Annotated in this window: 50 protein-coding genes, 2 pseudogenes and 1 other annotated feature (1 of these 53 only partly in view); of the genes and pseudogenes, 38 read left to right on the top strand and 14 right to left on the bottom strand. The window is 40.4% G+C overall.

What is annotated here, in order from left to right; genetic code table 11:
- Positions 1–195: hypothetical protein (locus BN6556_RS01100; protein WP_066186077.1), on the bottom strand; the 195-nt coding region annotated here is incomplete at its 3' end.
- 66 nt (positions 196–261) lie between these two features.
- Positions 262–612: an IS66 family insertion sequence element accessory protein TnpB gene (gene tnpB / locus BN6556_RS01095; protein WP_205410304.1), complete on the bottom strand. Its 351-nt coding sequence runs from the start codon at positions 610–612 to the stop codon at positions 262–264.
- Positions 613–713: 101 nt separating this feature from the next.
- Between tnpB and BN6556_RS01090 the strand changes: the two genes are divergently transcribed.
- On the top strand, positions 714–1,514 hold the full coding sequence (locus tag BN6556_RS01090; RefSeq protein ID WP_161485662.1) for a hypothetical protein: 801 nt from the start codon (positions 714–716) through the stop codon (positions 1,512–1,514).
- A gap of 207 nt (positions 1,515–1,721) precedes the next feature.
- Positions 1,722–2,465: a polysaccharide deacetylase family protein gene (locus tag BN6556_RS01085; RefSeq protein ID WP_066186073.1), complete on the top strand. Its 744-nt coding sequence runs from the start codon at positions 1,722–1,724 to the stop codon at positions 2,463–2,465.
- On the opposite strand, the gene BN6556_RS01080 is transcribed toward BN6556_RS01085, so the two are convergent.
- Positions 2,462–3,244: an AraC family transcriptional regulator gene (locus tag BN6556_RS01080; RefSeq protein ID WP_078059873.1), complete on the bottom strand. Its 783-nt coding sequence runs from the start codon at positions 3,242–3,244 to the stop codon at positions 2,462–2,464. The two genes, BN6556_RS01085 and BN6556_RS01080, sit on opposite strands and share 4 nt — an antisense overlap.
- A gap of 117 nt (positions 3,245–3,361) precedes the next feature.
- Here BN6556_RS01080 and BN6556_RS01075 point away from each other — a divergent pair, with 117 nt between their 5' ends.
- The gene (locus tag BN6556_RS01075; protein ID WP_066186067.1) at positions 3,362–5,281 is read left to right on the top strand and encodes a right-handed parallel beta-helix repeat-containing protein; all 1,920 of its coding nucleotides are present in this window, start codon (positions 3,362–3,364) and stop codon (positions 5,279–5,281) included.
- 574 nt (positions 5,282–5,855) lie between these two features.
- Here the strand turns inward: BN6556_RS01075 and BN6556_RS01070 are convergent.
- Positions 5,856–6,089, bottom strand: coding sequence for a hypothetical protein (locus BN6556_RS01070; protein ID WP_066186064.1), 234 nt, complete (start codon positions 6,087–6,089; stop codon positions 5,856–5,858).
- Positions 6,090–6,094: 5 nt separating this feature from the next.
- Entirely contained in the window at positions 6,095–6,730 is a 636-nt protein-coding gene (locus tag BN6556_RS01065) for a DUF3990 domain-containing protein (protein ID WP_066186062.1), read from the bottom strand.
- A 731-nt stretch (positions 6,731–7,461) separates the two neighbouring features.
- Here BN6556_RS01065 and BN6556_RS01060 point away from each other — a divergent pair.
- Positions 7,462–9,363 (top strand): endonuclease MutS2, encoded by a 1,902-nt coding sequence (locus BN6556_RS01060; RefSeq protein ID WP_066186060.1) that lies wholly within the window; start codon positions 7,462–7,464, stop codon positions 9,361–9,363.
- Between the two features lie 201 nt (positions 9,364–9,564).
- Entirely contained in the window at positions 9,565–10,026 is a 462-nt protein-coding gene (locus BN6556_RS22430) for a hypothetical protein (protein ID WP_066186057.1), read from the top strand.
- A gap of 43 nt (positions 10,027–10,069) precedes the next feature.
- On the opposite strand, the gene BN6556_RS01050 is transcribed toward BN6556_RS22430, so the two are convergent.
- Positions 10,070–10,594: a GNAT family N-acetyltransferase gene (locus tag BN6556_RS01050; RefSeq protein WP_066186054.1), complete on the bottom strand. Its 525-nt coding sequence runs from the start codon at positions 10,592–10,594 to the stop codon at positions 10,070–10,072.
- 177 nt (positions 10,595–10,771) lie between these two features.
- Between BN6556_RS01050 and BN6556_RS01045 the strand changes: the two genes are divergently transcribed.
- Positions 10,772–11,464, top strand: a complete 693-nt coding sequence (locus BN6556_RS01045) for a hypothetical protein (RefSeq protein WP_066186052.1) — start codon at positions 10,772–10,774, stop codon at positions 11,462–11,464.
- A gap of 492 nt (positions 11,465–11,956) precedes the next feature.
- Here the strand turns inward: BN6556_RS01045 and BN6556_RS01040 are convergent, their stop codons facing one another.
- Entirely contained in the window at positions 11,957–12,829 is an 873-nt protein-coding gene (locus BN6556_RS01040; protein ID WP_066186049.1) for an SDR family oxidoreductase, read from the bottom strand.
- A gap of 158 nt (positions 12,830–12,987) precedes the next feature.
- On the opposite strand from BN6556_RS01040, the gene BN6556_RS01035 reads away from it, so the two are divergent.
- The 8 genes from BN6556_RS01035 to BN6556_RS01000 all read left to right on the top strand — a co-directional run bounded on the left by BN6556_RS01035 (position 12,988) and on the right by BN6556_RS01000 (position 19,336).
- Positions 12,988–13,596: a TetR/AcrR family transcriptional regulator gene (locus BN6556_RS01035; protein WP_066186047.1), complete on the top strand. Its 609-nt coding sequence runs from the start codon at positions 12,988–12,990 to the stop codon at positions 13,594–13,596.
- A 5-nt stretch (positions 13,597–13,601) separates the two neighbouring features.
- Positions 13,602–14,516 carry an ABC transporter ATP-binding protein gene (locus BN6556_RS01030; protein ID WP_066186042.1) on the top strand — a complete coding sequence of 305 codons (915 nt, stop codon included), beginning with the start codon at positions 13,602–13,604 and terminating at the stop codon, positions 14,514–14,516.
- Positions 14,513–15,292, top strand: coding sequence for an ABC transporter permease (locus tag BN6556_RS01025; protein WP_066186035.1), 780 nt, complete (start codon positions 14,513–14,515; stop codon positions 15,290–15,292). The genes BN6556_RS01030 and BN6556_RS01025 overlap by 4 nt, the downstream gene beginning before the upstream one ends.
- A gap of 128 nt (positions 15,293–15,420) precedes the next feature.
- Positions 15,421–15,681: a binding site (T-box leader), on the top strand.
- 332 nt (positions 15,682–16,013) lie between these two features.
- Positions 16,014–17,672, top strand: coding sequence for a 2-isopropylmalate synthase (locus tag BN6556_RS01020; RefSeq protein ID WP_066186033.1), 1,659 nt, complete (start codon positions 16,014–16,016; stop codon positions 17,670–17,672).
- Positions 17,673–17,873: 201 nt separating this feature from the next.
- Positions 17,874–18,350, top strand: coding sequence for a DUF2975 domain-containing protein (locus BN6556_RS01015; protein WP_066186029.1), 477 nt, complete (start codon positions 17,874–17,876; stop codon positions 18,348–18,350).
- 9 nt (positions 18,351–18,359) lie between these two features.
- Positions 18,360–18,581: a helix-turn-helix domain-containing protein gene (locus BN6556_RS01010; RefSeq protein WP_066186027.1), complete on the top strand. Its 222-nt coding sequence runs from the start codon at positions 18,360–18,362 to the stop codon at positions 18,579–18,581.
- 2 nt (positions 18,582–18,583) lie between these two features.
- Positions 18,584–19,021 carry a hypothetical protein gene (locus BN6556_RS01005; RefSeq protein ID WP_066186025.1) on the top strand — a complete coding sequence of 146 codons (438 nt, stop codon included), beginning with the start codon at positions 18,584–18,586 and terminating at the stop codon, positions 19,019–19,021.
- Between the two features lie 24 nt (positions 19,022–19,045).
- On the top strand, positions 19,046–19,336 hold the full coding sequence (locus tag BN6556_RS01000) for a hypothetical protein (RefSeq protein ID WP_066186022.1): 291 nt from the start codon (positions 19,046–19,048) through the stop codon (positions 19,334–19,336).
- A 239-nt stretch (positions 19,337–19,575) separates the two neighbouring features.
- On the opposite strand, the gene BN6556_RS00995 is transcribed toward BN6556_RS01000, so the two are convergent.
- Positions 19,576–20,787: a serpin family protein gene (locus tag BN6556_RS00995; RefSeq protein ID WP_066186020.1), complete on the bottom strand. Its 1,212-nt coding sequence runs from the start codon at positions 20,785–20,787 to the stop codon at positions 19,576–19,578.
- A gap of 207 nt (positions 20,788–20,994) precedes the next feature.
- On the opposite strand from BN6556_RS00995, the gene BN6556_RS00990 reads away from it, so the two are divergent.
- Complete coding sequence (locus tag BN6556_RS00990) at positions 20,995–21,330, top strand: general stress protein (RefSeq protein ID WP_066186018.1); 336 nt, start codon at positions 20,995–20,997, stop codon at positions 21,328–21,330.
- A 128-nt stretch (positions 21,331–21,458) separates the two neighbouring features.
- Positions 21,459–21,851, top strand: coding sequence for a hypothetical protein (locus tag BN6556_RS00985; RefSeq protein ID WP_066186017.1), 393 nt, complete (start codon positions 21,459–21,461; stop codon positions 21,849–21,851).
- A 94-nt stretch (positions 21,852–21,945) separates the two neighbouring features.
- Here BN6556_RS00985 and BN6556_RS22785 read toward each other — a convergent pair whose 3' ends face one another.
- A complete protein-coding gene (locus BN6556_RS22785; RefSeq protein ID WP_392388579.1) occupies positions 21,946–22,470 on the bottom strand; it encodes a fumarylacetoacetate hydrolase family protein in 525 nt (174 codons plus the stop codon).
- Between the two features lie 544 nt (positions 22,471–23,014).
- Here BN6556_RS22785 and BN6556_RS00975 point away from each other — a divergent pair.
- Positions 23,015–23,830 carry a PucR family transcriptional regulator ligand-binding domain-containing protein gene (locus BN6556_RS00975; RefSeq protein ID WP_066186008.1) on the top strand — a complete coding sequence of 272 codons (816 nt, stop codon included), beginning with the start codon at positions 23,015–23,017 and terminating at the stop codon, positions 23,828–23,830.
- 361 nt (positions 23,831–24,191) lie between these two features.
- Here BN6556_RS00975 and BN6556_RS00970 read toward each other — a convergent pair whose 3' ends face one another.
- On the bottom strand, positions 24,192–24,743 hold the full coding sequence (locus tag BN6556_RS00970) for a hypothetical protein (RefSeq protein ID WP_066186006.1): 552 nt from the start codon (positions 24,741–24,743) through the stop codon (positions 24,192–24,194).
- 213 nt (positions 24,744–24,956) lie between these two features.
- Here BN6556_RS00970 and BN6556_RS00965 point away from each other — a divergent pair, with 213 nt between their 5' ends.
- The 13 genes and pseudogenes from BN6556_RS00965 to BN6556_RS00905 form a co-directional block, all read left to right on the top strand.
- A complete protein-coding gene (locus BN6556_RS00965) occupies positions 24,957–25,724 on the top strand; it encodes a MerR family transcriptional regulator (protein WP_066186004.1) in 768 nt (255 codons plus the stop codon).
- Positions 25,725–25,799: 75 nt separating this feature from the next.
- Complete coding sequence (locus BN6556_RS00960) at positions 25,800–26,357, top strand: class I SAM-dependent methyltransferase (RefSeq protein ID WP_066186002.1); 558 nt, start codon at positions 25,800–25,802, stop codon at positions 26,355–26,357.
- Between the two features lie 263 nt (positions 26,358–26,620).
- Entirely contained in the window at positions 26,621–28,831 is a 2,211-nt protein-coding gene (locus BN6556_RS00955; RefSeq protein WP_066185999.1) for a glycoside hydrolase family 18 protein, read from the top strand.
- A gap of 152 nt (positions 28,832–28,983) precedes the next feature.
- A complete protein-coding gene (gene gpmA / locus BN6556_RS00950) occupies positions 28,984–29,673 on the top strand; it encodes a 2,3-diphosphoglycerate-dependent phosphoglycerate mutase (RefSeq protein ID WP_066185996.1) in 690 nt (229 codons plus the stop codon).
- A 203-nt stretch (positions 29,674–29,876) separates the two neighbouring features.
- Positions 29,877–30,731, top strand: a complete 855-nt coding sequence (locus tag BN6556_RS00945) for an ABC transporter ATP-binding protein (protein WP_392388578.1) — start codon at positions 29,877–29,879, stop codon at positions 30,729–30,731.
- 23 nt (positions 30,732–30,754) lie between these two features.
- Positions 30,755–31,789, top strand: a complete 1,035-nt coding sequence (locus tag BN6556_RS00940) for a FecCD family ABC transporter permease (protein ID WP_066185993.1) — start codon at positions 30,755–30,757, stop codon at positions 31,787–31,789.
- Positions 31,786–32,817 carry a FecCD family ABC transporter permease gene (locus BN6556_RS00935; RefSeq protein ID WP_066185990.1) on the top strand — a complete coding sequence of 344 codons (1,032 nt, stop codon included), beginning with the start codon at positions 31,786–31,788 and terminating at the stop codon, positions 32,815–32,817. The genes BN6556_RS00940 and BN6556_RS00935 overlap by 4 nt, the downstream gene beginning before the upstream one ends.
- Positions 32,818–32,853: 36 nt before the next feature.
- Positions 32,854–33,768, top strand: coding sequence for an iron-hydroxamate ABC transporter substrate-binding protein (locus BN6556_RS00930; RefSeq protein ID WP_066185987.1), 915 nt, complete (start codon positions 32,854–32,856; stop codon positions 33,766–33,768).
- A 133-nt stretch (positions 33,769–33,901) separates the two neighbouring features.
- The gene (locus BN6556_RS00925; RefSeq protein ID WP_066185984.1) at positions 33,902–35,155 is read left to right on the top strand and encodes an NtaA/DmoA family FMN-dependent monooxygenase; all 1,254 of its coding nucleotides are present in this window, start codon (positions 33,902–33,904) and stop codon (positions 35,153–35,155) included.
- 37 nt (positions 35,156–35,192) lie between these two features.
- The gene (locus BN6556_RS00920; protein WP_066185979.1) at positions 35,193–36,182 is read left to right on the top strand and encodes an ABC transporter substrate-binding protein; all 990 of its coding nucleotides are present in this window, start codon (positions 35,193–35,195) and stop codon (positions 36,180–36,182) included.
- 23 nt (positions 36,183–36,205) lie between these two features.
- Entirely contained in the window at positions 36,206–37,210 is a 1,005-nt protein-coding gene (locus tag BN6556_RS00915) for a FecCD family ABC transporter permease (protein WP_066185976.1), read from the top strand.
- Positions 37,210–38,235 carry a FecCD family ABC transporter permease gene (locus BN6556_RS00910; protein WP_066185972.1) on the top strand — a complete coding sequence of 342 codons (1,026 nt, stop codon included), beginning with the start codon at positions 37,210–37,212 and terminating at the stop codon, positions 38,233–38,235. Before BN6556_RS00915 ends, BN6556_RS00910 begins: the two co-directional genes overlap by 1 nt.
- 94 nt (positions 38,236–38,329) lie before the next feature.
- A pseudogene (locus BN6556_RS00905) lies at positions 38,330–39,016 on the top strand (alpha/beta hydrolase); the annotation flags it as partial.
- Positions 39,017–39,088: 72 nt separating this feature from the next.
- Here BN6556_RS00905 and BN6556_RS00900 read toward each other — a convergent pair.
- Positions 39,089–39,556: a hypothetical protein gene (locus BN6556_RS00900; RefSeq protein WP_066185968.1), complete on the bottom strand. Its 468-nt coding sequence runs from the start codon at positions 39,554–39,556 to the stop codon at positions 39,089–39,091.
- 574 nt (positions 39,557–40,130) lie between these two features.
- Between BN6556_RS00900 and BN6556_RS00895 the strand changes: the two are divergent.
- The 4 genes and pseudogenes from BN6556_RS00895 (at position 40,131) to BN6556_RS00880 (ending at position 45,116) form a co-directional block, all read left to right on the top strand.
- Positions 40,131–41,536 (top strand): annotated as a pseudogene (locus tag BN6556_RS00895) (ISLre2 family transposase).
- Positions 41,537–41,891: 355 nt separating this feature from the next.
- A complete protein-coding gene (locus BN6556_RS00890) occupies positions 41,892–43,388 on the top strand; it encodes a DUF1538 domain-containing protein (RefSeq protein ID WP_066185966.1) in 1,497 nt (498 codons plus the stop codon).
- A complete protein-coding gene (locus tag BN6556_RS00885; RefSeq protein WP_066185963.1) occupies positions 43,375–44,037 on the top strand; it encodes a P-II family nitrogen regulator in 663 nt (220 codons plus the stop codon). Before BN6556_RS00890 ends, BN6556_RS00885 begins: the two co-directional genes overlap by 14 nt.
- Positions 44,038–44,072: 35 nt before the next feature.
- Positions 44,073–45,116 (top strand): NAD(P)-dependent alcohol dehydrogenase, encoded by a 1,044-nt coding sequence (locus tag BN6556_RS00880; protein WP_066185960.1) that lies wholly within the window; start codon positions 44,073–44,075, stop codon positions 45,114–45,116.
- A gap of 64 nt (positions 45,117–45,180) precedes the next feature.
- Here BN6556_RS00880 and BN6556_RS00875 read toward each other — a convergent pair whose 3' ends face one another.
- Positions 45,181–46,737: a plasmid pRiA4b ORF-3 family protein gene (locus BN6556_RS00875; RefSeq protein WP_066185957.1), complete on the bottom strand. Its 1,557-nt coding sequence runs from the start codon at positions 46,735–46,737 to the stop codon at positions 45,181–45,183.
- Positions 46,738–46,974: 237 nt separating this feature from the next.
- Here BN6556_RS00875 and BN6556_RS00870 point away from each other — a divergent pair, with 237 nt between their 5' ends.
- Positions 46,975–47,424: a cupin domain-containing protein gene (locus BN6556_RS00870; protein WP_235817425.1), complete on the top strand. Its 450-nt coding sequence runs from the start codon at positions 46,975–46,977 to the stop codon at positions 47,422–47,424.
- Between the two features lie 36 nt (positions 47,425–47,460).
- Here BN6556_RS00870 and BN6556_RS00865 read toward each other — a convergent pair whose 3' ends face one another.
- Complete coding sequence (locus tag BN6556_RS00865; RefSeq protein ID WP_066185951.1) at positions 47,461–47,799, bottom strand: ASCH domain-containing protein; 339 nt, start codon at positions 47,797–47,799, stop codon at positions 47,461–47,463.
- Between the two features lie 388 nt (positions 47,800–48,187).
- On the opposite strand from BN6556_RS00865, the gene BN6556_RS00860 reads away from it, so the two are divergent.
- Together BN6556_RS00860 and BN6556_RS00855 are read left to right on the top strand one after the other, a co-directional pair.
- Positions 48,188–49,786, top strand: a complete 1,599-nt coding sequence (locus tag BN6556_RS00860) for a xylulokinase (RefSeq protein WP_066185949.1) — start codon at positions 48,188–48,190, stop codon at positions 49,784–49,786.
- Between the two features lie 234 nt (positions 49,787–50,020).
- Positions 50,021–50,443 carry a putative periplasmic lipoprotein gene (locus BN6556_RS00855; RefSeq protein ID WP_066185946.1) on the top strand — a complete coding sequence of 141 codons (423 nt, stop codon included), beginning with the start codon at positions 50,021–50,023 and terminating at the stop codon, positions 50,441–50,443.
- A gap of 97 nt (positions 50,444–50,540) precedes the next feature.
- On the opposite strand, the gene BN6556_RS00850 is transcribed toward BN6556_RS00855, so the two are convergent.
- Positions 50,541–51,245: a GntR family transcriptional regulator gene (locus BN6556_RS00850; protein WP_066185944.1), complete on the bottom strand. Its 705-nt coding sequence runs from the start codon at positions 51,243–51,245 to the stop codon at positions 50,541–50,543.
- A gap of 159 nt (positions 51,246–51,404) precedes the next feature.
- Here BN6556_RS00850 and BN6556_RS00845 point away from each other — a divergent pair, with 159 nt between their 5' ends.
- Positions 51,405–53,126, top strand: the 5' portion of a protein-coding gene (locus tag BN6556_RS00845; protein WP_066185941.1) for a beta-glucoside-specific PTS transporter subunit IIABC. Its footprint extends 195 nt past the window's final position; the window shows 1,722 of its 1,917 coding nt (coding positions 1–1,722); it begins with the start codon at positions 51,405–51,407; the stop codon falls past the right edge of the window.

The raw sequence follows: 53,126 nt of genomic DNA, 5'->3' as shown, positions 1-53,126 counted from the left end.
TGCATCAAAGAAGGTGAGTTGATGATCAGGAGGTAGTGTTTCTTTGGATTTACCGAAGATTTTTTGGGTGAGGTAAGCGACTTGTTCCCGCAACAATGTCAGCTCATTCGCTTGTTGAGCGAGCTGAGCTGTTAATTGTTCAATTTGTTTCACTTGTGCTTCGTTGATTTTTAGTAATGTCTCCTCGGGACTCATACGCGTTTCTCCCTTTTATTTTCTAACTATATTATACCATAAAAGGGATATAAAAGCACTCTTTATTTAATAAAAGGCGCGAGAAGAAGCGATTTGTATCGGTGGATCAATCGAAAAACCACGGAGTAGCCAATCCACTTGTTGACTGGTCAGTTCCCGGGCTTCTTTGGTCGTTCGAGGCCATTTTAATTGCCCATTTTCAAACCGTTTATATAACAGCCAGAAACCTTCTCCATCCCAATGCAGCATCTTGAAGCGATCCTGCTTGTTTCCACAAAAGAAAAACAACGCTTCTTGAAAAGGATCTAAGTGGAATTGGGATTGCACCGTATAAGCCAACGAATCAATCCCATACCGCATGTCTGTTTTTCCACATACAATATAAAACCCTTTCGCTTGCTTTAAATTAACAATCAAATAGAAAAACCTCCTGTATCTTTGTCTTACCATAAGTGTACAGGAGGTGATGCTGCATTTATAGATACTTGGTTATTGATCGCTTACGTTATAGTTTAGAAATGTTAAAAGAACAATTCAGCGATGAAGTGATCATGGCAGACTGTATAGATGATTTTAGAAAAGACAGACCTGTAGAGATTGGATTTGGTTACTCATTAGAACGTTTTTTCAATTTGGGTTTTTCTGTAGAGAAGGCTTGTGATATTTGCGTGCTCGATCAGAACGGATGCCAATATGATGCGCAAGATTTTGCAGAAGTTACCTTATCATTGAATTGGAATGACCAACAAGATCGAGAAGAGCCTTGGGACGATTTGAGACCTAATCATTCCACCGAAGAAGTGGCTGCTATTCTGGAGAACAAACTGGGAGCAAGGATTGATTTAACACCACCGAAAGAGGCAGAGCAGAAAGAGAAGACAGAACAAGATTATGTTCAAGAATTCCTAAGAGACTTACTAATTAAAGGTGCAGGAGAACAAGTTATCCCTGAATATACCTTTAGTAATATCGATTATTTGGCCTTCTGGAAAGAAGGGGACAGCCTTCATCCGAATGTAGAGAAAAGGTTACAGAAATTAAAAGATACTACCATCGAAATAAGGGAAAATAACAAGGATACATTTGACCAATTTAATGAATGTTCAGAATACGATAGGATCAAGTGGTTAATTTCCTTGAATCGTTATTTTCTAATACGTAAGGACTACTGGGACTACTATAACGATAATATCAACCAGACCGATTTGAGCAATACGTTATTCAATATATTGCTTGTCGATGCACGCGAAATATATACGAATCATTTATGTCGGGCACTTCTGAACAATCGAGCGTTATTGGAGAGGTTTATGATCTGAAAAGGTAGCAACAAGTCTGGAAATACAGCTAGAAACCGTTTATACTTGATATGTAATCCGTTATTCTATTTTCTTGTAATGGCTTGGTTTACATTTTTTAAGCAATTGAAAAGGATTCTAATAATCTAAGCACGGGATAGTACAAACCATGTTCCATTATACATCACCATATCAATTAATAAAACATCCACCACAGGAGGAACACCAATGACATTTTCAACCGTACTCTACCATGAAATTCGTAAAGCAGCAGACTTTAATCCAGAATATCCATCACCTATTGATGTTAGGCAAGATTACGCTGATCTCTTGCCGTCTGCTTTATTTGTCACGCTAGAGCAATTGGAAGAAGAAATGGAATATTTGAAGGAAAACCATTTTCATACCCTGACTTTACAAGAAATAAAGGCATTTTATTATCAACAAAACCCATTACCAGAAAAATCCATACTGCTTACATTTGATGACTGCTTTCAATCGATCAAAGAGTATGCCTATCCCATTCTAAAAAAGTATGGATTCCATGCCGTTGCATTTGTCGTAACGGGCTGGCTTCATGATCAAACGAAGCCATTCGATATAGACAAGTCCGTTTGTTTAACTAAAAGCGATTTGAAAGAAATGGAAGATGTCTTTGAATATGCCAATCATACAGATAAGTACCATCAACGAACAAACGAATCGACCAGTATGATCATGGAAGTTACAGATCAACAATTTGCAGATGATCTAGATTTATGTAATTCTTTTGTAGCAGAACAGGACGTCTTTGCTTATCCATTCGGTCTTTTCATTGATCGCAATGTATCCCTGCTTCGAACAAAGGGTTTTCAGTTAGCCTTCACCTGTGAAGAGCACAAGAACGATCAACATACCGATCCTTTATTGTTGAATCGCTATGTTGTTCCACATTTTTTGCCATTGGAGGAATTCAAGGAGATGGTTGATTAATGGAGAAAGTCCTTAGTTTTTAAACTACTTCGCATTTCACTTGGAAAGGTTCCAGTGATCTGCTGGTAATTTCGATGAAAACTGCGAATCGATTCATAACCGCATTGATGGGCGATGGTTTGGACAGACAGATCTGTATCAGCCAGCAACTCCTGTGCTTTAAGGATTCGCAACGTATTGACATATTCGTTGAAACCCATCCCGGTTCCTTGTTTAAAAACCTTGGATAGATATTTGTAATCATAAGCGAGTTCAGCTGCCAATTGCTTTAGTGTACAATGACGTTGGTAATGGGACATCATCCAGCTAATCATTTGGTGCAGCAGCTCGCTTTTTTCAGAATCCGCAATCGGTTTAAACGACGTCTGTTGCACTAAGAGATCGCACAGCGTATATAACAATGCTTTGACACGATACACTCCCATTGTCAGACTGAACCAAGATGTTCCACCAACATCTTGAATAATATTAGAGGCCGGCCTTTGCTGTTGATAAGTCTGATGAAAATCGGGAATCACCTCTGGTGCAGCGATTAAAACACCTATCTGGGTATTGGGCTCGGCCTGAAAACTATGTATTTGATTACTGAAAATAAAAGCAGCTTCTCCTTTTTTTAATGGATGGCTTTCCCCGTCAATGGTCACCTGTAAGTTTCCTTCCAAAACTAATAATACTTCATAGGCACGATGGAAATGAGAAGGGAAACTTTCTCCTTTGATTTGAATGACATGAAACAAGGTTTCTTTTTCGGATCCATAGTTTTGAAAAAAATACATCATAACCTCCAAGACGAATTTTGTCTATTTGAAGACGATTCTTCCTCTATCTATTATAACGGTTTCAGTCTACAATAAAAAGAGATGAAAGAATAATTTAGTAGAAGAGGTGAAGGGATAATGACAGAATATCATGTAGCGAAAAATGGCTCAATCTCTAACTCAGGAACGACAGAACAACCCTTTTTAGAGATTCAGCAAGCGGCAGAGGTTGCTCAGGTTGGCGATACGATTATTGTCCATGAAGGAGAATATCGAGAGTGGGTGCGACCACGTCATGGAGGTTTAAGTGAAAGGCGGCCAATCACTTATCAGACCGCACCAGGTGAAAAGGCTGTCATCAAAGGTTCGGAAGCCGTGACTGCTTGGGAAAAGGTAACCGGGACAACATGGAAAAAAGAAATTCCTAATGCATGGTTCGGGGAGTTTAATCCGTTTGATCAATTAGTCTGGGGTGACTGGCTGTCCTCGGCTAAAGATCGCGATGTGCATCTGGGAGAAGTGTACTTGAATGGTCAAGCGATGTATGAAACGACATCTCGGGAAAAGGTGGAGACACCAGAAAGCCGGGATACGGTCGAGGAATTTTTTGTATTTGTCGATGTAGAGGAGCGTTATCCGGAACGTATGCAATATACGTGGTTTGCTGAAGTAGACGAAACACATACCACGATTTTTGCTAATTTCCAAGAATATGATCCAAACGAGGAATTAATTGAAATCAATGTTAGACCGGCTTGTTTTTATCCAGAAACAAATGGCCGAGATTATATTATTCTACGCGGTTTCGAAATTTGTCATGCTGCTTGCCCGTGGGCACCACCAACTGGTGACCAGCCAGGCATGATAGGTCCTCGCTGGAGTAAGGGCTGGATTATAGAAGACAATGTTATTCATAACGCCAAGTGTTCTGCGATCAGTCTAGGGAAAGTTGCTGAATCTGGTGACAATTATTATGGTCATCGATTGGATAAGCCTGGCTATACTTATCAGTTGGAGTCTGTTTTTACAGCAGAAGATCAGGGATGGAGTAAGGAGCGAATTGGCAGTCATATCGTTCGTCGTAATCATATCTATGACTGTGGACAGAATGGGATTGTTGGTCATCTTGGCTGTGTTTTCTCCAAAATATACGATAATCATATCCATGATATGTCGATGAAAAGGGAGTTTCGTGGCTGGGAAATCGCTGGGATAAAATTGCATGCTGCTATTGATGTAGAGATTCGTCACAATCATATCCATGACTGTTCGTGTGGAACATGGCTGGACTGGCAGACTCAAGGTACTCGTATTCGTCAAAACATCTTCTATGACAATGGCTTGGACTTCTTTGTAGAGGTATCGCATGGTCCTTACTTAGTAGAAAATAATATCTTTGCTTCCCGTTTTGCTTTGCGAAATCTTGCACAAGGTGGTGCGTACATCAATAATTTGATTGCTGGTAATATTGATCATTGGGATGTGCGCGATCGGGCAACACCATATCATCTAGAACACAGCACGAAAGTCAAAGGGTATGCAGTAGTATACGGTGGTGATGATCGTTACTATAATAATATGTTTATCGGGAGAGCCGAGGCAGAATATTGTGGCACCAGCAGTTATGACGGTCACCACACTAGCTTGGAGGATTACATTACTGAAATACAGGAGGACGCTCCAACCGATGTGGATAAATTTTTGCAAGTAAAAGACCCTGTCTACATTGAAAATAACATCTATTGGAATCAAGCGACTGCCTTTGCCAAAGAACAGGATGCTCTGGTGATGACATATGATCCGCAACTTACGGTGAGTCGGGAAGCAGATGGGGTATATGTGACGATTACACTACCTGAAGAATTTGCGCAAAAAACCCCGCAAATACATTCCAGCGAAACCTTAGGGCGTGTACGTCTAGTCGATGCAGAATTCGAGAATCCAGATGGTAGCGCCCTGACTGTCGATACCGACCTGACTGGGGAAGCTATCACAAAGGTCTGTGGTCCGTTGCAAGCTTTGCAGGCAGGTGAGAATAAGCTGAAAATCTGGGGGTGATATAAGAAGATGTGCCCGATGGGTCCGAGCTTTCTCATAATAATAGAGGGTTTTCAAAAATGACGCCTCGAATTCTCCGTTGACAAAATAGGAAAACTTTTGCTAAGGTTGTCAACGTCCTGTGGGAAATGCAGAAGTCAATCTGATGGACAAGTGGTCTCTGGCTTGAACTTTCGACGTACAGTATGTTGTGGTTTTAGTCGGCGGCCCTTGCCGAATCCCTGGAATATATACTCGCTAACAAGGGGATATCTTAGATAGTTATATGAATTATGGTGTGTATCTCAAAGTAGTAAAGATTTTTCGTGATCATTTACTAATAACATCCCCTTAAGTAACCAGTTTATTTAAGGAGAGTTTTTGTAGTAAGAAAAGGGTGAACAGAAAAATATCCTGTTGCAAGCTTCAGAATACATAAATATCTATAAGGACCAAAAAGCTATATACTACAGGAATTTTAAGTATAATAAAAAGTCTCTCCGTATGGATGAAGAGACTTTAGTGATCTACGTGAAGTTACTCGTATTCCGTTATTTATAATCATTTCATCATTGTGAGAGCGAAAACTAAAAAATTAATGATAAGTCAGTTGGCTTAGTGTGGGTAAATCGTTTTGTTCGGCAATAGTATCAACCCAAGACATGGGGTCTTCATGATGCACAAATTCAGGACTGTCCAAAAGTAAAGGATAAAAACTGGAATTTTTCATAATCTTCTCGGCCTTTTCGGCTGTAATATCATAATTTTTTACTAAATTTGTCATAATCTCTTCCACTAACCACTGGTCAGCTTTACTTAGTCTTTTCACAGTTATCATCCTTTCTGTTTAATAACATTTCTTTCTCTATAAAGATCATATTGAGGATTTAACAATACTTGGTTTGCAAAATGTTCTTTGTGGAAAACTAATTGGTTATAATTATTTCTAAATGGTTGAATTCCGTTTTGATATTCTCCATCTTCGTCAAAACCATATAGAAGATCGTTTAAGTTTAATCTTCCTTCGTAATACATTTTACACAATCTCATAAGGGAACTTCCATCTGCCATTCCCCCATAAGTCCAATAATATGAATGCGAAAGACCAACTTTACTGTTCCATAGTCTGTTTTTTACAATAAAACGTGCCCAATCTTCATTAATTGAATCAAATACTTTATATCTATACTTTCCTAAAGTATACAATAGATCCTGATTCAAATCAAAGGAAATTATGATTCCACGATTTTGTTTGGTCACTTTTTCTCCTGGTTTGGTAAACTTCTTTTGGATATCTCTCGCTCTTTGCACGGCTTGTATTTTATTCGTAGTAGTGTAGAATCCTCTTCCAAAATCTGCGTTATATGTTATCTCTAAATTCTCAATTAATACATTGTTTTGGATTGATTCAAAATGCTTAAAGAGAGTTGCATGATAAACTTTATTTGGTGGGTTAAATTGGTAGGACATTATCTTCTCCATTTTTATCGATTTTCATAATTCTATTTTATCATATTTACAATAAAAAGTAATATAATAAAGCGAAAAAGACTAGGTATATAAACTTATAAAAATAAAATGAATGATGTTGTTTGCCATTGGAGAGAATTAGAAGGAGTTAAAATGGGAAGAACGAACACTGATAAATTTCGCTACCACATCAATGGTCATGAAAGACTCTCATTGATGTCCATTTCACTTTATCTTTTTATTTATTCACCATTCAAAGGTGCTTAAGACTCCATAGCTTTACTTTCCCAGCACATTATCATATAATAATGTCCACACGTTAGTTTTCAATGAATCATCGACAAATAAAAAATGAGGTGCATTTTGTGAGTGCGGTAGCTTCTAAATAGGAAAAATAAAACATGAAATGAATACTGGAACAAATAGGGAATACGCAAATAGCGGTTCTTGATTTTGTTGTGGTTATTTATTTCGCCCTATTATGAAGATACCTACAAAAGCATTCGTAATGAACAGATGAAAGGGATGAGTCTATCCTTTCACTTCATGCCAGCGAGCTACGGTATCCCCGTGGTTTTTTTATGGTTAGAAAATAATAACGCTGTTTGTCGAAGATAGCTATTTTTGGTTCTGAGCGTTCTACGCTTTGTCGGTCAACATGGTCCTATTGAAATCTAACGAGTAGGTATCTTCATCTATGAACGTAAAATCATACATGAGGAGAATCGAATATGAATCCAACCACATTTGAAAAATTGCAATATAACGAGTTAAAAGATAGAGTCAAATCATTCTGCGTTAGCGGTTTAGGGAGACAGTTGATCGATAAGCTAACACCAAGCGCTAAGATGAACATTGTCAGCCATCGCTTACATGAAACCACTGAAGCGGTAACGATACTGAATACCAATAGCCGCGTGCCATTTCAAGGGGTTGCTCATATCCAGCCAATCGTACAAAGCTTAGAAAAGGGAGAAATGCTAGACCCATCGCAGCTTATTGAAATATCAGATTTCCTAAGAGGCTGTAGAAAAATAAAAACCTATATGCTGGATAAGGAATATCTTGCACCGGTTTTATCGTCTTATGCCCAGTCGATGACAGAGTTCAGCAGTGTGGAAGAGGAGATTCAATATACGGTTAAGGGGAATCGAATTCAATCATCAGCTAGTAAAGAGCTCAAACGAATTCGTAGCAGTATCGCTACTACCGAACAGAAAATTGAAGAGCGTTTAAATAAATTTTTAAGAAATAGCTCGAATAAACAGTACATTCAAGAGGCGTTTATCAGTAAGAAGGACGACCGTTATACCGTACCTATTAAAGCAGCTTATAAGCAGCGAGTGGAGGGTGCGATTGTGGATGTATCTGCCAAAGGTTCCACTGTTTTTATCGAGCCAACAGCCGTCGCAAAGTTGAATGCGACATTTGCCACATTAAAGGTGGAGGAATCGATGGAGGAATATCAAATTTTGGCTGGACTAACGGGGCTGATTTTAGAACATATCCAAGAAATCAAAATTAATATGGAGTTGATTGGTCAATATGATCTGGTTTTTGCCAAAGCAAAATTTAGTAAACAGATAGATGGCATCGAACCTGCATTGAATGATCATGGCTACGTTCAAATTGTAGGCGGAAAACATCCGCTATTACCCGGAGAAGTCGTGCCGCTCGATTGTGAGATTGGAAAAGATTTTCGCAGTCTGATTATTACAGGCCCTAATGCGGGAGGAAAGACAGTTGTGTTAAAGACGATTGGGCTTTTAACACTAGCTGTCATGTCAGGATTGCATATTAGTGCTGCCAAAGGAACAGAGATTTCTTTATTCGAGCAAATTTTTGTCGATATCGGTGATAACCAAAGCATGGAGAATGCTTTAAGTACTTTTTCTTCACATATGTATCAGATTTCTAGTATTCTCAAAGAGGCTAACAATCATAGCTTATTACTATTTGATGAAATTGGCAGTGGAACGGAGCCAAATGAAGGTGCCGCCTTGGCCATAGCTATTTTAGAATCTGTCTACCAGCAAGGTTGTATAACAGTGGCCACTACTCATTATGGCGAGATTAAGCGTTTTTCCGAAAGACATCCAGATTTTATGAATGCCGCCATGCGTTTTAACAGTGAGACATTAGAGCCATTGTACCAATTGATTCAGGGGAAATCAGGAGAGAGTAATGCCCTTTGGATTGCTAGAAAGATGGATATTGAAGAGCAGGTATTGCAAAAGGCGCAACAGTATATCGATGGTAAGGGCTATTCGTTAGATAAGATAAGCGAAGATAAGCGGAGAAAGCCTAAGCAAGTAAAACAACAGTCCAAAGTTTATGCAGATTATGCCAAAGGTGACCGAGTCCGGTTGCTTGAATATGATGATGTCGGGATTGTCTACCAAGGCATGGACCAATTTCAAAATGTTGTTGTTCTCTATCAAAGGGAATGGATCGAGGTAAATGTAAAAAGGCTAGCACTTGAATTAAAGGCTGAGGACTTATATCCAGCCGGCTATGATTTGGATGCCTTGTTTACCGATTATTCCACGCGCAAAATGCAACGTGATTTAGAACGGGGTTCGAAAAAGGCATTGCGTAAGGTAGAGAAAGAAATCCGGAAACATCGCAAGTAAATTCACCAGGGTTAGCTGTTAGTTATTAATAGCTAGCCCGGTAAAGCAAATTATGGTTTGGAATGACGACCAAAATTCGAGGGGAAGCCGTAAAAACGGTCGTCATCTCAAAAATGGTTGGTTTAGACCGAGATGAAGTGGGAATAGAATATATAGGAAAAGGTGGAGATAACGCTCTATATAAACCAAGGGGGTTGTGTGATGGAGAATCAGCGGGGGCAAGAGCTTATGGCCATTCTGGAAAATATCCGATCTGCAGCTGATGAGAATTTGGTGACGAAATTAGAATTGGATAAGTGTGTACGTGTGATTCATCGACTGGACTCCTTTTCGGCAGAGTGTGAGCAATGTTATCAATATGTAGACGAGCTAAGTGACCACCTGACGCTATTGAATGAACGAATAGATCAACTGACAGAAGAAGATATCAAAATACATAAGCAAAAAGTGAACAAGATCACCTCTCATTTGATGAAGCGGCATCAACTAGTAACGAAAGGATATTACACTGGCGTTTACATGAGTATCGGAATCGCATTAGGCGTTTCATTCGGTGCAGTGTACGATAATCTGGCAATTGGAATACCAATTGGGGTGGCGATGGGAGTGGCCATTGGAGCAAGTATGGAAGCTAGCGCAAAGCAAAAAGACAGGTTGCTTTGAACGTTGGTTATATGGAGAAGGTGCCCCTTTGACAGATTATCTATCAAAGGGCAATCCAATACCTTCTTATCCATTCCTCATCTACCTCATCCCATACCTTCTTTTCAAGTTTTCCGTTATTAGCTTCAATTACTTTGGCAGAGGAAATATTATCATCACCGCAGATCAGAAGCACCTCAGCTATTGCTTTTTTCTGAGCTTCTTTTAGTGTTAGCTCCAGTATTTTAGTACCATATCCCTGTCCTCTTTCCGTTGGTTTAATCGAATAACCGATATGTCCAGCATATTGTTGCAAAAAAACGGTACTTAACTCGAAGCGAAGATTGGAAATCCCTAATAACTGTTGATCACTTTCTCGAATGAGAATCCAAGTCCCACACGGTGCTAACCCTTCAGGTACGGTTGCTTTATCCCAAAAGATATCCACGTCCTTGATCCATTGTTCAATGGAATCAGCCTTTGAAAGAAAGTTAGAGCCATGCATTTTTTCATTATGCTGTTGAAAGCTTTCTTTATAGGCAGCAATTTGCTCGACATAGGCTAACGAAGGTTTGACTAACTGATACATTTTCCTCATCTCCTATCTCCGGTTAAATGTGTTTTATTAAAGCATAACCAACTAACTTTAGTCAAGGGTAAATGATTGGTAAGATAATGACAGGTATGCTATTTATCGTTTGGTTGTTTAGCAAATGATTTTTCATTATGATATAAAAGAAAACAGCAGTAATATAGAGGTGGTAGAATGAAAATAGACCCGGAAACAAGGCATCAAAAATTAGCGCAACATATCAAATTCCACTTGTCATTTGTTGAGGTTGACCAAGTGAAGTTTGGTATTGTTACCATGATGTTTTGTATATATGATTTGGCATTAATCTTGGGATTGTTAAGTATCTATAAAATGGAGTTCTTATGGATGGTCCTGCCCTTTATTGTGATTCTCCATTTATGGGGAGCGAGGCTGGTCATCAAGAATCCCTATTCTACCCAGTTAGAGACGGTTTTGTTTTTAGGGGTATGGGGATTACTTGGTGCTATTTCTTTATGGATCATGGTACAAGGCATGTCCTATTATAACTTACATATCACCTCGGTTATTTATTATATTTTGATCCATATAAGTATTCTCTTGCTAGGCTATATTATGGTAAAATACCAATTCGATAAATACAGCGGTGATCCTATGAAAGAAAGGAAAGCGAGCAACCAAAGCAAATATTATGGGCTATTGGATGTCGCGCCAGCCATGGGGTATATCATAGCACAAAGTGTGAGTGATACAGTGGTATTAAAACATGTATTGGGATTAGTTCTTGTTTATTCATTCACCGTCTTGATGATGTATATCGGGGCGAAATTTTTACACCGATACTTTTTTATCAAACTCCGACAGAAGACTCCCACCTCAAGGAATGTGAAGGGCATAGCCCAATGAGTAGGTGGGAGATGAATGTCGGTAGTATCCTAAATAGTTGAAAAAAGCGAACATTTGTTCTATGATATGATTGTAAGTTGCTCTTTGAAAACTGAAGATAGGAGGTTGTTGCAGGAAAATCGTCTGCAACGTAAAATCTTCAACGTTCAGTTGCCCCACACGACCCGAAGTTGCGAAAATCAAGCTAAAGTAGGACGTGTGGCGAGTCGGGCGTACAAGATATAAAGCACGAACCGTTGGGATGACGGGGTTAGCCTGCTTAAAAACTGGTGGATGCACCGGTGTTCGCAGGAATCTCCCACTTCAAATTTTCATTAGAAAATGAAGTGGGGGTAGTTCAAAAGAGCGAATTGGGATTACGTAACCTATCAGCCCGTCTCCAATAAAGAGAGGAAAAAGGTAATCAAGCAAGGAATGGAGATTAAATAATGATGACCATGATGAAAAAAACGATATGCCCATCGATCAAAAGAGCACACCGTTCCAATAGATTTAGCCATTCACCACTTTTCCACCATTAATGTGTAACGTCTGGCCGGACATATAGCTGCTGTCTTGACTGGCCAAGTAAACATAGGCTGGACCCAGTTCGCTAGGCTGTCCAGGCCGTTTCATTGGCGTATCCCCACCAAAATCATCGACTTGTTTTTTGTTAAAGGTAGCGGGAATAAGCGGTGTCCAAATCGGCCCTGGAGCCACTGCGTTTATGCGGATTCCTTTGCCCGAAAGTTCATTAGACAATGCTCGTGTAAACGAGACAATCGCCCCTTTGGTGGATGAATAATCAATTAAGGTTGGATTTCCTTCATAGGCAGTCACGGAAGTGGTGTTAATAATGGTGCCTCCTTCCGATAAATGGGGGAGCACCTCTTTTGTTAAATAGAACATGCTAAATACATTGGTCTGAAACGTCTTTTCCAGTTGTTCTTTCGTGATATCCGTAAATTTCTTCTGAGGGTGCTGTTCGGCGGCATTGTTCACGAGGATATCGACTTTCCCGTAGTGATCTAAAACCTGTTTGATTGCCGCTTCACAAAAGGATGGATCACCAATATCCCCATTGATTAACATACACTTGCGTCCCGCTTGTTCTACCAATCGCTGAGTTTTTTCGGCATCGCTATGCTCTTCTAAGTAGATAATCGCAATATCTGCGCCTTCTTTTGCATAATGGACGCTGACGGATCGACCAATCCCGCTGTCACCACCAGTTATGACGGCTACCTTGTCTAGTAATTTATTACTTCCTTGGTAAGCATCATCGATGAAGATTGGTTCCGGCTTCATTTCCGACTCGATGCCAGGCTGTTTATTTTGTGTTTGTGCAGGCGGGGTGATTTTTCCCTTCTGTTTTTCCATTGCCATAATTCTTTTTCCTCCTCATCGTTTGATTATAATTAGGAATACCCCAATCACGCTGTTTTTACTCCTGTAGGCAGTTGAAATTTTATCAGCATCCGATATAATGAATATGAATATAAAAACATTTTGTTCATAAGATCATAAAAAAGAGGAGAATACGTATGTCCAGAGGTTTTGATGAACAGGAGAGACAGGATATTCAACATGCCCTTGTAGCACATGGTAAAGAACTTTTTCGTCAATTCGGATTTCAAAAAACGAGTATACGGGAAATTGCTAAGCGTACTGGCATTGCGCAGGGGACCTTTTATCATTTTTTTGATTCGAAAGAAGAGCTGTACTTTCACATTCTCGAGTCAGAAGAACAAGAGATGCGGGAACAATGGATGGGTGTGGATATTTTTGCGGCGAGTCAACCAAAGCGAGCCATCAAGACCATCTTGCAGCAAATGGTTCAAACGATGGAAACCAATCCGTTTATTCGTGAATTGTACTTCGATCAAACGGTGGCGAGGCTGGCCAAGAAGCTTTCTCCTGAAAAGCTTGATCAACATTTTCAAGCAGACGCAACTGCCATCGTTCCCTTGATGAAGGCATTAGAAGAAAAGGGATGGAAGATAGATAAAGAGCCCGCGGTAATAGCTGGCATGCTTCGTTCTTTATTTGTATTAGCGCTTCATCAACAAGAGATTGGGACAGATGTTTATCAAGAAACGATGGCTGCATTTATTGATGTCATGGTGGAAGGACTAATCCGAGAGGAGCATTAATTGGTATGGAATCAGTAATCCAATTGCACCGTATTTCTAAGGTTTATCGAAATGTTAAGGCGGTTGACCAGGTTTCCTTACATATCAAAAAAGGGGAAATCTATGGCTTTATTGGTTTAAATGGAGCGGGGAAAACGACTACCATTCGTATGTTGTTAGGAATGATTCGTCCTACAGAAGGTGCTTGCTATATTCATCAAAAAAAAGTCAGTCTGCGTCATTATCCTATTTGGCGTAGTGTAGGGTATCTAGTGGAGACGCCTCATTTTTACCCGGAATTGACGGTTGAAGAAAATCTTCATATTTATCGGCGTTTGCGGCTTATTTCCGATTCGGGAGCGGTTGAAAAGGTGATGCAACAGTTAAATATCATGCAGTATGCCGATGCGAAGGCAAAGCACCTCTCACTTGGAAATGCGCAGCGCCTGGGGATTGCCAAGGCCCTATTGCCTGTACCAGATGTATTAATTTTAGATGAGCCGGTTAATGGTTTGGATCCTGCTGGTATCGTGGAGGTTCGTGAATTACTACAAGAATTGGCATATCACCATGGCGTGACAATCTTGATCTCTAGTCATCTCCTGAGTGAGGTAGCCAAGATAGCTACCAAGATTGGCGTGTTAGATAAAGGGAAATTGGTACAGGAAATCGATTCTTCCAGCTTACATCGCCTGTTGCAGCAACGCTTGGTAATTGATACTCGTGATAATGACAGAGCGGTTACTAATCTGGTCGCTGCTCAAATAAATGAAAAAGGGCTGATAGAAGTCCATGATCAGCAAGCGATACAATCTCCAGACCAAATCGCCCGTTTGCTTGTTGATAAAGGGATTCCTCCTACTAGATTAAGTGTAGAAGCGGAAGATCTGGAGGCTTATTTTCTAAGGATACTGAGACAAGAAAAGGAGGCAATAAGATGAAATATTTGCTGCCTGCCTTACGTGTGGAATTGCTCAAAGTTCGAAAATCAAAGGTCGTTTGGATAACAACGGGGGCATTTACGCTCGCTCCTTTGATAGCAGGATTTTTTATGTTTGTGCTACGGTATCCAGCATTTGCTGAAAGGTCGGGTTTACTTGGCGCTCAAGCTCAAATTGTTGGTGAAGCCAGCTGGCCAGCCTATTTAAATCTGCTTGCCCAAATGATTGCCGTAGGAGGCATATTAATTTTTGGCTTTGTATCTAGTTGGTTGTTTGGTCGGGAGTACGCAGATGGAACGATAAAGGATCTGCTGGCACTTCCCTATCCCCGAGCAGTGATGGTGGCTGCCAAATTTATCGCTGCTGGTCTCACATGTTTGCTAATCAGCCTTTATATTATTACGCTAGGCTTATTACTTGGCTGGTTTGTCGGCTTGCCACAAGGGTCACTCGATGTTTTTCTGCAGGGGCTGGGAGTATTGCTGTTGGTGACGGTATTGGTCATCCTGTTAAGTACACCAGTTGCTTTTATAGCTTGTTACAGTCGGGGGTATTTAGCTCCGCTTGGCTTTGTAATCATCGTTCTTGTCTTTGCACAAATTATCGCAGCAGCCGGGTTTGGTGCCTATTTTCCATGGGCAATTCCCGCACTGTACAGTGGTATCGTTGCAAGTAGTATGGCTCTCGATTGGTTGGGGCTAATGCTTATTTTTATCACGAGTATCATTGGTGTGGGTAGTACCTTGGCGTGGTGGTTGATGGCGGACCAGCATTAAGAATGAAGGTGTTTATAACAACACCTGTATGGGTTCAGAAGATGCTGTGGAAGATTTTTATTATACAAAAAAGCCCTTATCCCTATGCAATTGTTTAAAAATCTGCTAAGCTAATAACAATATCAAATTTAAATGCAGGGATAAGGAGTAGTACTTGCCAACCTGTTTGCAGAAAGTTGCTGGCTGATGAAAAGCAACAGCAGGAAAGTAAGGAACTCACCTTGGAGCAGACCAAGTGAAATCAGATCTTCTGAGAATAACTGAGAACGGCCTCCCGCCGTTACACGGGAAGGGTATAGGGCGCGCCTCTGTATCTGTTAAGTGCATGATAATACTTTTATCATGAATTCGGGGTGGTACCGCGTAAGCAGAAGTCTTTCGTCTCCAATGTAATGATTGGAGATGAGAGGCTTTTTTATAAGATAGGAAAGTATATCATTTTGCATGAATAAATTCTTATTCAGGAACAGCCGTGTCCAGCTCCAAGCGCCAAACTTTAGAGATTTCGCGACACGCCCTACGATAAAGAAGACTTAGCGACTGGCAAGCCAACAGGCGCAGACAGAGCTAAAGTCGCACTTATGCCCTGCGGGTGAAAGTCAACATCGACTCCTTGCGTCGCCGTGTTTCCTTTATCTCAGTTGCGTCGCTCCAATCTCTACGTTTTTAAGAGGGCGCTTTGCGCTTTTCGTTCTTATCCTAATTTGAGGAGGAATAGACCATGTTTAACCATCAAAAATACGAAAAGCAATATTATTTACCGCCGACATTGACATATGATTGGGTGCAAAAAGAGACCGTAGAAGAAGCGCCAATATGGTGTAGTGTTGATTTGCGGGATGGAAACCAAGCTTTGCCGATTCCGATGAATTTAGATGAAAAATTGAAGATGTTTCAGCTGTTAGTAGAAATTGGCTTTAAGGAGATTGAAGTCGCCTTTCCTGCAGCTTCGGAGACGGATTTTAAGCTGGTAAGGACATTAATTGAAGAAAATATGATTCCAGATGATGTAACAATTATGGTAATTACACAAGCGCGTGAGCATATTATCCGCAGAACTTTCGAGGCAATTGAGGGAGCGCCAAGAGCGATTGTTCACTTGTATAACTCAACATCCGTGGCACAGCGGCGTCAGGTATTCAAAAAGAATAAAGAAGAAATTAAACAGATTGCCTTAGATGGTGCTGTTTTAGTGAAAGAATTAGCGGAACAGACAGAAGGTAACTTTTATTTCCAATACAGTCCAGAAAGCTTTCCGGGCACCGAGGTGGAATATGCCTTGGATATTTGTAATGAAGTATTGGATATCTGGCAGCCAACACCGGATCATAAGGCGATTATTAATATTCCTACTACAGTGGAAATCGCCATGCCGCATGTGTTTGCCTGTCAAATTGAATATATTCACAAAAACTTAGCCTATCGTGACGCGGTAACGTTGTCGATACACCCACATAATGACAGAGGTTGCGGCGTGAGTGATGCCGAGTTCGGAGTAATGGCAGGTGCTGACCGAGTCGAGGGTACCTTGTTTGGCATTGGTGAGCGTACTGGAAATGTGGATTTGGTTACTTTGGCAATGAATATGTACTCTCAAGGGTATGATCCATTACTTGACTTTACCAATTTGGATCAAATTCGCAGCCAGTACGAAGAGCTAACGAGAATAAATGTCTATGAGAGACAGCCTTACTCTGGTGATTTGGTCTTTACAGCCTTCTCCGGATCTCATCAAGACGCCATTTCCAAGGGGATGAAATACAGAAAAGAACATCATATCGAAAAATGGGATGTGCCTTATATTCCAGTGGATCCAGCCGATTTAGGCAGAAATTATCAAACCGATGTTATTCGCATTAACAGCCAGTCAGGCAAAGGCGGGATCGGTTATATTCTGGAAACCAACTACGGCATTAAGTTGCCATATAAAATGAATGAGGCGATGAGTTACTTTACCAAAAATGTTTCGGATCAGACTAATCGTGAGTTGACGTCCGAAGAAATTTATCAGGTGTTCCAAGAACAATATATTAACTACCAGCCGCATTTTCAACTGTTGGATTATCGCTTCCATAAAGGAGAACACCAAGAGGTAACCTTAACATTGTCGGTAGATAATCAGGAAATCGTCATACAAGGAGAAGGGAATGGCAGTTTAGACGCGATAAGCAATGCCTTAAAAACGCATTTTGATATTGACTTTGCCTTGGAAGTGTATGAACAGCAATCGTTAGGAACGGATTCTATTGCCGATTCCTGTGCTCAAATTGGCATCTCCAGCCAAGGAACCATGTATTGGGGAGCGGGCATCGATGAAGATGTCTTGATGGCCTCTGTCCATGCCTTAGTGGTGGCAGTGAATAGACTGGAAACTTTTTAAATCGCTGATATAGTAACAACCGAATAGCGTTTATCCAAACGCCTTGGCAGTAATAAAGAATCTTACTGTCAGGGCTTTTTACGTGCTTCCCAACAACGATCGAATCATAAAAAAAGAGGTCCTTTATTATTCGATAAAATTTTATTGAAAAACGATAAAATAAATGGTATGATATAGGTAATAACTAAGAAGAGGTGCTTTATGGGAAAAGGACAGATTATTTTTTTAAAATTTACTGTGTATTTGATTGGTGTGATGATTGTTAGTCTTTGTATCTTTGCCTTGCCACATTTAGCTGCTCAATCAGCTGCGGTGTATCCAGAATATGCTTATTTAGAATATCCTGTCTTGATTGGTCTCTATGTAACTGTCATTCCTTTTTTCTTCGCCTTGTATCAAGCGTTAAAGCTATTAGGGTACGTCGATAAAAACGAATCCTTTTCTAAGGTGGCAGTACATAGAATTGGCTTGATTAAATATGCTGCCATCATCATTAGTTTGATGTATGCGTTAGGGATGCTGATTCTTTTTATCGTAAATGCCTTGCATCCAGGGATTGGCTTAGTCGGATTGTTGATTCTTTTTATTTCCGTTGTTATTGCTGTATTTACAGCTGTTCTGCAAAGTTTATTAAGTAATGCATTACAAATCAAAAGAGAAAACGACCTAACTATCTGAGGTGAGCACATGGCGATTATTGTAAATATAGATGTAATGTTAGCCAAACGAAAAATGAGCATGACGGAGTTAACCGATAAGGTTGGGATTACCATGGCCAACTTATCGATTCTAAAAAATGGCAAAGCGAAGGCTGTTCGTTTTTCCACATTAGAAGAAATTTGCAAGGCTCTAGATTGCCAGCCTGGCGATATTCTGGAGTATAAAGCAGATAACGAGGAAGGAGTATAACGGTGAAAACGATCTCCTTACTATTAATCATAGTTGGTTGTCCATTTCTGTTACTTGCTTGTCAATCACAAGCCGAACAAATGACGCTGTTAGATGATGTTTCCTCTGTTTCTGTCTCTAAATCAGATGGGTATGGTGGAATAAGTGGGAAGCATGTCAAGACCATCAACAAAGATACATTAACAACAACTTTTCAACAAGTTTTAGAAAATGCAAAGGGCAGAAAACAAAACGTAGATGTTTATCAAGGGAGACCTGATTATGATCTCGTTGTCCATTATGAAAACGGTGGTACCCATTTATTACATCTCACCATTGGAAACAAAGGGGAGAAAAGCAGAGTGATGTATACAGGTCATGAGCATAATGGTTTTGATCTGTCTGTGGAAGATACAGCGTTATTACGAGGTATGTTAGAAAACAATAGTGATAGGTACTAATGGTGGGGAAGTGAGGAAAAGTAAATGTTAAAAAGATTAGTAGCGATCCTCTCCATCCCTTTAGTGATTGCTCATGTCGTGATACTATACTTGTGGATTAGCTATTGGGAAGTATTAGTCACTAGAATAGGGTTGATTGGCTGGGGTGGATCGATTTTTTTAGGGATAATCATTTTTGTCATGTATAGCAAAGTCAAAGCTATCGACAAGCGGTCATCGGTTATACGCGCAACGGTATTAGCTTCCACTTTGATGAGTATCTTGTTAGGTCTTTTGTCTGTATTAATTACATTGATCACCAGTTCTATGCCGTAGCTATGTACACCAAGTGATCTTGTGTTTTTGGATCAGACGTATTGCCGATCGTTCTTGCTATGTTGTCATTCATGGTATTCTTTCGGACGCTTATGGTTTGAATGATGTCCAATAAAAAATAACCCCTCATCTGCTGTAACAGGCGTGTGAGGGATTAAAAGTTTTTATGTGTTGCTCCTTATTTCGGAGAGGCTATGGTACGTGTATAATGTTGTTCACTTCTTGCTATAATCACCAGGTTATTCTGTTGGATCTTCCACACTTCCGGCAAACAAGATCAACTCACGCTCGGTATCGGTAATTGTAAATACAAACGGCCGGTTTATCTCCATCTGAAATGGTTCCTCCATGGGAGCGGAAGTAACATCAATAGCTACAGATGTAGCACCTGCTGCTTCGGTGCCGGATTCATCGACCGAAATAAACGTTTTATGAAGGGTATCACTGATATAGGCATTGTTGGATTCGGTTAATTCCAGCATCTCAGAAAAGTCCGCATGATCGGGATCAAAGGCTTGCTCGATCCCCATTTTCTGGAATACTTGGTTCAATTCTGTTTCATATTCAAATTCAAAAGAAGGTAAGGAGACGAAGCCGTTTTCCGTTTGCATTTCCTTTGTCCATGCTTGCCATTTCTCTACATCGAAACGGGTCTGAAAGTCTTCAAAATCAAGTTTTTCAGATGGTAGAAAGATTTGCATCTGAATGGTTTCCTCTTCGCCATAAGGAAGTGCTACAACTTGTACCTCTTCGTCTTCAAAATAAGCGAGGTCCTCTGATAACCGCATAAACGACGTTTGCTTCGTATCGCCATCCGATAAATGAAAGTCGCTATCCTCGGTTAATTCTTCATTAAAAGGATATGTCCATGGTCCTTGAAAATAGATGGCATTTAGTAACAGCACGGCTAGACTCGGATCTACTTGATCTATCATTTGTTCGATGCGATCGTTCGTCTGTTCCGCGACCCAGTTATTGATTGCATCAGCAGTGGTTATTGGCTCCAACTGTGCAAGGTACTGTTCCTCTACTTGTTCTTGATAACCTGGCTGCAATGTAAAGGCTTCGTTCAGCCATAAACTATTAGCAAGTGATAGCTCAATCTCTTCCTCTGTTTCACCAATGTTGGTTAGCAGAGTATGATTGGCAGTGCTTAGTTCCTCCCCATTAACATTCTCTATACCAAATGCCTGCTCTATTTCTGTTTTGGTCTCACCTGAAGTACCATGATAAGCCATATTCATCGCCAGCCAAATACTAACTGGTGACAGAAATCTATTCCCTGCCTCGTTTGGATCTACTTGAGCGAGTCCTTCTAATCCCAATTGATTCACCTTTTCTGGGATTTCCTCATTTACTGTTTGGCCGCTTTCCCCTTCTTCTTGATCGGAGTTATTGGTGCCACACGCAACTAATAAAAGAAATGCAAACACACACATTAATTTTTTCATCCACCTTGCCACTCCTTCGATCGATTGTTTTGTTAAAGATATCATATATTGGACTAGTCAACAACTTCTTTCAATGGATTCTAATAAACACCGCTTATCACTCCAATCGAAGTATTAAATTTGAAAATATGGAAAGGGTAAAAAAGTAATTAATTTTGTGAAATGCGGGTATACCAATAGTAGATGAATAAAAGGAGGAAACACAATATGCCATTTGTAAAAATCTATACCAATGACGAAACGTTAGAGGGCGATATTAACACCTTAGTAAGTAATCAGATCGCCTCTGAAGATATCTTTGTGCTCTCTCATGATGATGATCGTACAGCAAGGATCGTTAAGCATAGTGACGCGTCAGGGGTTGATTATAATAAACAGGATATTGGACAAGCATTTGAGAAACAGGGGGATGAATTAAGAGAAAAATTACGTGAACTAGGTATAGAAGAAGAGGACGCGCAGGAATATGAAGCCGATATGGACGAGGGTAAAGTCTTTTTAATCGTTACAAATAACCAAGCTGCAGATCTATTGGAAGACTAAACTCTAAAACCGCCTGTCTGGTTATGGCAGGCGGTGATAGATGCAACCGAGCTTTATTTTGTATTTATGTGCGTTATCCATATACTTTTTTTACGCTACATTAACGAAGAAAAGAGAAGGTGTGTGTCATGCAAGCAAACGAATTAAGAGAAAAAATCACTCAATATTGTGAAGAATATGATAGTACCTATGCCAAACTGGTGAAGCCGATTAATGAAATGCTCATCGATGTAGATGCTAGTATTTCAGAAGAGACAGCCCATCAAATCTTGGAGAATCTGAAATTAAGTGCCGCAGGGAATAAAGAGGTGGCCGATTGCCATTTAGATGAGAGTGATAATTTCTTGCGTGACGGCATAGAGGATTTAAAGCATGGAAACTTAGGGGATGGCGCATTACAAATCTTTGGCGCTGGTCTGAACTTTGCCAGTTATGCAGCAAAGGTAGCAGCCACAAGAGAAATTAATCCGCACAAGATGTTAGACGAGCGATTCAAAAAATTGAAGAACGACTTGACCTAATTTGTAAACATGCGTTAGCTATTGAATGGCTAGCATATTCTTCTTGAAGCCATCGTAAACTTGTCACTATCAGATAAAACAAGGCTCCCAAACATCAAGTCACACAATTAATTAATGGCGTGAAGCCATCTACCAAAGCAGCTATTTGATCATTGCGCTGAATAGCAACTTCTTCTGGATTACCTACTAGCAATATATCTCCTGGTAACAAGGTCATCGATTTAGAATGGTGGCTGACAATAGAACTAAGACTATAAGGTAAATCGGTAATAGGTATTTCATGGACAAGGATACCATTGTGTAAAGTGGATAGACTCCACTCCTCTATACGTTCTGCGCTGTTCTTACTAATGAATTCTGATCCTAAACTAAAGAAGGTATCAAAGCTTTTGGCAGTTATGACATCTTGATTAGACAGAGTGGTTTCTGTTATATCTATAGCTGTCGTATAACCAGCAATATAATTCTCCGCTTCATTCATTTCAATATTCCGCCCCGTTTTACCAATAATAATGGCTAATTCTGCCTTAGCGGAAATATGCCTAGAGGCAAATGGTGCTTGGATCGCATCTGAATCACCTATAATAGAAGTGCTTGGTTTAATGAAGCAAGTCGGCAAGCGCTTTGAAGTGTCGAAATGATGAGGAACGGTAATGCCAATTATTTTGCCCGGCTTGTCGTATAACGGATGAATGTCTGTCTGGTCATTATTAATGGGGTGACAATAATCAAGCAGTTCTTTTCCCCCGGCTAGATACCAAATTTCTAACTCTTCTATATACTGCCCCTCGATCAAGTGGAATACGTCATTTGGCCAGTTTTTGTTCTCCATATCATTGATACTGTCGATTAAGTAATAACTATCATTATGAACAAAAGCTGCTTGCTCTTGTCCTCGATAAGATACGGTAGCCATTTTCATTTCCTTCCCCTCCATTAGAGCAACTTATACTATACAATATAAACTTTCTATCTTTATATGTCAATAAAGTTAACGTACATTGTCAATGAAAGTGACTGAAAGAAAATCACGGTCAAAAAATGGAATAAAAAGGTTTTTATAGAAAAATAAATATGTTGTAAGATGATCTTACAAAAGAATAAGGATGACCGTTACAAATATTCTATAATGATGTAAAAGGAAACAAAACGGGGTGAAGTGAATGAAACTAACCATAAACGAAGCACTAAAGGTATCTCCATTCTCTGAAACGCGTTTACTAACAAAACCAAATAAGAAACAACAAATCATTCAAGATATTTGTATCGTTGATAACTTTGAAATAGAAAACAGCATGGAAGATGGGGTATTTGTTTGGACGACAGCTCGTGTATTGTGTAATGTGGAACAGGCCAAGAAGTTTTTGCTGCAATTGCATAAAAAGAATGTTACAGGACTTGCTGTAAAATTAGGAGACTATTGGGAATGTATGCCACAATCGCTTATTGATCTGGCTAATTATCTTGATTTTCCACTGTTGGAGTTGAATGATCGGATACCGTTTTCTGATCAAGTACAATGTTTGGCGATGGCAGCAGAAAATAAAAGGGTAACCTGGCTTCATGAAAAACAGACCCTTCAAAGCCAGTTGAGGCATTTTAGTGTGAACGGCAGGAAAACAAGTGAATATATGGAATTAGCAGGTGAGTGTATCGATCATCCATTTGCCATTCTTTCTTGTACAGGAGAGGTTTATTATCATAATACCAGCTATACAACTGAAAACATTATCCAGAAGTGGCATGGTTTCGTTAATGACCTCACCATGGATGATCAAGATCGGCTGATTTATAGAATAGAGTTGGCGAACAGGCAAGCATGTTTATTGATCGAATGTGAGGAGATGGCAAACAAAGAGGAGGAGACTGTTTTTTATCAGACAGCACAAATGATTTCACATTATGTAGCAAAATGGCGCGACGAAAATGAACAGGAGCTGCCTGCTATTATGAAGTGGCAGCAAAGTTTATTATTTTAAGGAGGTATTTAAAAGCTTAAAAAAATGACGTATCGAATTTTGTAGCATTTCTGCCAAGGGAGCCATCCACTTTCTATGGATAACACAGAAGTGCGCTTTTCTGTTCCTCATGTATTCTAAAAGCTATACCATCCTTTTACCATTTTGAACATCGTTACATAAGATATGCAAGCGCAATCGCTGCGAATTTGGGCTATGTATTTAACAGGATATACTAGTGTCACCTGAAACAAATGAATTTCGGTGGGCAAATAATCACAGCTTCAGGACACCTGAGGTTTTGCCGATGAATCACCCTTTGAACACGCATTAAGGAACGGATTTTGTAACAAACCTATCCAAACTCCACGTTGCAATATGGTTAGAAGGTGTGAGATGCTCTGACAGTACCTTGAATCACGCCTTCCAGTTTTCCTTTATAGATACAAGTTAGAGTTGGTATTTCCTGAAGATCTTGTGGTGTTACCAATTCCAAAGGTTTGTCAAAGGAAACAATTGCAGCTTCTGCCAAAATATAAGCCACAAATTGGGAACAAAAGTAAGCATTTTTCCTCTGAATTGGCAGGTTGAGCAGGACCCCAAATAATCCCAACAAGTTATAATGATAGATCTCTTTCCTGTTCATAAAAAAGGATAGGGCCTCTTTTAATCTTTTTTCTTGATTGGGATTAATGGCACACGCATAAATGGAACAGTCTGCTTTCTGGAAAATTTCTTCTTGCGCCTTCTCTTTCACAAAACCACCAAAAAATGGATTTCGTGGATTTTTTCGCCCAAAGCTATACATTTCCTTTAAGCTGAGATCCAATGCAATGGAAGCATGATTATAATCCGCTTTCGTATATAAATTTATCGCTTTTGTAAATAAAGTACCCGTATTGGTGAATAACAGGTAAATATGTTTTTGTCCCATCCCCATGAACCCCTCATGTTTTTTCTTTCATTATATGTGAAAATGACCTTCCTGATAAGGGGTTTTAGATGTAAAATTTACTAAATCTTCCGACTAACTGCAATTACGTCTTAGGTCTTAGTTTTGATAATAAAAAAAACGGGCAAATCCCGAAAAATGTTGACTCTCTCGTTACGTGATAGTTTAAGATAAAAGTGAAAGGAGGTTAGACACTTGTTAAGAAAAATAAAAGAGGTGGCAGATCTTGCTAGAATTAGTGTGCGCACCTTGCATCATTATGATGAGATAGGCTTGCTGTCACCAGAAACAACAACGGATTCAGGTTATCGGCTTTATTCGGAAGCAGATTTGGAAATGCTGCAGCAAATCCTTCTTTTTCGAGAATTGGATTTCCCATTAAAAAAGATTAAGGAGATTATCAGTAAACCCAATTTTGACCAATTGGAAGCTTTGACGCAGCATCGTAACGAGATATTGGAGAAGCGGCGTTATCTGGATCAAGTATTGATCACCATCGATAAAACGATGAAACATAAGAGAGGAGAGTCGCATATGACAACAGAAGAAAAATTTGAAGCATTTAAAGAAAAAATGATAGAAGACAATGAAGAGACTTATGGCGAAGAAATCCGTGAAAAATACGGAGAAGAAACCATCGAGAATAGTAATGCAAAAATACGTGGCATGTCACAGGTTGACTATCAAGCGATGGTTCAGTTAGAAAAAGAGCTGTTTGATTTATTGGAAAAAGCGTATCAGACAGGAGACCCGGCTTCAGATCTGGCACAACAAGCAGCTGCCAAGCACAAGGAATGGCTGATGTATTCCTGGTCAACATATTCCAAAGAGGCACATGTAGGCCTTGCAGAAATGTATGTTGCAGATGAACGTTTTACGGCTTACTATGACAAACAGGTAAAGAACGGTACCCGTTTTTTACGAGATGCTATTCTTATTTTTACTGGGCAAGAGTCTGTCTAAATGACAGGCTCTTTGTTGTGTTATCATTTAGAAAAGCTTTTCATATTTAAATTTTGATAAAAGAGGTGGTTTATCATGAACTCGGAACCTATCAGGGTAGTCGTTGGTGCAGGTCCGTATCATAATAACCCAGGATGGTTACATACCAATGAGGATGAGTTAGACCTTCTTGACGAAAGTACTTGGATGGAGAAATTTCACAAACAGTCGATTACCGCTATTTTGGCGGAGCACATTTGGGAGCATTTAACGTATCAACAAGGGCTGCATGCGGCGAAGATCTGTTATCAATTTTTGATGAATGGAGGTTATGTACGGTGTGCTGTTCCTGATGGCTTTTTTCCTGATCCAGACTACCAGAAGACGATTCAAGTAGGTGGTCCTGGCCCTAAAGACCATCCCGCTGCCAGTCATCAAACGGTCCATAATTATCAGACGTTAACGGCGATGTTTCAGGAGGCTGGTTTCCAAATAGAGTTGCTTGAATTTTTTGATGAGGATGGTGCTTTTCATCATCAAGAATGGAAGGGAGAAGACGGAGTTATCTTCCGTTCGAAACAATATGATCCCAGGAATCAAAAGGGAGAGCTGAGATTTCCATCATTGATTATCGATGCCTGTAAAAAGGAATAGTGCATTGCGTTTCCCATATTAATAAGATATGTGTAATTGGTATATACCTAAAGAGCGTCTCCATAATTTTAGGATTTCACACAAATGCTGATATATCAATGTTTTATATTACAAAAACATTACAAAAATAGCGTGATATTGATATTTCATGCAGGTGTCTTTACTATAAGGTATAGACATCTACACAACTTTTCTTTTGCATATGCTGTAACTCATATCTGTGTTATGAAAGGTGTCAAAAATAACAGGGAGGGTAACATTAATTGAGAGCGATTGCAAATAAGAGAAGGAAGTTTCGGCATTTGTGGTATGGTTGTTTATTATTGCTATGGATTATCTCAGGTATGTTCGTTCCGCAAAACGTTCAGGCCGATACGGGTGAGGGCAAAGTGGTCTTAGGATATTACAGTTCATGGAATCCACCGGAGCAAATCGATGCACAAAAGGTAACGCATATCAATTATGCATTTGCGGATGTGTGTTGGGAAGGAGAGCACGGCAATCCAGACAATGAGGAAATTCCGGATGGAGAGCTGAAAACATGGCCTTGTAAGAATTTGCAAGGGGAAGAGGAGGCAGACATCGAAAACGGATCGATTGTTTTATATGATCCTGAGGTGGATTTGGTTGAATTGCCCAAAGTTGTAGATTTAAAGAATCAAAATAGCGATTTAAAAACATTAATTTCTGTTGGTGGTTGGACTTTATCTAATAATCTATCATTGGTTGCCAGAACAGAAGAAACACGGAAGGTATTTGCAGAGTCGGCGGTTGATTTTGTACGAGAATTTAACTTAGACGGATTAGATTTAGACTGGGAGTATCCTGTTGATGGTGGCATGCCAAATAATGAACGCGATCCAAGTGATAAAGAAAATCACACACTTGTATTACAAGCAGTGCGTGATGCCTTTGATCAAGCAGAGCAAGAGGATGACAAGGAATATCTAGTAACCATTGCTGGTGCAGCAACGTGGACTTATGCAGAAAATAATGAATTAGGAAAAATAGCTGACATTGTTGATTATATGGCAATCATGGCCTACGACATTAATGGCACTTGGTCAGGAGTGACAGGACATAATGCCCCTTTGCATGGCGATCCGTTGGAAACAGAAATCAGGGGATGGACGTTTGGGGTAGATCAAACGGTTAACGTTTACGGAGATGTACCGAAAGACAAGCTGGTATTAGGTGTGCCTTTTTATGGTCATTCATGGGCTGGTTGTAATCCCGACGATGGAGGTGGGATGAAAATAGAGAATGGTGCCTATCAATCTTGTGCAGCAGCTTGGGAGAAGCCGGGCTTAGAAGGTGGTACCGTCAATTATGATGTCATCAAATCGCTTATCAATCAGGATGGCTATTATTACTTTTTCGATAATACGGCAAAGGTACCTTATTTATACAACGAGCAAAAAGGGGAATTTATTTCTTACGATAATGTGGAATCATTAGGTTACAAAATGAATTTTATTAAAGACCAAGGTTTAAAGGGTGCGATGATTTGGGATTTAGCAGGAGATGACAAGGAATTAAATCTTTTAAAAACAATTTCCCATGGGTTGGGTGTATCAAGCGAAGAACCAGCTCCTGATCCAGAGCCAATCGTTGAACTCCAGGTAGACGATGATCCAGTATCTGTAACGGCAAAAAGCTTGATCAAGGTCTTGGAAGAAGATCAGGACACAGGAGTGGAGGTGCAATTACCTGCTGATTTACCGCATGGAACCACTTTGAAAATTGTAGAAGCGGAAAAAGGAAGAGATTACTTAACGAATTTAGAATCAGCTGGCCCGGTCTATACCTTCCAGTTTGCCTATTCCGATGGAGAATTATTCCAAAGTGAAATAGGATTTGTATTATCGATGCCAGTCAACGAGAATGCCGAAGCACCAGCAATCTATTATTTTCAAGAGGATAAGGAAGCATGGGAACGTATAGGTGAGGAGGTAGTGGAAGGCAATATCACCTTAACCATTGAGCATATGTCAACTTATGGTGTGTTTACGGTTGTAGAAGAAGATGAAGGGACGGAAGATGAAGAAGTTGAAATAGACGAAGGTGACAATGGTGAAGGGGACGACGAAGACAATGATAACAAAGATACCGATGGTGGGGATGGTGGCAATAACGATGACAAGCACACTGGAAATGGCAACAATGATGATAACGACAGAGGAACTACCGGAGACGAAACAGATAACGGAGATGGTAGCGAAAGCGATGATGGCAATATAAACGACGAGACGGATGAATCGAGCACTAATGATATCGAGAATGATGAGGAAGATAATGCGGGTAATGGAACAAGTGATGATGGGAACGATAGTAAACCACTAACAGATGGTAAACAACTACCTGATACTGCAACTTCCTTATTTAATTATCTGTTACTTGGAGTTATTATCTTGTTCGTAGGGGCAGGTACCTTCTTTTATCAACACAAGAGGAAAGCAGCAGCCGATAATTAAAAAATAGCACTAATCAAAAAAAGTTGCAGCCGAAAAAATGCTTGCTGTGGCTTTTTTTTGGTTGACTCCGCAGAATTTCTGCATAGGGAGATGATTGTAGCACCTATAAACAGGGTATAGTATGAACGAAAAGAAAGATGGAGGGGAAGCCTATGAAACTAGTGTTGATCAGACATGGGGAGAGTGTATGGAATCAAGCCAACCTCTTTACGGGATGGACAGATGTAGACTTAACAGAAAATGGTGTAGCGGAGGCGAGAAAGGCAGGCAAGGTCCTTCGTGAAAAAGGCTTTCATTTTGACGTTGCCTTTACCTCTTATTTGAAGCGGGCGATCAAAACGTTGGATTATACCTTGGAAGAAACGGGCCAATTATGGATCCCTGTATATAAAACGTGGAAGCTGAATGAGCGGCATTATGGTGCGCTACAAGGGTTAAATAAGGAAGAGGTAGCCGATCAATATGGCGATGAGAAAGTTCATCTGTGGCGCCGTGGTTTCCGAACGCTTCCACCAGCATTAAATGTCGATGATGAACGTTATCCTGGAAGAGATCCTAAGTACCAAGAATTAAGATTAGAGGAAATACCAACCGCTGAAAGTCTTGCAACAACGATTGAACGAGTAATCCCGTATTGGGAACAAACAATCAAACCTTTTTTAAAAGAGGAGAAAAAAGTGATTGTAGCAGCTCATGGTAATAGCTTGAGGGGACTTATGAAATACTTGGAGAACATAAGTGATGAAGATATCGTGAATGTTAATATTCCAACTGGGAGTCCGCTTGTTTATGAATTGGACGAGCAGATGGTGCCGGTTTCTAAGTATTATTTAGATGAGTAGGAGACGTGTTCAAAAGCAATAGGGGAAATCAAAAAAATCGAAGACAGATCCGTAGAGGGGTCTGTCTTCGATTTTTTTGTGTGATGAGAAAATTCCGTCCAATATTACCTTGACAAATGCAACGCTTTAAACGATAGTGATAATCGTTATCAATTAGTTTTTAGTTAAGGTGTGAATAGTAAAAAAAGAAAGGAGTTTAACCAGTGAAAGCGATGGATATTCAAGACATAGATGTAGGTTATGCCAATGAATTGATCATCAAGGATTTAAGTATTTCCATCCCATCCCACCAAATAACAACGATTATTGGACCAAACGGTTGTGGGAAGTCGACGTTGATCAAAACGATTGCGCGTATTTTGCAAGTGAAACAGGGAGCAGTCCTTCTTGAAGGTGAAGCAATCCATCAAGTGGACACGAAAGAAATTGCCAAACGAATGGCTATTCTACCGCAAACAGCGGAAGCTCCTGGTGGCTTGACGGTATTTGAACTTATTTCATACGGTCGGTTCCCTTATAAAAAAGGGATGGGTTCGTTGAGTAAGCAAGATTATGAGTATATTCGTTGGGCGATCGAAGTGACTGGACTAGAGGAGGTAAAGGAACGGTCGATCAGTGCGTTATCTGGAGGACAGAGACAACGGGTCTGGATTGCCATGGCTTTAGCGCAAGGTACAGATATCCTTGTGTTGGATGAACCTACTACCTATCTGGATTTGGCTCATCAGCTGGATATCTTGTTGTTGTTAGAACGGCTTAATAAAGAAGAGGGACGTACGATTGTTATGGTGCTTCATGATTTGAATCACGCCTCACGCTTTTCTCATTATATGATCGCTATGAAGGATGGCAGGATTGTTAAAGATGGTACGCCGCAAGAAGTGATGACTTGTGATAATTTACAACGTGTGTTTCAAATCGATGCCCAATTAACTCGATGTCCACATAGTGCCAACCCAATTTGTTTGTCGTATCAATTATGTCAGGCAGCTACAGACTCATCATGCCATAAGTCCGATCATTGTGTATCTGGATTACAGAAAAGCTTATCTAGCTAAATAATAAAGAAAGGTATTAAGCAATGAAGCAAAAAGAATGGATGCAAGAGAAGAAGGAGACTACTCGTCCCTTAAAAGGTGTCGTTATTCTAATAATGGGTACGCTATTATTATTTTTTTCTTTCGCGTTATCTGTTTCCTTTGGGGCAGCGGATTTTAATGTTCGAACGGTTTGGCAGGCCATTTTGCATTTTGATCCCAATATACAATCGCATCAAATTATATGGGAGCTTCGTTTGCCTCGTATGGTTGGAGCTGCGATCGTAGGAGGGGCTTTTGCGGTATCTGGTGCATTGATGCAAGGGATGACACGTAATCCTTTAGCAGATTCTGGTCTGCTTGGGCTAAATGCTGGAGCAGTTTTTATGCTGGCTTGCTGTTTTGCCTTCTTTCCTGATTTGTCTTATATGTATGTGATACTATTTTCCTTTCTAGGGGCTGCCCTTGGAGCAGGAATCGTGTATGGTGTAGGCTCTTTATCCACTAATGGGCTAACACCGGTTCGTTTAGTATTAGCCGGTGCAGCGGTTAGTGCTTTATTAGCTGCTTTAAGCGAAGGTATTGCCTTATATTATGAGATTGGCCAGGATTTGGCCTTTTGGTATGCGGGTGGAGTCTCCGGAACTACATGGTTCCAATTGAAAATTATTACACCATGGTTACTGCTGGCCTTGATTGGTGCTGTCTCCCTGTCAAGATCGATCACGCTTTTGAGTCTGGGAGAGGAAGTAGCAGTCGGACTTGGTGAAAAAACAGCTAGGGTTAAGCTGTTGGCTGCTTTTATCATTGTTATATTAGCTGGTATGGCTGTTTCAGTCGTTGGGGCGGTGAGCTTCGTTGGATTAATCGTTCCTCATATTGTTCGACGCTTTGTAGGTCATGATTATCGCTGGATTATACCAGCTTCTCTTATTTTCGGTGCGTTACTTGTTGTACTAGCTGATTTAGCTGCACGAACACTAAATCCGCCTTATGAAACGCCGGTTGGTGCCTTAATTGCCCTCTTAGGCGTTCCATTCTTTCTTTATTTGGCAAGGAAAGGAGGCGGTGTGGTATGACCAAGCAGCCATTTGTAACGAAACAGCAGTTGCAAAAAGCAAAACGTGCCAAAATCGTTGCAGCCACTTTGATTTTTTTAATTATTACCGTGTTTTTTATTAGTCTTAATACTGGTTATATTCGTTTAGCACCTGGAGAGGTTATGGCGGCCTTGATTGGTCAAGGGACTGCTCAACAAACATTGATATTGTTTGACTTTCGCTTACCACGAATGATTATCGCCCTCTTCGTCGGAATGGGCTTAGCCATATCAGGTACAATATTGCAAGGGATCGTACGAAATCCGCTAGCAGACCCAGGTATTATCGGTATTAATGCTGGTGCTAGTTTGACAGTTATGCTTTTTGTTTCCTTCTTTTCAGCAGCAAGTACGGTTTCCATATTATTAATGCCTATTCTGGCCTTTGGTGGGGCAGCAGGTGCGGCGGTTGTTATTTATCTACTTTCTTATAAGAGGGCACAAGGTGCTTCGCCGATGCGGATAGTGATTACAGGAGTTGCCGTTGCAGCAGGGATTAATGCCTTGATGATTGTCTTAACATTGAAATTAAATCCAGAAAATTATCAATTCCTGGCTACTTGGCTTGCTGGCAGTATTTGGGGAGCAAACTGGCAATTTGTATTGGCTATTCTACCATGGTTAGTGCTGCTTCCCTATGTATATGCCAAATCATTAACACTCAATATTCTTCATCTAGGAGAAGAAACGTCGATTGGGCTTGGCACGAATCTGGAGAGAGAAAGACGAGTCTTGTTCGGAGCAGCCGTTGCGTTGGCAGCAGCAAGTGTTTCCGTAAGTGGTGGGATTGGATTTGTCGGACTTGTTGCCCCACATTTGACGAGGAGATTAGTCGGAGAGAAGCATGAATATGTTATTCCCATAGCAGGACTGACGGGTGCCTTGCTTCTGCTAACGGCAGATATGATTGGCCGGATGATTAAACAGCCGGAAATACCCGCGGGGATTATTGTTGCCGTCATCGGCGCTCCTTACTTTTTATACTTATTGGCAAAAATAAAGGATTAATTAATCATAGACATTTGTCTATTGGAGGTATGGAATATGAAAAGAATAATGATTTTATTGGCTGCATTATGTTTTTTTGTCCTGGTTGGCTGCGGTAATCAGCAAACGAACGAAGAACAAGCAGGCTCAGAAAACGAAGGATCAGAAGAAACAGTTACCTACCCATCTGAAACAGGACCGGTGGAGATTCCTACTGATCCACAACGAATTGTTGCGTTAACCAATGCACCAAATGTATTTGCCTTGGATGGCCCGTTGGTAGGTGTGGATGAGTGGACGAAAGCCAACCCGCTTTTTGCAGAAGATTTAAAAGATGTTCCTGTAGTTTCCGAGAATGAGCCAGAAAGTGTCCTTGCTCAAGAACCTGATTTGATTATTGCAGGTTCCCACATGGAAAACATAGATGAACTAGAAAAAATTGCCCCAACGATTGTGTACACCTGGGGCAAGCTGGATTACTTAGAACAACAACTGGAGATAGGCAAGTTATTAAACAAAGAAGAGGAAGCTCAAGCGTGGATAGATGACTTTACGGAGCGTGCCCAAGCAGCAGGAGATAAAATCAAAGAGGCTTATGGTGAAGATGTCTCTGTTACGGTTTTTGAAACCGATGCGAAAAATTTTTATGTTTATGGTGACAGTTGGGCTCGAGGCACAGAACTTCTCTATCAAGCGATGGAATTGCAGATGCCGGAAAAAGTTGAAGCAGATGCTCAAGAAGATGGTTATTATACCTTGTCTCAAGAAGTACTTCCTGAATATGCAGGGGATTTTATCGTGCTGAGCAAGAGTGGGGATGATAATACATTTATGGAAAGCGATACTTGGCAGTCGATACCGGCTGTACAAAATGACCAAGTGATTGAAATAGATACGGAAGAAGCAAGTTATAGTGATCCGATCACACTGGAACATTTACTGGGTATTTTTGAACAAGGATTTGATAAATAGGATAGATCATCATTTATCATGCGTGTTCAATAAGTTCAGGACGTGATGGACTTAGCAGAAGTTCCGCTCTGGTTAGCACAGAAATTCGCTTCGTCATTTTTGTTGGGCTTTTTGAACAACCTTTTAAAAGGAGTTGACGTTTTCATTGAAAAATCAGTTGTGTATTGGATTGTCATTAAACCATCGTCAAAAGAAACAAGCAGCAATGGATCAAGCAGTATCTGCGCAAATCGGGCAGGCGCAACGAGCGGAACAGGCCAAGCTAGATTTTGTCTTTAAACCAGATTCTTTATATGCTCACCCAGCCAGGTTATCATCCCAGGCTGGTTTAGACCCTACTTTAGTATTAACACTGATTGCAGAACAGACAGACAATATAGGGCTCGTCACAACGATTTCAGCATCCTTTCAGCCACCTTACATTCTAGCTAGACAATTACAAACGTTGCACTGGATAAGTAATGGCAGAGCGGGATGGAATATTGTGACTTCTCTAGACGGAGGAGAAAATTTCGGTGAGACGAGCAAATTGTCTTCTGAATGCAGATATGAGAAGGCAAGAGAATGTACCGAAGTTGTACAAAAGCTTTGGCGCAGTTTTCCTGCTGAAGCCTTAACAGCAAGGAATCCACAAGATTTAGTAAAGCCAATTACGCACCAAGGTAACTATTTTCAAGTGAAAGGTCCGCTTTCTATTGCTATGCATGCAAGTGGTGAGCCGGTCTTATTCCAAGCGGGTGCATCGGAAGCAGGACGGCAATTTGCTGCTTCGGTAGCTAGTGCTATTTTTGCTGCTACACCTGATAAGGAAACGGCTAAGGAGCTACGTCAAGACTTAAGAAACCGCGCCAAGGCGAATCAGCGTTCTCCTAGTGATATCCGTGTGCTTCCCGGTTTGTATTTCTTTCTTGGGGATTCTTATGAAGAAGCACAGCAAATGCACCGTGAGGCACATCAACATCTCACTTTAGAACATCGATATGCCTCGATAGAAACAACAATTGGACTTGATGTAAGAGAGCTTCCGCTTGATACACAAGTTACTGAAGTGATGCTTCCCAGTGAAAAACAGCCTGTCCGCAGTCGAACACACGCCAATTTACTGCGTAGATTTATTAGCGATAATCAGCCAACCGTTAAACGGTTATTAGATAGACCAGAGGTGATTGACTCCGCGCATTGGGTGGAAGTAGGAACTCCTCAACAGGTGTTAGGTCGTATCATCGAATGGTATAACGATGGAGCAATGGATGGATTTATTGCTATACCAGGTGGAACAGAAAAATCATTAAATTTATTTTTCGACCAATTAGTCCCTTTGTTAACGGAAGCAGGTGTCTTTCGACGGGAATACACAAGCAAGACACTGAGAGATCATCTAAAATAACCAAATGAAAATAACAGTAGAATGGAGATTCAGACAAATGAATAAAAAATGGATAGTATTCCTTATTACTATTATAGGCTTAGTGGTACTAGCTGCATGTGGACAAGACAATGATGCCTCAGGACAAGAGAATACGGCAAGTGAGGAGACGGAAGAAACAAGTAAAGAAGCAAATGAAGAAGCGGAAACAAGAACAATCGAATATTTAGGAGAAACCTATACCGTTCCAAGTGATGTAGAAAGAATCGTGATTACAGGCGCTATGGAAGCAATGGAAGATGCAGTAGTGATGGACGTTGAACCGGTTGGTGCGGTAACCATTGCTGGAGAATTTCCCGACATATATGCTGATGTAATGGGTAATGCCGAATCAATTGGGGAAAAACAAGAACCCAACTTTGAGAAAATACTAGAATTGCAGCCTGACGTGATTTTAGGTTCAAGCAAATTCCCAGAAGAAGTGGTGGGAAAGCTAGAACAAATTGCCACAACTATTCTTGTCTCTCATATCTCATCAGATTGGGAAGCTAATCTACATCTAATGGGAGCATTATCTGGTAAAGAGGAGCAAGCGGATCAAATATTAGCAGATTATAAAACAGACATAGAAACAGCTAACGATTCCTTAACAGAAAAACTTTCTGGTCAGAAGGTTGTCGCAATTAGAATTAGAGGAGGTCAGATGTTTATTTATCCACCAGATATCTATTTTAATGCAGTGTTATATGACGAATTAGGTTTAGAGGTGCCAGGAGCAGTAGAAAAAGCAGAGACGCAGGAAGCCATTTCGGTGGAACAGCTTGCGGAAATGAATCCGGATTATGTCTTTATGCAGATTCAAGAGAATGGCAGTGGAGAGGGTAACAAGGCCTTTGAGGAATTACAAGAGAATCCGATTATACAAAATATTACCGCATTTAACGATGATCAGGTATTCGTCAATGTAGTTGATCCACTATTAGAAGGTGGTCCTGTATATAGTAGAATTCTATTTTTAGAACAACTACAAGAAAAATTAGCGGAGTAATAGGACGGGGGAAAGAAGTACCCATGTATGCTTTCAGAAAGAATCGATTGTTATGGATTACAGTGTTATTGTTATTTTTAATCGCCACGCTTTTTACTTCAATTGCTTTTGGATCTAAATCAATTAGCCTCACTACCGTATGGAATGGGCTATTGCACTTTGATTCAGAAAATATGGATCATTTAATTATTCATACTTCACGATTACCACGAGTGATTGGAGCATTGCTGATTGGTGCATTTATGGCGGTGTCTGGAGCGTTAATGCAAGGAATGACAAGAAACTATCTCGCTTCTCCCTCGATAATGGGGGTAGCGGATGGTTCGGTCTTCGTCATTACTCTATGTATGATCTTTCTACCTGATGCAGCACCGATGACGCTGATTATCTATTCTTTGATTGGCTCCGCTTTAGGCGCTTTTTTAGTGTTTTCTATTGCACGTATACTGCCAGATGGCATGACACCACTTACACTAGCTATATTAGGAACGATTTTAGGTACCTTTCTTAATGGTATATCTCAGGCGTTGTCTACCTACTTTCAGGTTTCACAGAATATTAGCTTTTGGTATAATGCACGCTTGCATCAGATGGACCCTGTTCTGATTAAATGGGCCATTCCCTTTGCTATCTTAGGTTTGTTTCTAGCTATTTACGTTTCACGAGCTATCACGGCTATTTCACTAGGAGATGAAGTAGCACAAGGGTTAGGGATCAAGCTTATGACAATAAAAACATTGACAATACTCAGTGTCGTGATTTTGACAGGGATTTCTGTTGCTATGGCAGGAAAAATTGCCTTTATCGGCTTAGTTATCCCTCATATTACTCGCTTTTTAATCGGCGAGGATTATCGAAAAATTATTCCCTTTTCAGCTGTCTTTGGAGGGTTATTCTTGGCATGGTCAGATATTATCAGCAGATTTATTAATCACCCATTTGAAACACCAGTGGGCGTAGTTACTGCCTTATTTGGTGTGCCTTACTTCCTTTATCTAATTAAAACGAAGGGAGGAAGGAGTTTTTGATGAAACAACGCAATCGATATAAATTTCTATTGATTTTGCTACTGAGTATAGGGTTTGCTCTTTTTATTATGTATGTCAGTATAACCAATGGAACGTTTGATATGACAGCTTTGGATGCAATCAAAACATTGCTTGGATTAGACCAAGGCAGTGATCATACATTAGTGATTTTTGAATTTCGTTTACCACGTATTTTGATTGGCGCTTTGGTGGGTTTTGCTTTAGGTATTGCAGGTGCTGTATTGCAAGGTATAACAAGAAATCAGTTGGCTGATCCAGGTATACTAGGTATTCATGCCGCTGCTGGTCTTTCGATTGTTATGTATATGTTTGTTGTACAAGCAGCGGTAAAAAGTGCCGGTTGGCTTTCAATATTCAATATGACGTTTTTCGGTTGGATAGGTGGTATGGCTGCTACTGCTTTTTTACTCTTGTTTTCTCGTGAGCAAGGTAAACTGGAACCAAGAAAACTGATTTTAGTCGGAATTGCCTTGAATTCAGGCTTCAGTGCCTTAACTCTTTATGTTTCATTAAAAATGGACCCGCAGGATTTTGAGATGGCCACTGTCTGGTTGTCAGGCAGTATTTATAGTGCTTCCTGGTCGCAAATCATTGCCACATTGCCGTGGATACTTTGTTTTACTCCTATTTTGCTTTGGCAGTCCCCTGTTTTGAACGTGCTGCAGCTGGATGAGGTTACGACAACAGGGATAGGCGTGTCTATCGAGCGAGAACGTCGAATCATGTTGCTTAGCTCGGTAGCGCTTGTTAGTGCTTCTGTCGCTGTTTCGGGAAGCATTGGATTTGTGGGCTTAATTGCTCCGCATATTTCCCGAAGACTGGTCGGTATTCATCATCCATACAGCTTGCCAATCAGCGGGATGATCGGTATGTTAATGGTTTTGTTAGGAGACTTTATTGGTAAGACGATCTTTGCACCGGCAGAATTACCAGCAGGAATTGTAATAGCGATTATTGGTGTCCCTTATTTTGTTTATTTATTAGTAAAGGCTAAAGGGGCATAGTAAGGAGGAGCAAGATGACAACTTATCTGTTGAACGGAAAGCACCACGATTATCAACTGAAAATAGCAGTGCCAGATCAGTCTCCCCAGAAAAAGGGTATCCAGTTTTATATATTCTGGATAGTAATGCGTACTTCACCATGTTTCATGAGATGATTCGTTTGCAAAGTAGAAGGGCAGAGAGGACAGGAGTCGAACCCATGTTACTGGTGGGTATTGGTTATCAAGAAGAGAAGCCTTTCTCCCCATTTCGAGTCTATGATTTTACTCCGCCAGCTGGACAAGCCGAATTACCCGACAGACCAGATGGAACTCCGTGGCCTGAGCACGGAGGAGCAGCTGATTTTTTGCAGCTCTTGCAAGGTCAAGTCTTGCCGTATGTGCAACAACATTACACCATTGATCAACAAAAACAGACGCTTTTTGGCCACTCACTTGGCGGTTTATTTGCGTTATATGCCCTTTTTCAAGAGCCTGTGCTTTTCAGTCATTACTTTGTTTGCAGTCCCTCGATCTGGTGGAATCAACAAGCTATTTTAAGCTGGGAAAATAAGCATGATTTATCCGCGGTGAAAGGACTGTTTATTGCGGCAGAGCAGGTTGCGAAACAAGGGATGTATGACCGAGCTTTATCATTATATGAAAGGCTGTCTACTGCTTATCCGAAGGTACCAATTGACTTTTCCTCACTAGAAGGCGAGAACCACATGTCGATTGTTCCAACCGTATTTAGTAGAGGGATGCGTTTTTTACATGAAGCATCATACGAAGGCACTTTCTGAATCCCAGCTAGTTCAGAAAGCGAAGGCGAAGCAGTTAGGGTCGACCATATCCTGCTTCGCTTTTTCACCACGTTATCCTTTTGTATCAAGCGTGATCCAGGTGATTAGATAGGCAAGAAAGCTAACAATAAGACCGCTCCCCACACCAACAATCATTACTGTTTGAACGGTTTTAATATCGGAGAAGAATAAGCTGAGTCCAAAGCAGAGAAAAAGAATAACAATCATAGTAATTATTAATATTCGATAAGTAACCAGGCTGGCTCTTTTTGAGATGATTTCTTCGCGCTCATCTATTGCACTGAGTTCGCCCTTCTTAGTACTGTAGCCTCCATTCTTCGTGTTCCTTCCATATAGAAACCTAGCTAGACCGAAAATCAATACCCAGATAAAAAGTATAAACCAAAAAAATCCAAGATTGAAAGAACTAGAGAATGGAGCTTCTGTTATCGTAACCGAGTGCACGGTTTGAATCATTGCCAACATTAAAAGTAGGACAAGTAGGATATTTCCCGTTTGCTCGAATATTATTTTCTTCATCGTAACTTACTCCTTTCCTAATTGAAAAATCGTATGAATATCAGTTTCTAAAACCTCTGCAATTTGTAACGCTAATAATAAGGAAGGTGTATAATTTCCCTTTTCCAAAGAAATAATTGTTTTTCTCGAGAGTAAAGTGGTCTACTTAACAAAATCTCACCTTATCGGCAGTCAGCATTTTCTTTTGATGATATAAGTGGAATGAAATCATGGCTCATTAATCGGATAGGTGCTCTTGATCCATTTATGCAGTATGATGAAATAACCAGGGAATAAATGCATTTATTCCCTGGTTATTTCATCATACTGCTACCTTTCAGCAGAGCTGAAAGGCGTGTGAATGGTCATTCACACGAATGGATCAAACTAGCTTATCAGAGAAATAATGAGGGCAAAGACTTGCTTATAACATGTTTTTGTTACCTTTATACGTTCAGCTCATATAGTAATAGAGGGTATGTGTAAAATAATACTCGAAAGTGATAAAAAATCCCCATAGCCAAAAAAGAGAAGGTACTCTATCATAAAATGTATGCTTTGCAGGGCATAATACATTTACGAAAGAGGCCTTCTCATGGAACTTATTATATCAAAACTATATGAATTAATAAAGGATACAACGAATGTGATTGAAATGGAGGAAGAAGCCCATCGTTTGATGTATGGTTGTTTCACAAGCTTAGTAGGGCAAGTCTTTCGAGAACTAGATCGTGTACTGGTATCTCAACGCTTGGCAGAAGGGTGGAAACGAGAACGTACCGATAGCCGAAGTATCCAGTTTATGTTTGGGATGGTCACGTTCGATCGTACGTTGATGAAGAATCCAAATGGTCAAGCGATGTATCCTTTAGATGAATGGATTGGTTTGCGTAAAAGACAGCGCTACAGTCCTTTGGTGGAGGTTAAAGTAGCCGAGATGGCCAGTGAAAGCACATATCGGGAAGTGGCTCATACATTAGAAGCATGGACGCCTGTCCACCTGAGTCATCAAACGGTAGGACATATGGTAAAAGTGGTAGGGAAAGCGCAGGCCCAAGCCGATCAAGACCGAGTGGCAGAGATGGAGGAAGCTACTTCCTTACCCAATGGGGAAAAGTGGAATACTTCTATGCAGAGGCGGATGGCGTCTTTATTCGAGGATGTCAAAAGAAACAACATATAGAAGTGCGGCATGCCATCCTGTATGAAGGCTGGGAGAAGAATGGGAAACGAATCTCCCTTCAGGAACCAACTGTTATTATGACCACCCAACCAGTGGATGCCTTTTGGGAGGAGGTACAGACAATGGCAGCCAGTCGATACAGCTTAGAAGAGACGCAAGTAGTGACAAATAGTGATGGAGGCAACGGTTATACGGCCGAACGATTTCAAACCGCTTTTTCCCAATCGAAACATCAGGTACTGAATCAGTTGGATGCCTATCATGTGGCTCAAGGGGTCAATCGTGCTTTTCCCAAGGAAGAGAAGGGGTATAAAAAAGCCGTCCGACAGGCATTAAAAGTACATGATTTGGATGCCTTTAAGCTACAAGTAGACACATATGAGAGCACGTTAGAAGACCCAAAACAGATCGAGAAAGTGCAGCGATTCCGCCAGTATATTCTTCATAACTGGTCTCGCATCTATGATTGGCGGGAGGTAGTCTCCGATTGTCCAAAAGATGCCAGAAAACTAGGGGCGATGGAATCTCATCAACGACAGGTGTCCTTCCGTATGAAAAAACGAGGGATGCATTGGAGTGCCGCAGGTGGAGAAGCCATGGTCAAGATCAAACAAGGCATACAAAATCAAACCTTGCGACCAGCTTATTTAGCGAACCAGCAACGAAGTACAAGAAAGCAAAGAGACGTGAAAAAGGGAATCCGAGTGGCTGCCTTACTGCGTCAGCCGACTAGAGCTTCTATTGGTGCCAAACAAGGCAGAATACCTCTGTATGAGGCTCATTCATCAGCTATGGGGTATCTAGTTAAAAGTTTTTAAATCATAGCCTCGGTGGTGCGTGAAGGTTCTTGAACGGTGGAACCTTCACACACCACCGAGGGGAACAAGCGATAGCGCGTTAGTCTAGGCAAGTGTACAAAAAGATAGAGTCTGAACTATTGGTGGGAAAAGCTTGTCGAGAAAATCTTGACACATACTAATAGAGGGCCCGGCTTTTCTTATTTCATTAAATTACTTATAATTGACAAGCAAAATATAACCACTCAGATAATCACTACTCCAATATTTTTATCATTTTATGATGTATTCGTTTTCTGTGATAAGCGTATGCTATGTTATAATGAAGAGAGAAAATGAACATTCATCTTATGTTAAAGAGAGGATTGTTGCTGATGTGAATATTTTAACATCGAAATTATTAGAAGTTGTATTGGCTGTACTCCCTATTACGATTATTGTTGCGATTCTGCATTTTATTTTGGTGCCACTAGATACCATGTTGATGATTCGTTTTATGGTTGGCGCTGTTTTTATTGTAGTAGGTCTATCGGTTTTCCTGTTGGGAGTAGACATTGGGATTACACCAATAGGTAAGCAAATGGGGAAGGTTGTAGCTAAGTCTAATAAGTTATGGATCGTCATTGTGGCAGGGTTATTTCTAGGGTTTATTATTTCAATAGCGGAGCCTGATTTACATATATTGGCCGGTCAGGTGGAAACCGTGACGGATGGCAGTGTTCCGAAATTGCTGCTTGTCGTAGTTGTTTCATTAGGTATTGCGGCATTGTTAGCACTAGGACTTGTTCGTATTGTTCATAATATTCCTTTGTTTAAATTGCTAACGATTTTATATTTGATCGTTCTTGCCGTAGCCATCTTCACTTCTCCTCAGTTCTTGGCTATCTCTTTTGATGCCTCAGGTGCTACTACAGGTGCATTAACAGTTCCTTTTATCCTAGCCTTATCTATTGGTATTTCCATGATGAAAAAGGATAGTAAGGCATCCGAAAAAGATAGCTTCGGAATGCTAGCGATTGTATCGGTTGGCGCCATATTAACCGTCATGTTAATGAGTATTATCACGAATCAAGATGAATTATCAGGAGGGCTTGCAGGAAATCAAGAAGTATCTGACGGAATACTCGCTCCGTTTCTCTATGAATCCATACATATTACCCAAGAAGTATTACTCGCCTTAGCTCCGATTGTTTTGATTTTTTTGATTTTTCAAAAAATATCATTTAAATTATCCAAGGCGTCTTTTCGAAAGATTATAACTGGATTATTCTTTACCTTTATCGGCTTGATCCTTTTTTTAGTTGGTGTCAATGCAGGTTTTATGGATTTAGGTACAGAATTAGGATTTAGTATTGCTTCCTTAGACAATAAGGCATATATTGTTAGTATCGGATTTATATTAGGCTTGGTTACTATATTGGCAGAGCCCGCCGTCTATGTATTAACGACACAAATTGAAGATGTCACCAGCGGGTATGTCAAACGAAAAGAAGTATTATTCACCTTGGCGATTGGCGTAGGAATCGCTATAGGACTATCAATGTTACGAATCCTTATTCCTGAATTACAGCTGTGGCATTATTTGCTGCCTGGTTACTTGATTGCGCTTGGCTTAACCTATGTCGTCCCTAAATTATTTGTTGGGATAGCGTTTGATTCAGGTGGAGTTGCGTCAGGCCCGATGACCGCAACGTTTATTCTAGCCTTTACGCATGGTGCAGCAGACGCAATTCAAGGAGCCGATGTGATCGTTGATGGCTTTGGTATGATTGCAATGGTTGCGTTAACGCCACTTATCACTTTGCAGATATTGGGCTTAGTATTCAAATGGAAATCACGTAAAGGGGGTATACCGAACCATGAATCCCGATAAAGTGGTCAGCCAATTTGAGCTGATTCATGTCATTGTCCGATTCGGATTAGGAAGTAAAGTATTAAAAGAAGCAAAGAAGTGTGGAGTTTCAGGTGGGACGTTATGTATCGGCAAAGGAACCATTCAAAATAAGTTATTGAAAATGATGTCGATTACCGATACTCGTAAGGAAGTTGTTATGATGATCTCTAACCCGAAAACGACATCTAAGACATTACAACACTTAAACAAGGTTTTTCATTTTGATAAACCCAATCATGGCATAGTGTTTACCATGTCATTGAATCATGTAATCGGAACAAGCAGTTGTCAAAGAGACAAGGAAGAAAGGAGTGACGATGGAATCATGTATCAGAATATCATGATTGTTGTGGACCGTGGTAAAGCAGAGGATGTGATTGAATCGGCACAAAAAGCTGGATCAAAGGGTGGCACGATTATCAATGCACGTGGCTCTGGTATTCATGAAACAAGTAAATTATTTGCCATGAATATCGAACCGGAAAAAGAAATCGTCATGATATTATCCAAGCAGGAGACGACCGATTTCATTATAAAAAGAATCTATGATGATTTGAAAATTGGGGAACCAGGTAATGGCATTATTTTTGTACAGGATGTGAATAAGACATACGGGATTTACGAGTAACCTAATCATCATTCAGTGAACAGAGGTGAAGAGAAATGGGGAAAATGCAAGCTGCAGTCTTAAATAAACCATTAGATATGGAGATCCAAGAGGTTAAGATTCCTGAACCCAAAAGTGATGAAGTACTTATTAAGGTGCATTGTATCGGTGTTTGCGGCTCAGATGTTCATTACTATGAGCGTGGCAAGATTGGCCGGTATGAAGTTAAAGAGCCGATTATCTTAGGCCATGAATTGGCAGGAGATATTGTCGAAATAGGCAGTGAGGTTTCAGATTTACAGGTTGGCGACCGCGTTGCTGTTGAGCCAGGTGTAACGTGTGGCAGGTGTGAATATTGCAAGCAAGGCAGGTATAACCTCTGTCCAGAGGTACGCTTTATGGCTACACCGCCAATTGATGGGGCGTGGTCTGAATATGTCACGATTCGCAGTGATTTCGCCTTTAAGATACCAGATCAAATGAGTTATGAAGAAGGCGCTTTGATTGAGCCTTTATCGGTAGGAATTCATGCAATGGAACGAGGCAAGGTAAAACCTAATGATAAGTTGTTGATTACGGGACTTGGTCCGATTGGTTTATTGACGATTAAGGCTGCTCAAATCTTTGGTGTGACTGAAATATATTGTTCCGATGTCGTGCCTTTTCGGAGAGAATTAGCCAAAAAGCTAGGTGCTGTTCAGGTATTTGATCCTACACAGGATAACATCGCAGAGGAGCTCGAACAGATAACAGATGGTGTTGGGATTGATGTAGCGATTGAGACCTCAGGAAATGGACGAGCCGTTCAAGACGCATTAACGCTTACGAAAAGGGGAGGCAGAATCGTATTGGTCGGTTTGCCAGCTGTTTCTGAAGTTCCTATTGATATTACCCACTTAGTTGATTCGGAATATGATGTCTATGGTGTCTTTCGTTATGCCAATAGCTATCCGACGGCCATTCAGGCAATTGCTAATCATGATTTGAGACTGGAAGAAGTGATTACCGATAAGTATCATTTATCAGATACCAGAGAAGCCGTAGAAAAGGCAAGAAATGAAAAAGATACCAGTATTAAAATCATGATTTACACCGAATGAATGAGAAACCATGATAAGGACTGTGGAACAGGAAAAGTACTACAGTCCTTATCGAATAACAGGACTAATCATAAAATGGACTGTTTTTATCCTCCAGCATCGTTTCCAATAGTACGTTAACACCCTCTAATTCATTTACAACTGTCAAGCTAATATCTAACGCTTCAAAAATAGGACGGATGATTTCGGCATAATCATCTGCTCGCATATATACCTGCTGAGGTAACTGTTCTATGCTTTGCAAGAAGTGAAAGGATTTTTCTTGCAATTCGGATATGCTATCTCCCAATTCAGTAATGTTAAAATGCATCACCAACTGACTTTCTTGTTCCACCATTACGAACATATGAGGGAGGTATGGTCGTGAGTTTGGCGTATCCTGCACTGGTTCTGGAAATGGAACAATCCCTAATTCCACGTTTTGCGCTAATGGTGATTTTTCTTTTTTTAGGCGTTTTATTTCTAATTCAGGTATGTTTAAAGAGACATCGAAAGACTCATTGACCTCTTGGATCAGATCATCAATGGACAGATAAATATCTTGACCTTTTTGATTAACAGCAAATATATGATCTCCCGATTCTGGAACGTCTTTGTCTTTCAATTCCTTAATCATTATACGAAGTACGGGTAAAACACTAATTAATAAGAGTGCTTCTTCATGATCAATCATCCATGGCATTTTATTAGGTGCTAAGCTGAGAAAGGATGGCCATTCATGTTTACCCCGATAGCTTCTGCCAAGACTTTTAATTAAATCATATTCTTCAGGCTCCAGCTCGTCACGATTATTGAGGTAAACAGTAATGGCACGCTGTCTCAAGTCTATTGATGGCTCTTCCTCTTCCGTGCTTTGAAAAAATTGTAAAAGCGCTTTGCTGCCAGGGAAAAAGCTAATGCCATACGTAACCTCGCCATTACCCATAATCGACGCATACATATAGTCTCCTAATTCAGTAGACCATATACCGACAATTTGCGTATCTGTTAAGGTTTCCCAAGGTTTTAATTGTTTTATTTCCTCTATGTAGTCAAACAGAAGGTTCCATTCCTGTTCCGTAGGCGAATGTTTTTGTTGATAAATCTCCTCATTCTCTAACTCATACTCCTCCTCCATCTCTTGAAATGGTTCTAACATAAAGTTAATATCATCCAACAGTAACTCATTCTCTGAATACTGCTCGGTGTCTAGTGGAAGTTCAAGTTGTTCGTCCCATTCTTCCAGCTCTGGTTCCTCAAGCTCTTCATCCCCCTCTGCTGCTATACAAACGGGTAAAGGATGGTCTTCAGAGGCAGTAAATTGTTTTTCCAATATGATTTCATGTTCCCAGTGATCACCGAGGTCATAGATATAGCTTACCCGATCATTCGGCTCTTGCAAAATAGCTCCCAAAGTAACCTCTGTTTCATCTAGATCATTTTCTTCACCGAAAATTCCTTCGATTATCGGGCTAATTGTCAAATTTTTTTGGTTGAAGATATGCATATGAGAGTTAGACCAGTCAAATGCTACTTGCAAATACATATGAAATTCTTCAAATGTTGTTTCTTCGGATACAAGTAATGTTCGCCATTTTGGATTTTCGACATGTTTTAGGTCGATCCGTAGTTGTAATGTCATAAAAGCACATCCTTCGGTAAGATTACTTGCAATATATCATTAATAGCGGAAAAAGTATAGGAAAGTTAATAAGTTTGGAAGCGTGTGTACCAATCTATGTTATAGAGGTTATTCAAGAAGCTTAATAAAAGATATATCTTTTAATATGGGTAACGATTAACTAGGCCAATACATAGAATAATATGAAAATGTAATGGAAAGGAGCCGGTTATGTATTATCCAGCTGAGTATTATCCGATGTATGATGAGACTAATCTTCTGCCAAACAGACAACCGAAAACGGACTTTGGCAAGCAACCTTTTGTTGTCAATATCGCAGAGGCGACAATGCAAAACCAAAATTATCGAACGGCACTTTGGACTGGAGAACATTTGCAACTAACCTTGATGTGCATTGCGCCAGGAGATGACATTGGATTAGAAATCCATCCGAGTACGGATCAATTTTTACGTTTGGAACAAGGGCAAGGATTAGTGTTGATGGGAGACCGTCAAGACAACCTGAATTACCAGCAATTTGTCTGCGAGGATTATGCCATATTGGTGCCAGCAGGTACATGGCATAACGTCATTAATATTGGAGAAAGCCCATTAAAGCTATATTCTATTTATGCGCCACCCCACCATCCTTATGGCACGGTCCAACCTACTAAGGCAGATGCAGAAGCAGAAGAACATCATCGATAAAAAAAGAGGAAACTCCGTTTATTCGGAGTTCCCTGTTTAGGATAATGGGCTGAATTCGTGAACCCAGACTCTCATTGTAGGGAGCCAGGGCATACCAGGATGTAGAGAAAGGATAGCTTCTTTATATTCTTCCAATGTAGCAAATCCTTCTCGTTGTGCATGGGCATCGGTTAGTTCGCCCAATTTTTGCTGGTAGACATTATCTATAACAAATTTTTTATTTTCTAAGGTCATTACCTCACCTATATCGGCATAGCGCCCATTACGTCTTGTCGCCGTTTTTTTGCCGGTTAAGACTTTTTTCACATCAGGTGGATTGGTCACAAGTCTTTCGATGGAACAGGTTTTTGGTGGTAATTGCGCCTGTTTCGTCATGATATTTTCTCCTTTCCTAAAAAAGATCTTCTACTATATTATAACGTTACCAAGGGGTAACAAACAATTGGAAAAGCTTTTATAAACATGTTTATTGATCAAAAAAGTGAACACTTCATGAATTTTATAGTAAAGGAATGGGTACTTTCTTAATAAATATACATGTACGTACATTTTGTAGAATTGACGTTAGTGAGGATTTAATGGTATATTTATAAGTAACAAACTTCCCATTTTATGAAGTTAAATTATGATACGTAGTTGTGCATACGAATTGTTGCAAAGGCTTACTTTTTCAAGCGATTTACAGGCAATGAACAAAGGACTTTCTCAATAGATTAAAGGGAAAGCAATGCGTGATTGTTTAAAAGGAATGGAGGAATAAAGAATGAATGAGAAGTTAAATCAGGCGATTGAAGATGGAAGGACCGTACTTGGTATTGAGATGGGGTCTACTAGAATCAAAGCCGTATTGATTGATGAAGAGAATCAATCCATTGCTTCCGGAAGCCATGATTGGGAAAACAGTTATATTGATAATATCTGGACTTACGGTATCGATGAGATTTGGAAAGGAGTACAGGATAGTTATCGCAATCTGGCTGCGGATGTAAAAGAGCGGTACGGTGTCATCTTGAAAAAACTCGGAGCGATTGGGTTCAGTGGAATGATGCATGGCTATCTAGCCTTTGATAAACAGGATCAGCTGCTTGTTCCTTTTCGCACATGGAGAAATAATATTACACAGCAAGCTTCCGAGGAACTAACGAATCATTTTAATTATAATATTCCACAACGTTGGAGCATTGCTCATCTCTATCAGGCGATCCTGAATCAAGAGGAACACGTAGCAGAGGTAGACTTTATCACGACATTAGCCGGATATGTGCACTGGAAACTCACCGGGAGAAAAGTACTCGGAGTTGGGGAAGCATCAGGTGCGTTCCCGATTGATCTTGAGACAAAGGGCTTTCATCAGGGAATGATTGATAAATTTAATCAACTTATTGCACCAAAACAATTGCCATGGAAGCTGGAAGAAGTACTGCCAGAGGTATTCGTAGCTGGTCAAGAAGCGGGCAGGTTAACGGAAGAGGGTGCAAGATTATTAGATGTGAGCGGTCAGTTGGAAGCAGGTATACCATTATGCCCTCCAGAGGGAGACGCAGGGACAGGTATGGTGGCGACCAATAGTGTTGCCGAACGGACCGGGAATGTATCGGCTGGCACTTCGGCTTTTGCGATGGTTGTACTAGAGAAGAATTTGTCTAAGGTTCACCCAGAGATTGACTTAGTAACCACACCATCTGGTAGTTTAGTAGCTATGGCCCACTCAAACAACTGTACCTCTGATCTAAATGCATGGGTTGGCTTGTTTGGAGAATTTGCTCAAGCGGTAGGAGTGGATATTGATAGTGATACCTTGTATCGTACTTTATTCCACCAGGCGTTAGAAGGGGATCCTGATGGCGGAGGATTATTGTCGTACGGTTATTTATCTGGGGAGCATGTGACTCATTTTGAAGAAGGACGGCCACTCGTGGTACGAGATTCTGACAGCCAGTTTAATCTAGCCAATTTTATGCGTACTCATTTAATGACGTCATTTGGCGCGATGAAGATTGGCTTGGATATTTTGTTAAAAGAGGAGAAGGCTCCATTAGAAGAAATGCTGGGGCATGGCGGAATCTTTAAGACAGAAGGAGTAGCTCAGCGTATACTGGCAGCAGCATGTAACGTACCTACATCAGTAATGGAAACAGCTGGTGAAGGAGGCGCTTGGGGCATTGCCTTACTCGGAAATTACATGATTCACCAGCAAGAGGGCGAGACGCTAGAATTGTTTTTAAAAGAAAAGGTATTTGCCGATCAAGAAGTAACCACTATTTCAGTTGAACCGCAAGAAGTAGCAGGTTTTGAACAGTTTATGGAACGGTATAAACAAGGACTTTCCATTGAAAGAGCAGCAATAGAACATTTAAGATAAAGAGGAACCCGTGCATTCAAAGTAGGAGTGCACGGGTTTTTTATACAGCCTCCATGGTTAGTCTGCGCTCAGGAATTGTTCTACATATTTAACAAGTAATAGCATGCTTATGGAAGACGTCAGGATTATAAAAAATGGACATTCTCATCAAATTCTTAGTTTTTTCTCAGCAGAATTTGAGAATTTATACTGTAAAGTAATCGTTAGAAAGGGAAGAAAGGAGACAATAAACACATGAAACATCTTATGACTGTATCCATGCTTGCGATCCTACTGGCAGCATGTAGCTCAACTAATACGACAGACATAGAAGGTCAAACAGAAGGAAACTCAACGGAGCAATCAACGGTAGAAGAGAATGAAATATCGAAAGCCGAGGACGAGGCTCATACAAATGAGGAAACGAATATAGAAAATCAACACGAAGAACAGACTAATCAAGCAGATCCATTCCCCGAGACAGAGGTATTGGCTCAGTATATCGATTTAGACCAATTAGAACAACAAATAGTGGAAGACAATCCAGGAAAACGGGTGATGCTCTTGGTATCTCCTGAAGGGGAAAAAGAATACAAAAGCGTGTTTATTAAAGAAACAATCCGTTTGAAAATAATTCCAATTGGCCCAGGGGCTCCACTATATAATGATACAATTTAAGTGTCAATCATCATGCAAAATAATCCCTCCAATGCGCTTATCAGGCGCTGAGGGATTATTTCTTCGAGATACAGCTAAAACCTCATCTATATGCTTCTTAAAGCCCCGTTCCAAGTAGAAAAAACTGTGATTGTTCATGATTATAGGTCACTTTTGAGAAATCAAATGGCGTACCATTGGCAAGGAAGAAAATACTTTCCATAATTAGCTTAGGATCAGCTGTAGGCAGCTTTAAGTATTCTGATTCCTCATCTGTCAGCTTCCCTGTCTTAATATACATTTCGGAAAAACCAATATTCAAACCTAATCCTTCGCGAATGTAATCAAAAATCGATTCGGTTACAATTTGCTTATTTAGATAGGTGACAATTGATTTATCATAATAAGATTCCTCTAGACAAAGAGTCTGACCACTGATATAGCGAATTCGTTTGACATGGTAAACATCTTGATCTTTCGCAATTTGTAAATTATCGGCAGCTTCTTGTGTGGGCTTTACTATCTCCAAGCTTATCATTTCCGTGGTAATATCAAATTCTTCTAAATCTTTTTTAAACCCTTGGTTAGATAATAGGTTTATGTACCCCCGCCGGCTTTTTCGTCTTACAAAAATTCCACTGCCTCGAACCTGAAAAATCAACCCTTTTTTTTCTAATAAATCTAGTGCCTTGATAATTGTGCTCTTGCTTGATGAAAAATTTTCCATCAAGGTTTCTAAGACTGGCAGCTTAGATCCCTGTTGAAGTTGGTGCTGTTCGATATAATGTTCGATTTGATTGGCGATTTGTTGGTATTTCAACATGGATGATACCTCACATTCTATGGATAACTAGTAAAATTATATCATACGTTAAACCCAATAGACAAAACAAAAAATGAACAATGACATTATATATGTATTGACTAATTATAACGGTACAATTATAATGTTTGTATAAAATCCTGAAGGGAGTACGGAGACATGGCGGAAAAAGTGAGAGATTACACCAAGCTAGCCGGTGATATTTTAGAAGCGGTTGGTGGAGAGGAAAACTTGGAAAGCGCAACAAGATGTGCGACCAGATTACGCCTTGTTTTAAAACATACCGATCCAAAAGCTAAAGAAAAAGTAAGTGCTATGCCTGGTGTTATCACCGTTGTAGAAAATAGTGGTCAATTCCAAGTCGTCATTGGTCAGCACGTTGGCGAGGTATATGACGCACTTGCCAGTCAGGCCGATTTCGAAGCGGGCGACGGTGAAAATGAAAATAAAGGGACGATTCTTAACCGTGTCATTGCCACAATGTCAGCGGTATTCGCGCCATTTGTGTATATTTTGGCTGCGGCTGGTATTTTACAAGGTACGCTTATCTTAATTAATTTGATCTTTCCTGCCTTTGGAGAAACTGGAACGTATGAAGTATTCAGCTTTATGTCTTGGGCCCCGTTTACGTTCTTGCCGATTTTTATCGCGATAACGGCCTCCAAACACTTTAAAGTCAATACTTATATTGCCGTTGCGGCGACAGCGGCTTTGGTTACACCGGAATGGGCGGATATGGCGTCCAGGATTTCAAGTGGAGAAACAATCACCTTCTTAGGAATTGCCTTATCAGAAACAACATATACATCTTCTGTATTGCCGCCATTATTCTTGGTTTGGATCTTATCGTATGTAGAAAAGTTCCTTAACAAGAAAATGCCTGAGGTGGTACGACCATTATTTGTACCATTTTTTAGTATTGTCATCATGGTGCCAGTTGTCTTATTAGTCATTGGACCACTATCTACTTGGGGTGCAAATGGCATTGCTAATGGTTATAACTTTTTAGCAGAAGCATTTCCACCGTTAGCAGGCGCCATAATCGGTGCGTTTTGGCAGATTCTTGTTATTTTTGGAGTGCATTGGGGGATTACGCCGATGGTACTTTCCAATTTTGAACAATATGGGATGGACTCCTTTCAAGCGTATCAAACGATTGCTGTTGTTGCGCAGGTCGGTGCTGTATTAGGGGTTGTGCTAAAAACAAAAAATCGTGAAACAAAAACAGTAAGTACCTCTGCTGGTATTACGGGAATCTTTGGTATTACAGAACCAGCAATTTATGGGGTCACACTGCGCTTTAAGAAACCGTTTATTTATGGATGTATCTCAGGTGCCGTAGGTGCGATTGCAGCCAGCTTCTTTAATCCCTATTATTTTGCCTATGCTGGCTTGCCAGGGCCAATAACGATTGTGAATGCCATTAATATGGATGAGTACCCAATGTCAATCTTCGGTATTTTACTTGGTGCGGCGATTGCTATTGTGTTACCAATCATTCTTGTACAAATCTTTGGTTATGGAGAAGATACGGCGAAAGAAGGAAGTAAGGAATTAGCAGCAGAACAAGGATCAACAGAAGCGACAGATACGGGTGCCTCTAGCCAAGAAGCTGCACCTAACGAAGAAGAAGTACATGCGCCATTAACAGGGAAAGTAATCCAGCTTGGTGATGTGCCTGACGAAGTATTTAGTTCAGGTGCCATGGGTCAAGGAATTGCCATCGATCCTATTGATAATAAACTATATGCACCAATTGACTGTAAGGTGGCCATGATAGCACCAACGAAACACGCTATCGGTTTGCAAACTAAAACAGGTGTAGAGATATTGCTACATGTAGGGTTAGATACTGTTGGTTTGGATGGGGAGCCATTTCAA

Origin of the sequence: Gracilibacillus timonensis, from assembly GCF_900086715.1 — a bacterium.
GTDB lineage: Bacteria > Bacillota > Bacilli > Bacillales > Amphibacillaceae > Gracilibacillus > Gracilibacillus timonensis.
Note: the sequence above shows the minus strand (reverse complement) of the source record. Positions and strands in the feature narration are given on the sequence as shown.

Coding starts and splice junctions, on each gene's coding strand:
- BN6556_RS00850 (WP_066185944.1), bottom strand. CDS start 51,245: ATGTTGAAATACCAACAAATCGCCAATCAAATCGAACATTATATCGAA.
- BN6556_RS00935 (WP_066185990.1), top strand. CDS start 31,786: ATGACCAAGCAGCCATTTGTAACGAAACAGCAGTTGCAAAAAGCAAAA.
- BN6556_RS00930 (WP_066185987.1), top strand. CDS start 32,854: ATGAAAAGAATAATGATTTTATTGGCTGCATTATGTTTTTTTGTCCTG.
- BN6556_RS01015 (WP_066186029.1), top strand. CDS start 17,874: ATGGGAAAAGGACAGATTATTTTTTTAAAATTTACTGTGTATTTGATT.
- BN6556_RS00915 (WP_066185976.1), top strand. CDS start 36,206: ATGTATGCTTTCAGAAAGAATCGATTGTTATGGATTACAGTGTTATTG.
- BN6556_RS01085 (WP_066186073.1), top strand. CDS start 1,722: ATGACATTTTCAACCGTACTCTACCATGAAATTCGTAAAGCAGCAGAC.
- BN6556_RS01060 (WP_066186060.1), top strand. CDS start 7,462: ATGAATCCAACCACATTTGAAAAATTGCAATATAACGAGTTAAAAGAT.
- BN6556_RS00970 (WP_066186006.1), bottom strand. CDS start 24,743: ATGGGACAAAAACATATTTACCTGTTATTCACCAATACGGGTACTTTA.
- BN6556_RS00875 (WP_066185957.1), bottom strand. CDS start 46,737: ATGACATTACAACTACGGATCGACCTAAAACATGTCGAAAATCCAAAA.
- BN6556_RS01065 (WP_066186062.1), bottom strand. CDS start 6,730: ATGTCCTACCAATTTAACCCACCAAATAAAGTTTATCATGCAACTCTC.
- BN6556_RS00990 (WP_066186018.1), top strand. CDS start 20,995: ATGCCATTTGTAAAAATCTATACCAATGACGAAACGTTAGAGGGCGAT.
- BN6556_RS00920 (WP_066185979.1), top strand. CDS start 35,193: ATGAATAAAAAATGGATAGTATTCCTTATTACTATTATAGGCTTAGTG.
- BN6556_RS00985 (WP_066186017.1), top strand. CDS start 21,459: ATGCAAGCAAACGAATTAAGAGAAAAAATCACTCAATATTGTGAAGAA.
- BN6556_RS00870 (WP_235817425.1), top strand. CDS start 46,975: ATGTATGATGAGACTAATCTTCTGCCAAACAGACAACCGAAAACGGAC.
- gpmA (WP_066185996.1), top strand. CDS start 28,984: ATGAAACTAGTGTTGATCAGACATGGGGAGAGTGTATGGAATCAAGCC.
- BN6556_RS00880 (WP_066185960.1), top strand. CDS start 44,073: ATGGGGAAAATGCAAGCTGCAGTCTTAAATAAACCATTAGATATGGAG.
- BN6556_RS01075 (WP_066186067.1), top strand. CDS start 3,362: ATGACAGAATATCATGTAGCGAAAAATGGCTCAATCTCTAACTCAGGA.
- BN6556_RS01030 (WP_066186042.1), top strand. CDS start 13,602: ATGGAATCAGTAATCCAATTGCACCGTATTTCTAAGGTTTATCGAAAT.
- BN6556_RS01025 (WP_066186035.1), top strand. CDS start 14,513: ATGAAATATTTGCTGCCTGCCTTACGTGTGGAATTGCTCAAAGTTCGA.
- BN6556_RS01000 (WP_066186022.1), top strand. CDS start 19,046: ATGTTAAAAAGATTAGTAGCGATCCTCTCCATCCCTTTAGTGATTGCT.
- BN6556_RS00885 (WP_066185963.1), top strand. CDS start 43,375: ATGAATCCCGATAAAGTGGTCAGCCAATTTGAGCTGATTCATGTCATT.
- BN6556_RS01090 (WP_161485662.1), top strand. CDS start 714: ATGTTAAAAGAACAATTCAGCGATGAAGTGATCATGGCAGACTGTATA.
- BN6556_RS00910 (WP_066185972.1), top strand. CDS start 37,210: ATGAAACAACGCAATCGATATAAATTTCTATTGATTTTGCTACTGAGT.
- BN6556_RS00900 (WP_066185968.1), bottom strand. CDS start 39,556: ATGAAGAAAATAATATTCGAGCAAACGGGAAATATCCTACTTGTCCTA.
- BN6556_RS00855 (WP_066185946.1), top strand. CDS start 50,021: ATGAAACATCTTATGACTGTATCCATGCTTGCGATCCTACTGGCAGCA.
- BN6556_RS01040 (WP_066186049.1), bottom strand. CDS start 12,829: ATGGCAATGGAAAAACAGAAGGGAAAAATCACCCCGCCTGCACAAACA.
- BN6556_RS00865 (WP_066185951.1), bottom strand. CDS start 47,799: ATGACGAAACAGGCGCAATTACCACCAAAAACCTGTTCCATCGAAAGA.
- BN6556_RS01020 (WP_066186033.1), top strand. CDS start 16,014: ATGTTTAACCATCAAAAATACGAAAAGCAATATTATTTACCGCCGACA.
- BN6556_RS00975 (WP_066186008.1), top strand. CDS start 23,015: ATGAAACTAACCATAAACGAAGCACTAAAGGTATCTCCATTCTCTGAA.
- BN6556_RS01080 (WP_078059873.1), bottom strand. CDS start 3,244: ATGATGTATTTTTTTCAAAACTATGGATCCGAAAAAGAAACCTTGTTT.
- BN6556_RS22430 (WP_066186057.1), top strand. CDS start 9,565: ATGGAGAATCAGCGGGGGCAAGAGCTTATGGCCATTCTGGAAAATATC.
- BN6556_RS00940 (WP_066185993.1), top strand. CDS start 30,755: ATGAAGCAAAAAGAATGGATGCAAGAGAAGAAGGAGACTACTCGTCCC.
- BN6556_RS01045 (WP_066186052.1), top strand. CDS start 10,772: ATGAAAATAGACCCGGAAACAAGGCATCAAAAATTAGCGCAACATATC.
- BN6556_RS01010 (WP_066186027.1), top strand. CDS start 18,360: ATGGCGATTATTGTAAATATAGATGTAATGTTAGCCAAACGAAAAATG.
- BN6556_RS00960 (WP_066186002.1), top strand. CDS start 25,800: ATGAACTCGGAACCTATCAGGGTAGTCGTTGGTGCAGGTCCGTATCAT.
- BN6556_RS01035 (WP_066186047.1), top strand. CDS start 12,988: ATGTCCAGAGGTTTTGATGAACAGGAGAGACAGGATATTCAACATGCC.
- BN6556_RS01050 (WP_066186054.1), bottom strand. CDS start 10,594: ATGTATCAGTTAGTCAAACCTTCGTTAGCCTATGTCGAGCAAATTGCT.
- BN6556_RS00860 (WP_066185949.1), top strand. CDS start 48,188: ATGAATGAGAAGTTAAATCAGGCGATTGAAGATGGAAGGACCGTACTT.
- BN6556_RS00995 (WP_066186020.1), bottom strand. CDS start 20,787: ATGAAAAAATTAATGTGTGTGTTTGCATTTCTTTTATTAGTTGCGTGT.